Annotated in this window: 38 protein-coding genes, 1 pseudogene and 1 riboswitch; of the genes and pseudogenes, 19 read left to right on the forward strand and 20 right to left on the reverse strand. The window is 70.4% G+C overall.

Annotation, left to right across the window (positions count from 1 at the left end):
* Positions 1 to 86 precede the first annotated feature (86 nt).
* Positions 87 to 848, forward strand: coding sequence for an endonuclease/exonuclease/phosphatase family protein (locus J7E87_RS31270; protein WP_215097984.1), 762 nt, complete (start codon positions 87 to 89; stop codon positions 846 to 848).
* A gap of 102 nt (positions 849 to 950) precedes the next feature.
* Here the strand turns inward: J7E87_RS31270 and J7E87_RS31275 are convergent, their stop codons facing one another.
* Complete coding sequence (locus J7E87_RS31275) at positions 951 to 1,574, reverse strand: hypothetical protein (protein WP_215097985.1); 624 nt, start codon at positions 1,572 to 1,574, stop codon at positions 951 to 953.
* Positions 1,567 to 2,346: a carboxylesterase gene (locus J7E87_RS31280; RefSeq protein ID WP_215097986.1), complete on the reverse strand. Its 780-nt coding sequence runs from the start codon at positions 2,344 to 2,346 to the stop codon at positions 1,567 to 1,569. The genes J7E87_RS31275 and J7E87_RS31280 overlap by 8 nt, the downstream gene beginning before the upstream one ends.
* A gap of 148 nt (positions 2,347 to 2,494) precedes the next feature.
* On the opposite strand from J7E87_RS31280, the gene J7E87_RS31285 reads away from it, so the two are divergent.
* From J7E87_RS31285 to J7E87_RS31300, 4 genes are all read left to right on the forward strand, one after another.
* Positions 2,495 to 3,283, forward strand: a complete 789-nt coding sequence (locus tag J7E87_RS31285) for a 1-acyl-sn-glycerol-3-phosphate acyltransferase (RefSeq protein ID WP_215097987.1) — start codon at positions 2,495 to 2,497, stop codon at positions 3,281 to 3,283.
* A 28-nt stretch (positions 3,284 to 3,311) separates the two neighbouring features.
* On the forward strand, positions 3,312 to 4,520 hold the full coding sequence (gene macS / locus J7E87_RS31290; RefSeq protein WP_215097988.1) for a MacS family sensor histidine kinase: 1,209 nt from the start codon (positions 3,312 to 3,314) through the stop codon (positions 4,518 to 4,520).
* Positions 4,517 to 5,188 carry a response regulator transcription factor gene (locus tag J7E87_RS31295; protein WP_215097989.1) on the forward strand — a complete coding sequence of 224 codons (672 nt, stop codon included), beginning with the start codon at positions 4,517 to 4,519 and terminating at the stop codon, positions 5,186 to 5,188. Before macS ends, J7E87_RS31295 begins: the two co-directional genes overlap by 4 nt.
* A 199-nt stretch (positions 5,189 to 5,387) precedes the next feature.
* Positions 5,388 to 6,416: a 6-phosphofructokinase gene (locus J7E87_RS31300; protein WP_215097990.1), complete on the forward strand. Its 1,029-nt coding sequence runs from the start codon at positions 5,388 to 5,390 to the stop codon at positions 6,414 to 6,416.
* A 210-nt stretch (positions 6,417 to 6,626) separates the two neighbouring features.
* Here the strand turns inward: J7E87_RS31300 and J7E87_RS31305 are convergent, their stop codons facing one another.
* The 3 genes from J7E87_RS31305 to J7E87_RS31315 form a co-directional block, all read right to left on the reverse strand.
* A complete protein-coding gene (locus J7E87_RS31305; RefSeq protein WP_215097991.1) occupies positions 6,627 to 8,570 on the reverse strand; it encodes an anthranilate synthase family protein in 1,944 nt (647 codons plus the stop codon).
* Between the two features lie 93 nt (positions 8,571 to 8,663).
* The gene (locus tag J7E87_RS36620; RefSeq protein ID WP_215097992.1) at positions 8,664 to 8,813 is read right to left on the reverse strand and encodes a trp operon leader peptide; all 150 of its coding nucleotides are present in this window, start codon (positions 8,811 to 8,813) and stop codon (positions 8,664 to 8,666) included.
* A 10-nt stretch (positions 8,814 to 8,823) separates the two neighbouring features.
* Positions 8,824 to 11,610, reverse strand: a complete 2,787-nt coding sequence (locus tag J7E87_RS31315; RefSeq protein WP_215097993.1) for an N-acetylmuramoyl-L-alanine amidase — start codon at positions 11,608 to 11,610, stop codon at positions 8,824 to 8,826.
* Positions 11,611 to 11,826: 216 nt separating this feature from the next.
* On the opposite strand from J7E87_RS31315, the gene J7E87_RS31320 reads away from it, so the two are divergent.
* Together J7E87_RS31320 and J7E87_RS31325 are read left to right on the forward strand one after the other, a co-directional pair.
* Entirely contained in the window at positions 11,827 to 13,179 is a 1,353-nt protein-coding gene (locus tag J7E87_RS31320) for a class II 3-deoxy-7-phosphoheptulonate synthase (RefSeq protein ID WP_215097994.1), read from the forward strand.
* A 158-nt stretch (positions 13,180 to 13,337) separates the two neighbouring features.
* Complete coding sequence (locus J7E87_RS31325; RefSeq protein ID WP_308313141.1) at positions 13,338 to 13,595, forward strand: (2Fe-2S)-binding protein; 258 nt, start codon at positions 13,338 to 13,340, stop codon at positions 13,593 to 13,595.
* Between the two features lie 39 nt (positions 13,596 to 13,634).
* Here J7E87_RS31325 and bfr read toward each other — a convergent pair whose 3' ends face one another.
* Entirely contained in the window at positions 13,635 to 14,114 is a 480-nt protein-coding gene (bfr, locus tag J7E87_RS31330) for a bacterioferritin (RefSeq protein WP_215097996.1), read from the reverse strand.
* Positions 14,115 to 14,271: 157 nt separating this feature from the next.
* On the opposite strand from bfr, the gene J7E87_RS31335 reads away from it, so the two are divergent.
* Positions 14,272 to 14,904 (forward strand): sulfite oxidase-like oxidoreductase, encoded by a 633-nt coding sequence (locus J7E87_RS31335; RefSeq protein ID WP_215097997.1) that lies wholly within the window; start codon positions 14,272 to 14,274, stop codon positions 14,902 to 14,904.
* Between the two features lie 10 nt (positions 14,905 to 14,914).
* Here the strand turns inward: J7E87_RS31335 and J7E87_RS31340 are convergent, their stop codons facing one another.
* The 6 genes from J7E87_RS31340 to thiO all read right to left on the reverse strand — a co-directional run bounded on the left by J7E87_RS31340 (position 14,915) and on the right by thiO (position 20,735).
* On the reverse strand, positions 14,915 to 15,409 hold the full coding sequence (locus J7E87_RS31340; RefSeq protein ID WP_215097998.1) for a DUF4396 domain-containing protein: 495 nt from the start codon (positions 15,407 to 15,409) through the stop codon (positions 14,915 to 14,917).
* A 78-nt stretch (positions 15,410 to 15,487) separates the two neighbouring features.
* Positions 15,488 to 16,336: a deoxyribonuclease IV gene (locus J7E87_RS31345; RefSeq protein WP_215097999.1), complete on the reverse strand. Its 849-nt coding sequence runs from the start codon at positions 16,334 to 16,336 to the stop codon at positions 15,488 to 15,490.
* 5 nt (positions 16,337 to 16,341) lie between these two features.
* Positions 16,342 to 18,291 carry a Stk1 family PASTA domain-containing Ser/Thr kinase gene (pknB, locus tag J7E87_RS31350; RefSeq protein ID WP_215098000.1) on the reverse strand — a complete coding sequence of 650 codons (1,950 nt, stop codon included), beginning with the start codon at positions 18,289 to 18,291 and terminating at the stop codon, positions 16,342 to 16,344.
* Between the two features lie 274 nt (positions 18,292 to 18,565).
* Complete coding sequence (locus J7E87_RS31355) at positions 18,566 to 19,360, reverse strand: thiazole synthase (protein WP_215098001.1); 795 nt, start codon at positions 19,358 to 19,360, stop codon at positions 18,566 to 18,568.
* Positions 19,361 to 19,365: 5 nt separating this feature from the next.
* Positions 19,366 to 19,566 (reverse strand): sulfur carrier protein ThiS, encoded by a 201-nt coding sequence (gene thiS, locus J7E87_RS31360; RefSeq protein ID WP_374195244.1) that lies wholly within the window; start codon positions 19,564 to 19,566, stop codon positions 19,366 to 19,368.
* A gap of 5 nt (positions 19,567 to 19,571) precedes the next feature.
* The gene (gene thiO / locus J7E87_RS31365; RefSeq protein ID WP_215098003.1) at positions 19,572 to 20,735 is read right to left on the reverse strand and encodes a glycine oxidase ThiO; all 1,164 of its coding nucleotides are present in this window, start codon (positions 20,733 to 20,735) and stop codon (positions 19,572 to 19,574) included.
* Positions 20,727 to 20,839: riboswitch (TPP riboswitch) on the reverse strand. (Overlaps the previous gene by 9 nt.)
* 51 nt (positions 20,840 to 20,890) lie before the next feature.
* Between thiO and J7E87_RS31370 the strand changes: the two genes are divergently transcribed.
* From J7E87_RS31370 to J7E87_RS31395, 6 genes are all read left to right on the forward strand, one after another.
* Positions 20,891 to 21,232, forward strand: a complete 342-nt coding sequence (locus tag J7E87_RS31370) for a hypothetical protein (RefSeq protein ID WP_215098004.1) — start codon at positions 20,891 to 20,893, stop codon at positions 21,230 to 21,232.
* Positions 21,233 to 21,317: 85 nt separating this feature from the next.
* Positions 21,318 to 22,499, forward strand: coding sequence for an NAD(P)/FAD-dependent oxidoreductase (locus J7E87_RS31375; RefSeq protein WP_251018287.1), 1,182 nt, complete (start codon positions 21,318 to 21,320; stop codon positions 22,497 to 22,499).
* 61 nt (positions 22,500 to 22,560) lie between these two features.
* Positions 22,561 to 22,926, forward strand: coding sequence for an Rv2175c family DNA-binding protein (locus J7E87_RS31380; RefSeq protein WP_215098005.1), 366 nt, complete (start codon positions 22,561 to 22,563; stop codon positions 22,924 to 22,926).
* Positions 22,927 to 23,011: 85 nt separating this feature from the next.
* The gene (gene thiE / locus J7E87_RS31385; protein WP_215098023.1) at positions 23,012 to 23,662 is read left to right on the forward strand and encodes a thiamine phosphate synthase; all 651 of its coding nucleotides are present in this window, start codon (positions 23,012 to 23,014) and stop codon (positions 23,660 to 23,662) included.
* Between the two features lie 91 nt (positions 23,663 to 23,753).
* The gene (metF, locus tag J7E87_RS31390) at positions 23,754 to 24,671 is read left to right on the forward strand and encodes a methylenetetrahydrofolate reductase [NAD(P)H] (RefSeq protein ID WP_215098006.1); all 918 of its coding nucleotides are present in this window, start codon (positions 23,754 to 23,756) and stop codon (positions 24,669 to 24,671) included.
* 51 nt (positions 24,672 to 24,722) lie between these two features.
* On the forward strand, positions 24,723 to 25,622 hold the full coding sequence (locus J7E87_RS31395; RefSeq protein WP_215098007.1) for a hypothetical protein: 900 nt from the start codon (positions 24,723 to 24,725) through the stop codon (positions 25,620 to 25,622).
* Between the two features lie 50 nt (positions 25,623 to 25,672).
* Here the strand turns inward: J7E87_RS31395 and J7E87_RS31400 are convergent, their stop codons facing one another.
* From J7E87_RS31400 to J7E87_RS31415, 4 genes are all read right to left on the reverse strand, one after another.
* Positions 25,673 to 27,160 carry an NAD(P)/FAD-dependent oxidoreductase gene (locus tag J7E87_RS31400; protein WP_215098008.1) on the reverse strand — a complete coding sequence of 496 codons (1,488 nt, stop codon included), beginning with the start codon at positions 27,158 to 27,160 and terminating at the stop codon, positions 25,673 to 25,675.
* 537 nt (positions 27,161 to 27,697) lie between these two features.
* Complete coding sequence (locus J7E87_RS31405; protein ID WP_215098024.1) at positions 27,698 to 28,306, reverse strand: TetR/AcrR family transcriptional regulator; 609 nt, start codon at positions 28,304 to 28,306, stop codon at positions 27,698 to 27,700.
* Positions 28,307 to 28,343: 37 nt separating this feature from the next.
* Positions 28,344 to 30,434: a YhgE/Pip domain-containing protein gene (locus tag J7E87_RS31410; RefSeq protein WP_215098009.1), complete on the reverse strand. Its 2,091-nt coding sequence runs from the start codon at positions 30,432 to 30,434 to the stop codon at positions 28,344 to 28,346.
* Positions 30,406 to 31,314 (reverse strand): ATP-binding cassette domain-containing protein, encoded by a 909-nt coding sequence (locus J7E87_RS31415; protein ID WP_215098010.1) that lies wholly within the window; start codon positions 31,312 to 31,314, stop codon positions 30,406 to 30,408. The genes J7E87_RS31410 and J7E87_RS31415 overlap by 29 nt, the downstream gene beginning before the upstream one ends.
* A gap of 156 nt (positions 31,315 to 31,470) precedes the next feature.
* Between J7E87_RS31415 and J7E87_RS31420 the strand changes: the two genes are divergently transcribed.
* From J7E87_RS31420 to J7E87_RS31430, 3 genes are all read left to right on the forward strand, one after another.
* Positions 31,471 to 32,010: an SAV_6107 family HEPN domain-containing protein gene (locus tag J7E87_RS31420; protein ID WP_215098011.1), complete on the forward strand. Its 540-nt coding sequence runs from the start codon at positions 31,471 to 31,473 to the stop codon at positions 32,008 to 32,010.
* A 144-nt stretch (positions 32,011 to 32,154) separates the two neighbouring features.
* Positions 32,155 to 32,913: a bifunctional 2-polyprenyl-6-hydroxyphenol methylase/3-demethylubiquinol 3-O-methyltransferase UbiG gene (locus J7E87_RS31425; RefSeq protein ID WP_215098012.1), complete on the forward strand. Its 759-nt coding sequence runs from the start codon at positions 32,155 to 32,157 to the stop codon at positions 32,911 to 32,913.
* A 250-nt stretch (positions 32,914 to 33,163) separates the two neighbouring features.
* Positions 33,164 to 33,562, forward strand: coding sequence for a DUF3040 domain-containing protein (locus J7E87_RS31430; RefSeq protein ID WP_215098013.1), 399 nt, complete (start codon positions 33,164 to 33,166; stop codon positions 33,560 to 33,562).
* A 137-nt stretch (positions 33,563 to 33,699) separates the two neighbouring features.
* On the opposite strand, the pseudogene J7E87_RS31435 reads toward J7E87_RS31430, so the two are convergent.
* From J7E87_RS31435 to J7E87_RS31450, 4 genes and pseudogenes are all read right to left on the reverse strand, one after another.
* Positions 33,700 to 36,144, reverse strand: a pseudogene (locus J7E87_RS31435) (transglutaminaseTgpA domain-containing protein); the annotation flags it as partial.
* Positions 36,141 to 37,496, reverse strand: coding sequence for a DUF58 domain-containing protein (locus tag J7E87_RS31440; RefSeq protein ID WP_215098014.1), 1,356 nt, complete (start codon positions 37,494 to 37,496; stop codon positions 36,141 to 36,143). The pseudogene J7E87_RS31435 and the gene J7E87_RS31440, both read right to left, overlap by 4 nt.
* Positions 37,496 to 38,542 (reverse strand): MoxR family ATPase, encoded by a 1,047-nt coding sequence (locus J7E87_RS31445; protein WP_215098015.1) that lies wholly within the window; start codon positions 38,540 to 38,542, stop codon positions 37,496 to 37,498. Before J7E87_RS31445 ends, J7E87_RS31440 begins: the two co-directional genes overlap by 1 nt.
* 200 nt (positions 38,543 to 38,742) lie before the next feature.
* Positions 38,743 to 39,285 (reverse strand): carbonic anhydrase, encoded by a 543-nt coding sequence (locus J7E87_RS31450; RefSeq protein WP_215098016.1) that lies wholly within the window; start codon positions 39,283 to 39,285, stop codon positions 38,743 to 38,745.
* 404 nt (positions 39,286 to 39,689) lie between these two features.
* Between J7E87_RS31450 and rsmH the strand changes: the two genes are divergently transcribed.
* Complete coding sequence (rsmH, locus tag J7E87_RS31455) at positions 39,690 to 40,643, forward strand: 16S rRNA (cytosine(1402)-N(4))-methyltransferase RsmH (protein WP_215098017.1); 954 nt, start codon at positions 39,690 to 39,692, stop codon at positions 40,641 to 40,643.
* Positions 40,644 to 40,788: 145 nt separating this feature from the next.
* The coding region (locus J7E87_RS31460) for a septum formation initiator family protein (protein ID WP_308313142.1) at positions 40,789 to 41,222 on the forward strand (434 nt) is incomplete at its 3' end.

Raw genomic sequence — 41,222 nt, forward strand, 5'->3', positions numbered from 1 at the left:
GGGGTCCCCCTACGCCCGCCAGGGCGTAGGGGGCGGGCCCGGGGCGGAGCCCCGGAAACGCGCCGCACCCGCGTATCTTGCTGCGCATGGCGATCACCGCACTGCCAAACTCCCGCACCGAGCCGGACGGTTCGGCCGTGATCCGGGTGCTCAGCTACAACATCCGCTCCATGCGCGACGACGAGGACGCCCTGGTGCGGGTGATCCGCGCGTGCCGGCCCGACCTGGTGTTCATCCAGGAGGCCCCGCGCTTCTTCCGCTGGCGCAAGCACGCGGCACGGCTGGCCGCCAGGAGCGAGCTGGTGGTGCTGACCGGCGGAGCCACCGCCGCCGGGCCGCTGCTGCTCTGCTCGCTGCGCGCGACCGTGGAGCGCACGGAGGACGTGCTGCTGCCCCTCACCCCTGGCCAGCACCGGCGCGGCTTCGCCACGGCCGTCGTGCGGATCGGGGGCGCCCGGATCGGGCTGCTCAGCTGCCATCTGAGCCTGCAGAGCGACGAGCGCTATGCGCAGGCCGGGATGCTGCTGGACCGGCTGAAGGCGATGGACGTGCCGTACGCGATCGCGGCGGGCGACCTGAACGAGCGGCCCAGCGGCCGGAGCTTCGGCAGGCTCGCGGGGGAGCTGCAGGACGGCTGGGCCGTCGCGCCCTGGGGTGGCGAGCACACCTCGACACCGGACGACCCGCACCAGCGGATCGACGCGATTTTCGCCACCCCGGGAGTGGAAGTGCTGGGCTGCGGGGTGCCGTTGACCCTGCCGGGGATCACCCGGGCCGATCTGCGCGCCGCGACGGACCACCTGCCGGTGCTGGCGGCGCTACGCGTCCCCGCCGCATCGTCCCACTGACCGGGCGCCGACTGAGCCGCGTCCCGCTGCCGCAGGCGGCCGCGGACGGCTCAAGCCCGCGAGGCGACCCGGCGCCGAGCGGCGCGGGGGCGGCGTCGGGAATCAGACCACCGCGCCGCGGCCGGGGTCGTCGTCGTCCTCGTCGTCGCCGTGCGACATCCGGGCCACCAGCGTGCCGAAGCCGCCGAGGAAGCCGCCGACGCAGAGCGTCGTCAGCCACCACGTCATGTTCCACTGCAGCAGCACCGCGACCAGCATCAGCACCGGCCCGCCGACCACCGCCAGCCAGGCGAACTTGGCCGTGACGTCGGCCTCCGGCAGCGGCGGCGGCTCCGGCGGTACGAAGTGGCCCTCGTCGCTCTCGTCGCCCTCGTTGAGGTCGTCGTCCTTCTCCTCGGTCACCGCGTAGTCGCGCGGGCCACCGACCCCGGGCGCGAACGTGATCGAGCTGCCCAGCAGTGCGGGCTTGTCAGCGTCAGGTACCGCCTCAGGTCCCGCGCCAGGCCCGGCATCGGGATCCGGATCGGGCTCGCCGTCCGCCGCCCTGTCGTCCCTCGGCGTCTTGTTCAGATCACCGTCGAGCAGAGCGAGGTCCTCCACCGACTTGAACGGCTTGGCACCCGGCGGGTCGGCCGGCTCCTCGCCGTACCCCTCGACGATGGCCGCCCAGACGGCCTCCTCGTCGATCGGCTGCGGCTCGCGGTCCGCATCGTGCTGTTCAGCCACCGGTGGTGCTCCCCTTCTTCCCGATACTCGGAGCGAGGCGGCCGATGAACGCGTAACTCTCCTCGAAAATCCGCTCCGCATCGTGGTCCAACGTCGCCACGTGGTAGCTCTGTTCCAGCAGGATTTCCGAGACGTCCGTGGAGGAGACCCGGCTGAGGATCCGGGCCGAGTCGGCAGGCGGCACCACGTGGTCCTGCGGGCTGTGCAGCAGCACCATCGGCTGCGTGACCTGGGGCAGCTCGCCGTCGACCAGCCGGAAGAAGTTCCGCAAGGAGTGCGCGGCGTGCAGCGGAACCCGGTCGTACCCGACTTCCTCCGAGCCCTCCTTGGCGATGTCGCTCGTCACCCCCTTCGTCGTGCGCACGAAGTGGCGCGCGACGGGCAGGGCGTACGCCGACAGGCCGTGGACCTTGTTCGCCGGGTTCACCACGACGATGCCGCTGACCGCGTCCCCGTGCTTCGCGGCGAGCCGCAGCGTCAGCGCCGCGCCCATCGAGAGCCCGAAGACGAAGACCCGGCTGCACCGTTCGACCAGCACGCGCAGCTCGCGGTCCACCTCTGCGTACCAGTCCTGCCAGCCGGTGACCTGCATGTCCTCCCAGCGCGTGCCGTGCCCGGGGAGCAGCGGCAGGGAGACGGTCAGCCCGCGCTCCGCCAGATACTCGGCCCAGGGGCGCAGCGACTGCGGGGAACCGGTGAATCCGTGACAGAGGAGGACGCCGACCTCGCCGCCTTCATGGCGGTACGGCTCGGCTCCAGGAAGGACCGGCACCTGGGTCTCCTGTTCGTGAGTGTCTGAAGGTGTACTTCACCGTACGCGACCGGACTGACACCGACCAGGTCCGTAGGCCCCCCGGCACAGGGATGACCGACACACCTCGGGATAAGGTCTGTTCGACAGCACACAGGAGGCACTCGAGTTGATCTACGGCGCTATGAAGTTCTCCATCGGGGGCTCGCTGAAGCTTGCCTTCAGGCCTTGGGTGGAGGGCCTCGAGAACATTCCCGCCGAGGGGCCGGCGATCCTCGCGAGCAACCACCTGTCCTTCTCGGACTCGTTCTTCCTGCCGGCGGTGCTCGACCGCAAGGTCACCTTCATCGCCAAGGCGGAGTACTTCACATCGCCCGGGGTCAAGGGCAGGCTGACAGCCGCCTTCTTCAAGGGCGTCGGGCAGCTCCCGGTGGACCGCTCGGGCGCGCGCGGTGCGGGTGAAGCGGCGATCAAGGCCGGGATAGATGTCATCAAGGGTGGTGGCCTGTTCGGCATCTACCCGGAGGGCACCCGCTCCCCGGACGGCCGCCTCTACCGCGGCAAGCCGGGCGGCCTCGCGCGCGTGGCGCTGGCCACCGGCGCTCCGGTCATCCCGGTCGCGATGATCGACACCGAGAAGATCCAGCCGCCCGGCAAGGTGGTCCCCAAGCTGATGCGCCCGGGGATCCGGATCGGCAAGCCGCTCGACTTCAGCCGTTACTACGGCATGGAGGGCGACCGCTTCATCCTGCGCTCGGTGACCGACGAGGTCATGTACGAGATCATGAAGCTCTCCGGCCAGGAGTACGTCGACATCTACGCGGCGGCCGCCAAGCGCCAGATCGCCGATGCGGAGAAGGCCGAGAAGGCCGAGAGGGCGGCGGCCGAAAAGGCCGCGAAGGCCGGCAAGCCGGGGAACACGGACAAGGCGGAGAAGACGGACCGGCCGGCCGCGTAGCCGCGCCGTCCGTCCTGGGGTGGGGGATATGGCCAAGCGCGAGCGTGTCGTACGGATGTCGGTCGAGCTGCCGCTGTGGCGTGCGCTGGCTGCCTATCGCCTGCTGACCATGGTCTACGCGGTGCTCCTGTTCGCCTTCAACCCCGGCAAGTTCGAGCGCCCATGGGTGGCGGCCGCCTTCCTCGCGGTGATGTCCCTGTGGACTCTGGCCACGCTCCCCAATGTGGCCAACGCGACCCGCTGCACCAAACGCTTCCTGGTCGTCGATCTCACCGTCGCGCTGACCGGGATCATGCTCACGCCGCTGGCCGATGCGCAGGCCCAGACGCAGGACGGCCCGACCCTGCCGACGATATGGACCGCCGGATCGGTCCTGGCGTTCGCCATCAAGGGCGGCTGGCGATGGGCGGGCTTCGCGTCCTCGCTCGTCGCCGTCGCCAATATCATCGAGCGGGGTCAGCCCAGCCGGGACACCTTCCACAACGTCCTGCTGGTCTGGGTCGCCTCCATTGCCATCGGCTACGTGGTCGAGGTCGCCCGCGCGTCCGAGCGCACCCTCGCCCGCGCCCTGGAGATCGAGGCGGCTACCCGTGAGCGGGAGCGGCTGGCCCGCGACATCCACGACGGCGTGCTCCAAGTGCTCGCCATGGTGCAGCGACGCGGTACGGCGCTGGGCGGCGAGGCCGAGGAGCTCGGCCGGATGGCGGGGGAGCAGGAGGTCGCCCTGCGCACCCTGGTCTCCAGTGGTCTGGTACCCACCACGCGCGCCTCCGAGGACGCCTCACTCGGTGCCGTGGTCCGCACCGTCGACGTCGACGATCCGCCCGGCGGCGGCCAACCGCACGATCTGCGCTCGCTGCTGGCCCGGCACGCCGGATCGAAGGTGACCCTCTCGGAACCGGGCGCCCCGGTACTGCTCCCAGCCGCCGCGGCGGCGGAACTCGGCGCCGCTGTCAGTGCCGCCCTGGACAATGTCCGCAGACATGCCGGCGAGAACGCCCACGCCTGGATCCTGGTCGAGGACTGGCCGGACGAGGTGATCGTGACCGTACGGGACGACGGCCCGGGAATCCCGGAGGGCAGACTCGCCCAGGCGGAGGGTGAGGGTCGGCTCGGAGTCGCCCTCTCGATCCGCGGGCGGCTGCGGGATCTGGGCGGCTCGGCCGAGCTGATCTCGGTCCCGGGCCAGGGCACAGAAGTCGAATTGAAAGTTCCACGGGGGAAGGCAGTCATATGACGGACCAGCAGACGATCAAGGTGATGGTCGTCGACGACCACCCGATGTGGCGGGACGCGGTCGCCCGCGATCTGGCCGCGGCCGGTTTCGAGGTGGTAGCGACGGCCGGCGACGGCCCGCAGGCCGTGCGCCGAGCCAAGGCCGTCGCGCCCGACGTCCTCGTCCTCGACCTCAATCTCCCCGGGATGCCGGGCGTCCAGGTCTGCAAGGAGCTCGTCGGCTCCCACCCCGGCCTGCGCGTCCTGGTGCTGTCCGCCAGCGGTGAGCACGCTGACGTACTGGAAGCGGTGAAGTCGGGTGCGACCGGCTACCTGCTCAAGTCGGCCAGTACGGAAGAGCTGACCGACGCCGTGCGGCGCACCGCCGTCGGCGACCCGGTGTTCACGCCGGGCCTCGCGGGCCTGGTGCTCGGTGAGTACCGCCGCCTGGCGTCCGAGCCCGTCCCGATGGCCGCGGACGAGCCGAAGGCACCGCAGCTGACCGACCGGGAGACCGAGGTCCTGCGGCTGGTGGCGAAGGGGCTCTCGTACAAGCAGATCGCCGAGCGGCTCGTCATCTCGCACCGCACCGTCCAGAACCACGTGCAGAACACCCTCGGCAAGCTCCAACTGCACAACCGTGTCGAGCTCGTGCGGTACGCGATCGAGCGGGGTCTCGACGACGTCTGACGCCCGGCACGGTGCCTGCTGCCCGCCTGCCTGTTTGCCTTCTGCCTGTACACGGCCGGTACGAGACTCGTACGAGTGAAAGGCGGGGAGTCAACCGTCGCGTGACACCAAGGAATTGACCTTTCGCCCCATCCCGTAGTGACCTGGATCACCATTAGCGTGGCGGTCACAAGGCTCACCAGGCGAAGGGAAATCTTCCATGCGCGTCGGAGTACTGACCGGGGGCGGCGACTGCCCCGGGCTCAATGCCGTCATCCGTGGGGTCGTCCGCAAGGGCGTGCAGGAGTACGCGTACGAATTCGTCGGCTATCGCGACGGCTGGCGCGGACCCCTCGAAGCCGACACGATTCCGCTCGACATCTCGGCCGTCCGCGGCATTCTGCCCCGCGGCGGCACCATCCTCGGCTCTTCGCGCACCAACCCCCTCAAGGAAGAGAGCGGCATCCGCCGCATCAAGGAGAACCTCGCCAAGCACGAGGTGGACGCGCTGATCGTGATCGGCGGCGAGGACACGCTCGGCGTCGCGACGCGGCTCCACGCCGAGTACGGCGTCAAGTGCGTCGGAGTGCCCAAGACCATCGACAACGACCTGTCCGCCACCGACTACACCTTCGGCTTCGACACGGCGGTCGGCATCGCGACCGAGGCCATCGACCGGCTGCACACCACCGCCGAGTCGCACATGCGCGTCCTGGTCGTGGAGGTGATGGGGCGTCACGCGGGCTGGATCGCCCTGCACTCCGGTCTGGCCGGCGGCGCCAATGTCATCCTCATCCCCGAGCAGCGCTTCGACGTCGACCAGGTCTGCGCCTGGGTGACGTCGCGTTTCAAGGCCAGCTACGCCCCGATCGTGGTGGTCGCCGAGGGCGCCATGCCCAAGGACGGCGAGGCGGTCCTCAAGGACGGGTCGCTCGACTCCTTCGGACATGTCCGGCTCTCCGGCGTCGGCGAGTGGCTGGCCAAGGAGATCGAACGGCGTACCGGCAAGGAGGCCCGCACCACCGTCCTCGGCCATGTCCAGCGCGGCGGCACTCCGAGCGCCTTCGACCGCTGGCTGGCCACCCGCTTCGGGCTGCACGCGATCGAGGCGGTGCGGGACGGGGACTTCGGCAAGATGGTCGCGCTGCAGGGCACGGACATCGTGCGCGTCCCGATTGCCGAGGCGACGGCGAAACTCAAGACGGTGAACCCGAAACTGTACGAGGAGGTCGGGGTCTTCTTCGGCTGAGCGGGCTGTTCCCCACCCCGCCCGTTCCCTCAACCGGGGGCGCTGCCCCGGACCCCGTGCGGGGGGCAGCGCCCTGCGGGCGTGGGGGACCCACAGCGCCTCAAGCGCCGGACGGGCTCGATGGTGCCGCCCTGACCGACATGTTCAGCCTCGCCGGCGTTTGAGGCGCGGGTCCGGGGCGGAGCCCGGTCAAGGGCGGGCGGGGGGAAATCAGGCCCGGCCCGCCCGCGTCGCCGAAGCCAGGAGGTCGTGGATGACTGCCGGACCCCGCATCGTCAGCACCGACTCCGGGTGGAACTGGATGCCCGCGAAACCCGGCCCGCGCAGCGCGTGCACCTCACCGTTCGGGGCGCGGCAGACCTCAACCCCGTGCGCCCCCAGTTCCGCCGCCGCCGCGTCGTCGCAGCGCGCCGTGAAGCTGTTGTAGAAGCCCACCGTCTCCTCGCGCCCGAAGAAGTCGATCCGCTCCTGCGCCCCCTGGTACGGCGCGTCCTTCCGTACGATCTCCAGGCCCAGCTCGGCCGCCATCAGCTCATGGCCGAGGCAGACTCCGAGCAGTTCGTGGCGGTGATCGCGCAGCAGATCGGCGGCGAGCGTGCGCAGGAAGCGCATCTTCGGGTCGGTCGCGTCCGCCGGATCGCCAGGACCCGGGCCGAGGACCACCGGTCCGGTGTGCGCGAGGACGATCTCGCGCAGGCCCGGCTCGTCGTACCGCCGTACCGTCACCTCCAGGCCCGTGGAGCGCAGCAGATGCGCCAGCATCGCGGTGAAGGTGTCCTCGCCGTCGACGACCAGGGCGTGGCCCGAAAGCTGCGCGGAGCGCTCCTGCATCCGGAGCCAGAACGGCGCGAGGTCGGCGCGGCGGGCGTCGAGTGCCGCCCGCACCCGTGGATCGTCGGCGAGCTTGGGGCGCTCGGCGTGCTCCCGCGGCCGCCCGGGGCGCACGCCCAGCGCGGCCAGTACGCCTGCCGCCTTGGCATGCGTCTCGGCCACCTCGCCCGCCGGGTCGGAGTGCCGCACCAGGGTCGCCCCGACGGGCACCCGCAGGGAGCCGTCGGCGTCGATGTCGGCGGTACGGATCAGGATCGGGGAGTCGAGCGTCTGCGCGCCGGCCTGTCCTTCCCGCCCGCCGCCCGCGTCGCCGCCGATCAGCGCGAGCGCGCCCGCGTAGTAGCCGCGGCCGCCCACCTCGTGGCGCTCGATGACCCGGCAGGCGTTCTGCACGGGCGAGCCGGTGACCGTCGCCGCGAACATCGTCTCCTTCAGCACCTCGCGCACATCGAGCGAGGAGCGGCCGCGCAACTCGTACTCGGTGTGGGCGAGATGAGCCATTTCCTTGAGCCGGGGCCCGACCACGACGCCGCCCATGTCACCGACGGTGCACATCATTTTCAGCTCTTCGTCGACGACCATGGAGAGCTCCTCGCGCTCCTTGCGGTCGCCGAGGAAGCCGAGCAGCGCCTCGGGGGTCGGGCCCTCGGGCGGATAGCGGAAGGTGCCGCTGATCGGGTTCATCACGACGGTGCCGCCGCTCATCCGGACATGGACCTCCGGGCTGGCGCCGACGAGGGTGCGCCCGCCCGTCTCCCGCCGCCGCCCTTCCAAGGAAGGTCCTTCGGGCCCCCTGTTTCCGGTGTGCACGACGAAGGTCCAGTACGCGCCGCGCTCGCCGGCCAGCAGCCGCCGGAACAGGGCCAGAGCGTCGGCCCGGCCGAAGCCGGGGATCCGGCCGGTGTAGGTGCGACGGATGACGAAGTTCGCGCCCTCGCCCCGGCCGATCTCGTCCTCGATGACGCGCCGGACGATCCCCGCGTACTCCTCGTCGTCGACGTCGAAGCCCCCGTCCTCGACGCGGACCTCGTGCGCCGGCAGTGACTTGAGGGCCTCGGCGAGCGGCAGTTCGTACGTCTCGTCGGCGACGAGCACGGACAGCGGAGTGCCGTCGTCGCGTACGTCGAAGCCGCGCTCCCTGATCTGGCGGAAGGGGATCAGGGCCAGCGAGGGACGGTCCGTGACCGGGATGTCCGCGAGCGACCCGACCTCGTGCACGGCGCCGATCAGGACCTCGACGGTGTCGTGATCGTGGCCGGGAGTACGTCTGCGCAGCAGCGCGAAGGGCGGGCAGTCGTCGTCGAGCAGTCTGCTGATAGGCATCGGTGTGTGTTCCTTCCGAGTGGGAGGAACGGCCCGCGGAAACGGGAAAGGCCGCCCCTCGGGGCGGCCTTCGCGAGCTGTGTGTACGCGCAGTCAGTGGGCCGCCGGATGAGCGGTCCACCACCAGGTCTGGGTCGAGTGCGCGAACATGACGCCGACAATAACGCATCCGCAATGACGCATCCGCCCGCGGCACCGCAGCGCGTCCGGGAAGCGGACGGCCGCGGTGCGCGGGCGGATCATGCCTAGTGCGTCAGACCAGCAGGTTGTAGATCTGCCAGCCGGTGGCGATCTGCGCCCTGGCGGCGAACGGCGCGGTGGCGCTGCCCGTGCCCTTGTAGAGCCACAGCACGCCCGAGGAGTCCCGGGCGATCAGGTCCGCCCTGCCGTCACCGGAGAGGTCGCTCGGTCCGTTGAGGACGTTGTAGATCCCCCAGCCGGGACCGATCTTCACCCTGGCGGCGAACGGCGCGGCGGCATTGCCCGTGCCCTTGTAGAGCCACAGCACGCCGGAGGTGTCCCTGGCGATCAGGTCCGCCTTGCCGTCGGCGGTGATGTCTCCGGTGTCCGTCAGCGCGTTGTAGATCTGCCAGCCGGGACCGATCTTCACCCTGGCGGCGAACGGGGCGGTGGCGTTGCCCGTGCCGTTGTAGAGCCACAGCACGCCCGCCGAGTCGCGGGCGATCAGGTCCGCCTTGCCGTCGCCGGTGAGGTCCCGGGCGCCGGTCAGCTGGTTGTAGATGCCCCAGCCCCTGCCGACCTCGGTGCGCTTCAGGAACGGCGCGGACGGATTGCCGCTGCCCTTGTAGTGCCAGAGCACGCCCGAGGTGTCGCGGGCCACCATGTCGCCCGTGCCGTCGGCGCGCAGAGCCGTCATCGAGGTGACCGCGTTGTAGCCCTGCCAGCCGCTGCCGACGCGGTAGCGGCTGAGGTACGGCGCGGTCGCGCTGCCGGTGCCCTGGTACTGCCACAGCACGCCCGAGGAGTCCCGCGCGAGGGTGTCGTAACGGCTCGTGCCCGCGTCCGGGACGGTGCTGCTGGTCAGTTCGACGTCGCTCGCCTTCACCCACGCCATGCGGTGGTTGTAGCGGATCGGGACGTAGAGGTCGGTCTTGCCCTCCACCCGGAGCTGCGTGGAGCCGAAGTAGTCGTCACCGAGGACCGCCTCGCCTGCCTTCACATAGGCCTGGCCGGCGGGGAAGGTGTACTTCGACAGGTAGTCGGGGTTGTCCGTCGGCGCGGTCTCGCCGGTCCCCTCGTAGGCCGAGGCCTCGGGGAACGAACGTCCGTAGACTCGGGCCGTCGCGCCGGCCTTGAGCTTCACTACGGTCCCGCTGGCGACCGGCGCGGTGTACTGGCCGCCGGGGTTGTAGAACCAGGCCTTCTGCCCGCCGTACCAGATGGCCGTCCAGTTGTACTGCGCCTCGGCGACGACGTAGGTGCCTCCTGCGAGGACCTTGTTGCCCCAGTTCGGGCCGTCGCTCCACAGCACGTTGGGAATGTATGGGTCCTTGATCGGCGTGGCCGTCGACGCCGTCGTGTACAGGTACCCGAAGTTTGCCGGCTGCTTGGCGACGGTGCTGCCGTTGTATGTGATCGTGGGCTGGTTCGCCGTGGTGAACGGCGGTACGACACGGACCAGTTGACCGGCCTTGAGCGGGCCGCCGGCGCCACCGGCACCTGTCGGCGCCCCCAGCAGCGACATGTAGTGGTTCCAGTCCCAGAACGGGCCCGCGTCCCAGTGCATGCCGGCCACCTTGGCGTCCAGCAGTCCCGGCACCTCGTCATGGCCGATGATGTGCTCACGGTCCAGCGGAATGCCGTACTTGGCCGCCAGGAACTTCACCAGGGTCGCGGAGGACTCGTACTGCGGCTCGGTGTACCAGCTGCCCGCCTTGATGGCGTAGCCCTCGTGCTCCAGGCCGATGGCATGCATGTTGACGGTCCAGTTGCCCGCGTGCCATGCCAGGTTCTTGTTCTCGACCATCTGGGTGACCAGACCGTCCGAGGCGCGGATCAGGTAGTGCGCGCTTCCCCTGGCCGCGGAGCTCTGGAAGGCGGCGATGGTGCCGTCGTAGCTGCCCTCGGTGTCGTGGATGACGATCTGGCGGATGCCGAACCCGCTGGCGGGGCGGTCCGCGAGCGTGTAGTTGCGCTGGCCGGTGCTCGGGACCTCGGCCGGGATGTAGTTGCAGTTCAGGCCCGACGGGCACTCGGGCGTCGGAACCGCCGTCGTGCTCGCGAAGGCCGCGGCGAGCGGGACGTTCGACGGCTTGACCGGCTCCACTGAGGGATCGGCCGGCAGCGTGAGGAGCTGGCCATCCGTAGTGAGCTCCCGCTCGCCGGCCTTGATCGACTCGAAGACGCGCTTCGCGAAGAGATCGGCGCCCTTCTTGTCCGGCGACTCACTGAAACGGGCGACGGCCGGGTACCAGTGCCCCGGCTCGTCCGGCAGCTCGCCGGTCGCCTGGCGCTGGTACTCCGCGAGCAGCGCCGCACCGGCGCGGATGCTCTCGCCCGTGCTGTTCTTCACGGAGTCTGTCGAACCGTCGATCAGCTCGGCGGCCTTGTCCAGGGTGTGCAGCCGCGGGTCGTCGGTGTCGACGGTCTCCTCCGGCAGGCTACGCAGCATCTTCGCGGCGTCGAAGGTCTTCTCGATCGCCGGGTTGCCGCTCGCGTTGAGGTGCGCGAGGCGCTCCTTGCCGTCCGGCTGCTCCACGTCCTCCGGGTCGACCTGGGTGAGCCCCATGACGTTGTACGCGCCGGTCGTGCTCGGCCGCCCGTCGTGGGTCTCCCAGCGCGTCTGCCGGTACGAGACCGCCATCAGGACGCTCTGCGGAACGTCGAATTCCCGCGCCGCGTCCTCGAACTGGAACTGCAGCACCGCGCCCGGTGGCGTCGCCTTGCCGTCCGTCGAAGAGTCCAGGAATCCGGGCGAGGCCACGGCGATGGTGCCGATCGTGGCAGTGGCGACCACGGCTGTGGCGATGCCGTAAATGAGCAGCCGTCTCTTGCGGTCCCTACGGTGTCCGCGGTTCAAAGCCCCACCCCTGTGTCACTTGTTTTAATATCGAACCACTTGGAAAATCGGCGTGAGAGTAGCAGGTTCGGGGGCTTCGAATCGCCTCGGCAGACAGTTCGGGCAGACCGGACGGCCGAGTCCGCCGAACAGCCGGCCGATGTCGGAGTAGGGCATCGCGTCTCATTCAGTGGGCGCTCGAAGGGGCGTCCACAAAGACCCCGTAATGTTGACTGGGTGACCGTGAACGCTAAGACCACCACTGCCGGTGGCAACACCTGGCGAGACCTGCCCGCGGCGCAGCAGCCCGAGTACCCCGATGCCGAGGCTCTGCGCGATGTGATCGCGGACCTCGAGGCGTATCCGCCGCTCGTCTTCGCGGGCGAGTGCGACCAGCTGCGCGCCCGGATGGGAGCCGTCGCCAAGGGCGAGGCGTTCCTGCTGCAGGGCGGCGACTGCGCCGAGGCATTCGACGCCGTGTCCGCCGACCAGATCCGCAACAAGCTCAAGACCCTGCTCCAGATGGGCGCGGTGCTCACCTACGCCGCGTCCGTGCCCGTGGTGAAGGTCGGCCGTATCGCCGGTCAGTACTCCAAGCCGCGCTCCAAGCCGACCGAGACCCGCGACGGCGTGACACTGCCGACCTACCGTGGCGACTCCGTCAACGGCTTCGACTTCACCGAAGCGGCCCGCGTCCCGGACCCCGAGCGCCTCAAGCGGATGTACAACGCCTCCGCGGCGACGCTCAACCTGGTGCGCGCCTTCACCACCGGCGGCTACGCCGACCTGCGCCAGGTGCACGCCTGGAACCAGGACTTCGTGAAGTCGTCGCCCTCCGGCCAGCGCTACGAGCAGCTCGCCCGCGAGATCGACAACGCGCTGAACTTCATGAAGGCCTGCGGCACCGACCCGGCGGAGTTCCGCACGGTCGAGTTCTACTCCTCCCACGAGGCGCTGCTGCTGGACTACGAGTCGGCGCTGACCCGCGTCGACTCCCGCACCGGCCGGCTGTACAACACCTCGGGCCACATGGTCTGGGTCGGCGAGCGCACCCGTCAGCTGGACGGGGCGCACATCGAGTTCGCCTCCCGGATCCGCAACCCGATCGGTGTGAAGCTCGGCCCGACGACCACGGTCGACGATGCGCTGCAGTACATCGACAAGCTCGACCCGGAGCGCGAGCCGGGCCGGCTGACGTTCGTAGTCCGTATGGGCGCCGACAAGGTCCGCGACAAGCTCCCCGAGCTGGTCGACAAGGTCACCGCCTCCGGCGCCACGGTGGCCTGGGTTACCGACCCGATGCACGGCAACACCTTCGAGGCGGCCTCCGGCCACAAGACCCGCCGCTTCGACGATGTGCTCGACGAGGTCAAGGGCTTCTTCGAGGTCCACAAGGAGCTCGGCACGCACCCGGGCGGCATCCATGTCGAACTCACCGGTGACGATGTCACCGAGTGCGTCGGCGGCGGCGACGAGATCTTCGTCGACGATCTGCACCAGCGCTACGAGACGGCCTGCGACCCGCGCCTGAACCGCAGCCAGTCGCTGGATCTGGCCTTCCTCGTCGCCGAGATGTACCGCGACCAGTAGTGACGGATCAACGACGGTGGGGCGCGGATCAATGTGATCCGCGCCCCACCGTCATTTCCGGGGCTTTTGCGCGCCGGGTCCACCGGGTAAGGTTAGGTAAGCCTCACCGATCATCGGGAAAGGCGCCACCTATCGATCCCGACCGGGAGGTGAACCGCGTGTACGTCTGCTCATGCTTCGGCATCACCGAGAAGCAGGTGAAGGAGCACGCGGAAGCCGGTGCCTGCACTCCCCGCCAGGTGGCGTCACTCTCCAAGGCCGGAACCGACTGCGGATCGTGTGTACGCCGCATCCAGGGGATTCTCGGTCGTGCCGCCTGCCCCCGCCGTGAGCTGCTCGATCGGGGTAACAGCGCCGCCGGGCTGGCAGCGGACCCCGACTCCGGCCCCGGCACCGAGCTCGGCGAAGCGGCATAGTTCCGCGGGTCGTGGCCCCACCGTCGGGCTGCCCGTGGCCTAACTGTCCGGCTGCTCGATCAGCTGGGCGATGTACAGCGCCTCACCGAGCTTCTCCACCAGCTCCAGCTGGGTGTCGAGATAGTCGATGTGGTGCTCCTCGTCCGCCAGGATCGACTCGAAGATGTTCGCGGACGTGATGTCGCCCTTGGCGCGCATCACCTCGATTCCGCGCCGGAGGCGGTCGATCGCCTCCACCTCGACCTGCCGGTCGGCCTGGAACATCTCGGTGACCGTCTGGCCGATGCGCACATGGAACAGACGCTGGTAGTTCGGCAGGCCCTCGAGGAAGAGGATCCGGTCGGTCAGCAACTCCGCGTGCTTCATCTCGTCGAACGACTCGGACCGGGTGTACTTGGCGAGCTTTGTCCAGCCGAAGTTCTCCTGCATCTTCGCGTGCAGGAAGTACTGATTGATCGCGGTCAATTCGGCGGTCAGCTGCTCATTGAGAAACTCGATGACCTCGGGGTCGCCCTGCATCGCAGAGGCTCCTTCCGCGCGCGTGTGACTGGGGCAGGTGCGCGAATCCTCGCACCGCGACCAGAGAGCGTCCAGTAAGTGCATGCTTAGTAGGAGTTGCCCGAATCGGGCCAGACCTGGTCATGACCACCCCTCCTGGTCTGTCACCATTGAAGGCATGGGTCAGCCGGAGAGCCGGGAATACCGCGCATCAGAGGAGTCCGAGCTTCCGCCGGGGCAGCGACTGCAGCGTGGCTGGCCGGTCACCCACTACGGGCCCGTACCCAAGTTCAGGCCGGAGCGCTGGGAGTTCCGGGTTTTCGGCGCGACCGCGGACGGCGACAAGCACTGCTGGAACCACGAGGAGTTCTCGGCGCTGCCCTTTGCGACGGTCGTCGCCGATCTGCACTGCGTCACGAAGTTCAGCATGCTGGGGGCCGAATGGGGCGGCGTGCCCGCCCGTACGGTCCTGGAGCTCGCGCCGCCCGCGCCGAACGTCACCCATGTCATGGTCTGGGCCGAGTACGGCTTCAGCGCCAACCTGCGGCTCTCCGACTTCGTCGCGGACGGCGCCATCTTCGCGACCCACAAGGACGGTGAACTGCTCACCGCCGAGCACGGCTTTCCGCTGCGTCTTGTCGTCCCGCATCTGTACGCCTGGAAGGGGCCCAAGTGGGTCCGTGGTGTGGAGTACATGACGGCCGACCGCCGCGGCTTCTGGGAGGAGCGCGGCTATCACAATCTCGGCGACCCGTGGCGTGAGCAGCGCTACTCCTATCAGGAGGAGCCGGGGGACGGCCCGGAGCTCTGACTCCCTGGCGTCAGTGGTGGTACTGATGGACCACGGCGTGGCCCATGCCGCGGCCGATCATCCACTTGTTGACGGGTGTGGTGATCACGAAGGCGGCGACGAGCGCGATCGCGAGGACCCACCAGAACATCGCGTCGGCCAGATGGGCGTCCATCGCGCCGGGCCACAGGAGGAGCACGCCGTTGTCGACCAGCTCCATGACGGCGATGGAGAGGGTGTCGGCGGCCAGGGCGACCCGGACGGCGGTCCTGACGCCGACGCCGGCCCTGAGGACTGCGCGCAGCGTGAGTGAGTAGCCGAAGAAGAAGGCCAGGATGATCGCGAGGATCATCGTCGGCAAGTTCCCCCAGCCCAGTGCCGTGCCGATGACCATGCCGAGCACTTCGCCGATGGCGCAGCCGGTGAGGCAGTGGAGCGTGGCCCGGGCGGCCATGGACCAGCTCACGGGGCCGTGCTGAGAGTGGTGCTCAGGTTGTGTGTGCTGGGCGTGAGCGTCGTGCCGCATGTGCGAGCCCCCAAAACCAGGTAGCGGTTCCTGTCGACAGCAAGAACCGTATACCCCCTAGGGGTATTCCTGAATTGTTCAGCGGAATTTCTTCAGCCGCGCCACATCCGCCGCGTGCCCTTCCTTGCCGCCGGGCGTCTCGATGATCAGCGGTACGCCATCGGTCGCCGGATGCTGCATCAGTGCCCGGAACGGCTCCTCGCCGATATGGCCGCCGCCGATGTTCGCGTGGCGGTCCTTGTGGGCGCCGACCACATCTTTCGAGTCGTTGGCGTGGATCAGCTTCAGCCGCCCTTCGCCGACGGTCTCCACCAGCAGATCAAGAGTCTGCGCCATGCCGTGCGGCCCGGCCAGATCGTGTCCCGCCGCGAAGATGTGGCAGGTGTCCAGGCAGACGCCCAGCTTGGGATGGGCGTCCAGCGCCTCGAAGTACGGACCGAAGTCCCAGGTCCTGGAGCAGAGCGAGAAGCCCTGGCCCGCCGTCGACTCCAGCAGCAGGAACGGGTCGTCGTCGTGCGTCAGCTCGTCGAGCAGCGGCAGCATCCGCTCCCGCACCTGCGCCAGAGCCACCTCGCGGGTCCGGCCGCCGGTCGCCGAGCCGGTGTGCACGACCACGCCCAGCGCGCCGATCTCCCGGCCGCGGCGCAGCGAGTGCCGCAGGGACTCCACGGACTGCTCGGCGGTCGCCTCGGTGTGCGAGCCGAAGTTGATCAGATACGGGGCGTGGACGTACGCCGATATCCCGTCGGCCGCGCACTCGGCGCGGAACTGCTCGTCCTGCACCGGATTTCCGGCGGGCGTCGCCCAGCCGCGCGGATTGGCCACGAAAACCTGGACGGTCTCCGCCTCCAGCTCACGGGCGTAGGCGAGACCCGTCCTGGCCAGGCCGCCGGCCACGGGGACATGGCCGCCGACGGGGTTGCGCATCCGAACTACAGTCCCTTGGTCTTGATGGTGATCGTGCTGCCCTCGGGGGCCTGGGCGCCGCCCGCGACGGACTGGCTCTCGACGGTGTCGCCGAGGAAGGGGAAGTTCTTCTCGACCTTCACCTCGAAGCCCGCGGACTCCAACGCGCCGGTGGCGTCCTCGACGTTGTCTCCGACTACATCGGGGACCTCGATCATCCGCGGTCCCTTGGAGACCGTCAGCGTGATCGTGTCGCCGCGGGCCAGCTGGGCGCCCTCGGCCGCGGACTGCTTGGCGATGGAGCCCGCTTCCTCGGGGGAGTTGATCCGCTCGGTGGCGACCTTGACCTTGAGTCCGGCTTCCTTGAGCGCGCTGGTGGCGTCCGCCACGGTCTCGCCGGTCACGCCCGGTACGTCGATCGGGGAGCCCTTGCTGATGACGATGGCGACCGCGGAATCGGGGCTGCGCCCGGTCCCGGCCGCCGGGTCCGTGCTGATCACCGAGCCCTGGTCGATCTCGTCGTTGAACGCCTTGGTGACCACTCCCGGCGCCAGACCGAGCTTCCTCAGGTCGCGCTCCGCCTCGGCGAGCGGCTGGCCCTTGAGGACGGGGACCCGGACGATCTCCGGGCCGCGCGAGACGATGATGGTCACCGAGCCGTTGCCGCGGATGCGCTCATTGGTCGCGGGGTCGCTGTTGATGACCCTGCCGCGCTTGACCGTCTCGCTGAAGTCGTACTTGACCTTCTTCACATCGAGCCCGGAGCTGTTCAGCTTCTGCTTCGCGTCCTTCTCGGTCTTGCCGATCAGGGCCGGGACGCGGGTGAACTGCCCGGAGTTGATGTACCAGACGCCCGAACCCACGCCGAGCACCAGGAACACCGCGACCAGTATCGCGATGACGCCGCGCCTGGGCATCGGCCGGCGCCGGGACTGCTGGGGCTGGTGCGGGGGTTCGGAGGGCGGCATCGCCAGCCGGGTGGTGTGGTTGACCACCCCCTCCTCGCGGAGGAGTACCCGCGGGATCACGTCCGTGGCGTCCTCGGAGGAGGGAGTCACGTGTATCCGCTCGCTGCCGGGCTCTGCCGTCTCCTGGGTGTGGGCCTGCGGCGGCACCAGGTCCAGCTGCTCGTCGCCGAGAGCGGCACGGGCCTCGCGGACCTGGGCCAGCAGCGCCACGGCGTCGTACGGACGGACATCGGGATTGCGGGCCGTGGCGCTCGCGACCAGCTGGTCGAGCTCGACGGCGAGCCCGGGGACCAGCGCGGACGGCGCCGGAATGTCCTCGTTCAGATGCTGGAAGAGCACCTGGGCGGGGGTGTCACCGGCATGCGGCTTGCCGCCGGTCAGCATCTCGTAGAGGACGACACCGCAGGCGTAAACATCGGCGCGGGTGTCGGCCGTGCCGTACTCGATCTGCTCGGGGGCGAGGTAGGAAACCGTGCCCAGCACCGTGCCGGTGGTGTTTGTGACCGATCCCACGGCCCGTACGAGACCGAAGTCGGCGACCTTGACCCGGCCGTCGTCCCCTATCAGCACGTTCTCCGGCTTCATGTCCCGGTGAACGAATCCGGCCCGGTGCGCAGCGCCCAGCGCCGCCAGCACGGGCTCCAGGATGTCGAGCGCGGCCCGCGGCTGGAGCGCCCCGCGCTCGCGCAGCACGTCGCGCAGCGTGCAGCCCGCGACGTACTCCATCGCCAGATAGACGTACGCGCCCTCGGCGCCCTGGTCGAAGACGCCCACCACATTGGGGTGGGCGAGGTGCGCCACGGACTTGGCCTCGCGGATGAAGCGCTCCACGAAGGACGCGTCGGTGGCGAGGGCGGGGTGCATCACCTTGAGCGCGAGCACCCGGTCGAGTCGGGTGTCGACGGCGCGGTAGACCGTGGCCATACCGCCGACGGCTATGCGCGCGTCGACGCGGTAGCGGCCGTCGAGCACCTGCCCGACGAGGGGGTCCCTGAGCGTCGTATCCACGCAGGCGATTCTACGAGCCACCGCCGACACTCCTGACGCCTCGGGTCGGGACCGGGGCGGTACTGGAGCGGAGCTGTGACAGCGCGGGCCTTTTCGGGGCCCGCCCGGAACCGGTCCTCAAACGCCGGACGGGCTGAAATCAGCCTCGCCGGCGATTGAGGCGTGGGGGTCCCCCGTGCGGGGACGACGGTGCGGGGCGGAGCCCCGAAAACCAGCCCCGTCGGCTGTTGAGGCGTGGGAGGAGGCGGGCAGGGGACAGGCTCCCGCGCAGCGGTCAGAACGCGGGCCGCTCCGGGTCGAGGGCCGCGCGGCCCTCGTGGGGCGACGACGCCTCCGCGAAGTGCCGGCGCGGGATGCGCCCCGCCCGGTGCGCCAGGCGGCCCGCCTCGACCGCGTGCCGCATCGCCTCCGCCATCAGCACCGGCTCCTGCGCGCGGGTGACCGCCGAGGCCAGCATCACCGCCGCGCAGCCCAGCTCCATCGCCAGGGCCGCGTCGGAGGCCGTTCCCGCGCCCGCGTCCAGAATGACCGGCACGCGCGCGTCCTCGACGATCAGCTGGAAGTTGTGCGGATTACGGATGCCGAGGCCGGAGCCGATCGGCGAACCCAGCGGCATGATCGCCGCGCAGCCCACGTCCTGCAGTTTCCGGGCGAGCACCGGGTCGTCGTTGGTGTACGGCAGGACCGTGAAGCCGTCGTCGACGAGGGTCTCGGCAGCCTCCAGCAGCTCGATCGGATCGGGCAGCAGGGTGCGCTCGTCCGCGACGACCTCGAGCTTGATCCAGTCGGTGCCGAGGGCTTCGCGCGCGAGCCTGGCGGTCAGCACGGCCTCGCCCGCCGTGAAGCAGCCCGCCGTATTGGGCAGGACGCGGATGTTCAGCTTCTGCAGGACGGACAGCACGGAGCCCTGGACAGTCGGGTCGAGGCGGCGCATCGCGACGGTGGTGAGTTCGGTGCCGCTCGCGACGAGGGAGCGTTCGAGTACGTCGAGGCTGGGCGCCCCGCCCGTGCCCATGATCAGGCGGGAGTTGAAGGTCGCGCTGTCGATGGTGAGACGGTCGTCGGCCATGCCGGTCAGCCTCCCTGGACTGCGGTGAGGACTTCGACGCGGTCGCCGTCGTCGAGCAGGGTGCCGGACCACTGGCTGCGCGGGACGACAGCTTCGTTGAGGGCGGCCGCGACCCCGGAAGGGGCGGCGGTGAGGTCCGCCACCAGGGCGTCCAGGGTGGTTCCGGTGGCGAACTCACGGGCCTCGCCGTTGACGGAGACGTTCAGGATGTTCATGCGGGCTGCTCCAGGTACACGGGGGAGAAGCGGCGAGGAGTGAAGGCCCGGGCCTCGTGCGGCAGCTCGCCGGTGGCCAGCACGGCGGCCATCACATCGCCCGTCACGGGGGTGAGCAGCACCCCGTTGCGGTGATGGCCGGTGGCCATATGCAGGCCCGGCAGGTCGGTCGGGCCCAGCAGCGGGGCGTTGTCCGGGGAGCCGGGGCGCAGCCCCGCGCGGGTCTCGGTGAGCGGCAGCTCCGTGATGCCGGGCACCAGCTCATGCGCGTCGCGCAGCAGCTCGTACACCCCGCCGGCGGTGACGGTGGTGTCCCAGCCGAGTTCCTCGCTGGTCGCGCCGACGACCAGCTCGCCGTTCTCGCGCGGCACCAGATAGACGTGGCTGCCGCGCACCATGGCCCGTACGGTCCGGGAGAGGAAGGGCCCGTACGCAGGCGGCACGGTGAGCCGCAGGACCTGGCCCTTCACCGGCCGTACCGGAGGCAGTACATCCGTCGGCACACCGCCGAGCTTGCCGCTCAGCGAGCCGCCCGCGAGGACGACCTGGTCGGCGGTGAGCTCGCCGGCATCCCTCAGCACTGCTCCGGCCGCCCGGTCCCGTACCACCGAAAGGCGCTCCGCCCAGCCGCGGTGGAAGACCACCCCTGCCCGCTCGCAGGCCGTCACCAGCGCCGCGGCCAGCCGCCGCGGATCGACCTGGTGATCGCCGTCGACCCGCAGGCCTCCGCGTACGCCCGGCGCGAGCATCGGCTCCAGACGGCGGCAGTCGCGCCCGGTCAGCCACACCGACTCCAGGCCGGAGCGGCGCTGCAGGGCGTGCAGTTCACGCAGGTGCGCGCGGTCGTCGGCGTCGAGCGCGACGGCCAGCGTGCCGCAAGCGCGGTAGCCGACACACTGCCCGCTCGCCTCCTCGAGCTCCGCGACGAACGTCGGATAGCGCCGGGCGGACTCCACGTTGAGGCCGAGCAGCGTCTCCTCGCCGTAGTGCAGTTCGGTGACGGCGGCGAGCATGCCCGCCGCGACCTGCGCGGCCCCGCCGCCCGGCTCCGGATCGACGACGGCGACGCGCAGTCCGCGCTGCGCCGCACGCCAAGCCGTGACCAGGCCGATGATTCCGCCCCCGATGACGAGGACATCTGATGTACGAGACATGTGCATCCAGCCCCTCCCTTCGCCGGCATGACCCGGATCAGGTTCGTACGGTCGGAGGCCGTCCAGCCTCCCTCTCAGCCCGGTGCGTCCGGACTCCCGCGAGTGCCTTACGGTGGCCACCCTAACCCCAGCCCTCAACTCGCAGTAGGGGAGCAGCAACTGTGGCACGGTCGCTCGACGGACTTGTCCTGTCGCCGGTCGCCGACCAGGCTCCGGGCCAGGTCGGGACGCGCACCCGGTTCGCGTACCACGAGCGGGACGGCCGGATCTGGGCCGAGTACGAGGGCGGCGACGTGGTCCGCGGCCACCTTGTGGGGACGCGGGACGGCGACCGGCTGGACTTCCGGTACGTCCAGTTGAAGACGGACGGCCGGACGGCCTCGGGGCACTGCGTCTCGACTGTGGTCGAGCTCGAGGACGGGCGCGTCCGCCTGGAGGAGACCTGGGAGTGGGAGTCCCAGGAGGGCAGTGGGACGAGCGTTGTCGAGCAGCCGGTCGCCTGACGGGTCGTCAGATGCGTAAGGTTGTCGGGTGAGCGAGCAGCAGACAGCACAGGCCGCACGGCGCGTGGTCGTCGTCGGCGCGGGAATGGCCGGTGTGCAGACCGCCGTGGCCCTGCGCCAACAGGGCTTCCCGGGCCGGGTCACCATGATCGGCGCCGAACCCCACCAGCCGTACGACAGGCCCCCGCTCTCCAAGGCGATCCTGCTCGGCACGGCGGAGGGCTCCGCCTTCGAGCTGGACTTCGAGGCGCTCGACGTCGAACTGCGGCTGGGCTGCGAGGTGACCGGCGTACGCCCGCAGGAGCACGAGCTGGACACCGAGGCGGGACCCGTCCCGTACGACGTCCTCGTCATCGCCAGCGGCGCGGAGCCGATCACGCTGCCCGGCGCCGAAGGCGTCCCCGGCGTCCATCTGCTGCGCACCCTCGACGACGCCTCCCGACTGCGCCCCGTCCTCGAGCGGAAACACGACATCGTGGTCGTGGGCGCGGGCTGGATCGGCGCGGAGTTCGCGACGGCCGCACGCGAGGCGGGCTGCTCGGTCACCGTCGTCGAGGCCGCCGACCGCCCCCTCGCGTACGCCCTGCCCGCCGAGGTCGCCGCCCCGATGGCCGACTGGTACGCGGAGTACGGCGTCGAACTGCTCACCCACGCGCGCGTGGCCGACGTCGAGCCCGGCACGGTGATCCTCGCGGACGGCAGGCAGCTTCCGGCCGGGGCGGTGGTCGTCGGCATCGGCGCACGCCCCGCCACCGGCTGGCTCGCCGGCTCCGGCATCGCGCTGGGCCCGGACGGCGCAATCACCGCCGACGAGCATCTGCGCACCTCGCTGCCCGACGTGTACGCGGTCGGGGACTGCGCCTCCTTCCCGTCCGGCCGCTACGGCGAGCGGCTGCTCGTGCACCACTGGGACAACGCCCTGCAAGGGCCGCGCACGGTAGCCGCCAATGTCGTCGCGAGCGCAGCGGGGCAGCCGCCGGAGGTCTACGACCCGGTGCCGTACTTCTGGTCCGAGCAGTTCGGGCGCTTTGTGCAGTACACGGGCCATCACCCGGCAGCCGACACGACGGTGTGGCGGGGCAATCCGGCCGACGCCGCCTGGTCGGTGCTGTGGCTGCGTGAGGGCGTGCTGGTCGCGCTCCTCGCCGTCGGCCGGGCCCGCGATCTGATGCAAGGGCGCAAGCTCATCCTGGCCGGCACGCGGCTGGATCCGGACCTCGCCGCCGACCCCTCCGTCCCTCTGAAGGCGGCGGCCGTCCAGGGCTGAATGCGGGCTCGTGTCCGGGGTCCGGCTACCCAGTGTCAGTCCGGGATGGCAGGCTTGTCCTGTGACCGAGATTGACGCAAAGATCGATGCTCTCGTCCCCGCCTGGCTCCACCTTCCCGACATCGCGGAAATGCTCGATGTCGAGGTGACACGCGTACGGCAGTTGGTCAAGGAGGGCCAGCTGATCGCCGTGCGCCGTGGTGAGAACCGCGCGCTTCAGGTACCTGCCGCCTTCATCGACGGCGACAAGGTGGTCAAGGGCCTCGCTGGGACCCTGACGCTTCTGAGGGACGACGGCTTCACCGACGAAGAGATGCTCGAGTGGCTCTTCACCTCCGACCCGACCCTGCCGGGCACGCCCGCGCAGGCGCTCAGCGAGAATCGCGGCACGGAGGTGAAGCGCCGGGCCCAGGCGCTCGCCGTCTGACGTCCTGAGGAAAAATCCACGCGATGTGCGGGCCGGGGCCCAGTGGCCCCTGCCCGCACACCGCCGACCCAGTGGGGGGAACACCATCTCCAGGGAACGCGCGCTGCTGTCCGACGCCCGGATCTATCTGTGCACGGACGCCCGCAAGCGGCAGGGCGACCTCGCCGGGTTCCTCGACGCCGTGCTCTCCTCAGGGGTCGACATCGTGCAGCTGCGTGACAAGGGCATGGAGGCGGCCGAGGAGCTGGAGCACCTCCAGGTCTTCGCCGAAGCCTGCCGCAGGCACGGCAAGCTGCTCGCTGTGAACGACCGCGCGGACGTGGCCCATGCCGTCGGCTGCGACGTGCTGCACCTGGGGCAGGGCGATCTGCCGGTCCCGGCGGCCCGCGCGATCCTCGGCGACCAGGTGCTCATAGGCCGCTCCACGCACGCCGAGTCCGAGGTCGACGCGGCGGTCGCCGAGCCCGGCGTGGACTACTTCTGCACCGGCCCCTGCTGGCCCACCCCGACCAAACCCGGGCGGTACGCCCCCGGACTGGGCCTCGTGCGCTACGCCGCGGGGCTTGAGAGCGACCGGCCGTGGTTCGCGATCGGCGGGATCGACGCGGGCAACCTCGACGAGGTGCTGGACGCCGGCGCGCGCAGGATCGTCGTCGTACGGGCGATCACCGAGGCCGACGATCCGGCCGCGGCGACCGTGTCGCTCGCCAAGCGGGTGCGGGAGCGCATTGGCTAACTGTCCGATGGGTGGACAGTAAACCGGCAAATTCGGACATATTTCCTCCCTTCGGTTGGGTGACCGGCGGCACCCTGGATAGCCTGCGGGTATGGCCCTCGGTACAGCTTCGACCAGGACGGATCGCGCACGGACCGTGCGCGACCTTCTTGCGACCGGCAAAACTTCCTATTCGTTCGAGTTCTGGGCGCCCAAGACCGAGAAGGGCGAGCGGAATCTCTGGAACGCGCTCCGCAGGGTCGAGGCGGTGGCCCCCAACTTCGTCTCCGTGACCTATGGCGCCGGCGGCTCGACGCGCGCCGGCACGGTCAAGGCAACCCAGCAGATCGCCGCCGACACCACTCTGACGCCCGTTGCGCATCTCACCGCGGTGGATCACTCCATCGCCCAACTGCGCAACATGATCGGCCAGTACGCCGATGCCGGGATCCGCAATATCCTCGCGGTCCGGGGCGACCCGCCCGGCGACCCGATGGGCGAGTGGGTCAAGCACCCCGAGGGCGTGCGGTACGCGGCAGAGCTGGTCAGGCTGATCAAGGAGTCCGGTGACTTCTGCGTCGGCGTAGCAGCCTTCCCCGAGATGCATCCGCGCTCGGAGGACTGGGAGACCGACATCCGCCACTTCGTCGACAAGTGCCGGGCCGGCGCCGACTACGCGATCACACAGATGTTCTTCCGGCCCGAGGACTATCTGCGGCTGCGTGACCGGGTCGCGGCCACGGGCTGCGAGACCCCGATCATCCCCGAGATCATGCCGGTCACCAGCGTCAGGCAACTCGAACGGTTTGCGCAGCTCAGCAACGCCGCGTTCCCGCCGGAGCTGAAAGAGAGGATCCTCGCGGCCAAGGACGATCCGGCCGCTGTACGCTCCATTGGAATCGAGTTCGCGACGGAGTTCTGCGCAGGGCTGCTCTCCGAGGGAGTCCCCGGACTGCACTTCATTACGCTCAACAACTCCACGGCGACGCTCGAAATCTACGAGAATCTCGGACTGCACGAGCAGTCGTGATCGGTCGTACCCGCCCCGACCCGGGGCGACGGCCGAAGGAGAGGGGCGGGCATGGGCTGGACGGTCCTCTATATCGCGTTCGGCGTCGTTGCGCTGTGGCTGCTCGGTGAGGTGCTGCTGCAGTACAAGGCGCGGCTGCGCTGGCGACTTCTCGCCTTCGTCGGATTCCTCGGCGTGGTCTTCGGTGTACTGCTGCCCTCCGTTGTGGTGATCGCGATCGGCGCGATCGCCTTCGCCATCGGCCAGGCGTATGTCACGCTTTCGTTCCGCCGCGGCTTCTCCACCGGCTGGGCGCTCGGCGGAAGCCCGGGCGTGAGCCCCCGCCGCAAGTCCGGCGCCAGAGGGCAGGCGGATTCTTCGCGCGAGCCCTCGCTGGAGGTCACCGACCTCTCCTACGAGCCCGCCGGGCAGTACGAACCCGACCCGTACGAGCCCGACCCCCACGAGCCCGCCGCGCAGTACGAGCCCGCCGCGTCGGCGTCGCAGCGGGAGCCGGTCTACGAGCCGCAGCCGCTCCCGGACGACACTGGGCAGTACGGCGTGTACAGCGAAGCCGCCTACGCGGCCCAGCAGCAGGACCAGAGTCAGAACTACGCCCAGTACAACGGCGGGTACGACAGTTACTCCGGCTACGGGCAGCAGCAGCCTGCGGGCCAGGACAGCTACGCCGGGCAGTACGACTACGGGACCGGGCAGCAGCAGTACGCCGCGTACTCCGACCCGTATGTCGGCGGTCAGCAGTACAACACCTACGAGACGTACGACAGTTACGGCGGGCAGCAGCAGTACGCCGACCCGTACGCCCAGCACCAGTACAGCGAGACGCCGCCCGGCGGGGTGTGGGTGCCGCAGCAGCGCGACGGCGAGCAGCAGGCACCGCCGATGCCGCAGGAGCAGCCCTCCCCCTACGGCTACGACACCGGGTACAACGAGCAGCAGTACCGCTACTGAACAGCCGGTTACTCCCGGCGTGTTACTCACAACTGGTTACTGACAACCGGTTACTGGGAGCCGCGGAAGTCCGCCCCCTCCACGATCAGTCCGGCCACCAGCGCCCCCGACATTCCCACGTGCGCGAGACCGCCGCCCGGGTGCGCGTGGCCGCCCACCAGATACAGGCCGGGCAGCCGCGTGCTGTTCGCCGGATGCAGATAGCGTCCGCCGCCCCCGGCGAGCGCGGGTGCGGGCAGCGGTCCGCTCTCGGCGGGCGTCAGGGTCTCGTGCCACAGCAGGCGCTCGCGTATCCCCGCAACGGCCGTGGACGCGGCGTCGATCAGCAACTCGGTGTACCCCTCACGCCGCGACGCGTCGGTCCAGTCGACGGCGCTGCCGTGTCCCGTGACCGTCGCGGAGAGGGTGAGGGCCTCGTGCTCCTCGTCGGGGCGGGTGCGTCGATCATCGGGCCGCAGCACGGTGACGGTGGGCCGCTCGGCCGTCCGCCCGCCGAAGACCGCGGCCGCCTCCGCCCCGGCGTCGGGGGAGTGCACCACACTCCGGTGGACGGCCGATGCGGGCCGCGCTCCGCGCAGGGCGAGCAGCACGGTGAACCTGCCCGGCAACTGCCCGGAGCCGACGCGCTGTTGAGGCCGTACGTCTCCGTCCCGCCACAGCTCGTGCCCGACGAGGTCCGCCGCTTCGGCGCCCGCCACCACATGGTCGGCCTCGGCGACGGTGCCCCCGGCGAGCTCGACTCCCGCGGCCCGCCCGTCCTTCTCGACGATCCGGGTCACCTCGGCCCCGAAGACGAACTCCACCTTGCGGGCCAGACACCGCTCGTAGACCGCGCGTGCCAGCTCGCGCATCCCGCCCTCTACGTACCAACTGCCGAAGGTCTGCTCCATGTACGGCAGCAGGGCGGCGCTCGCCGGGGCGAGCCGGGGATCCAGGCCGTACGCCAGGGCGTACCCCTCGAGCAGCGCCGCGAGCCGCGGTTCCGCGAGCTCCCAGGCGGCGACCTCGCAGACCGTGGATGCCTGCCGGGGGCGCAGCAGTCTGCGCCGGCGCGGAGCGGGATACGGATCGCGCCCCAGCACCCGCCAGTCGGCCCACAGCGGCTCTTCCAGCAGTGGCCGCCGCGAACGGTCCCAGGCGTCCCTGGCCCGCCCGAGGAACTCGCCCCACCTCTCGCCCGCTCCCGCGCCCAGCGCGGCCTCGAGCGCGGTGACGATGCCGGCCCGCGAAGCGTTCGGCAGGGACACCTCGGTGCCGTCGGCGAACACATGCCGGCTCGACGGGTCCACCTGGACCAGACGGACGCACTGCTCCAGCGGCTCCTTGCCGGTCTTGACGAACAAGTCCCGCCAGACGGCGGGCAGATGCAGCAGACCGGGGCCGGTGTCGAAGACGAAGCCGTCGCGCTCGAACCGGCCCATCGAACCGCCGTAGCTCACCGAGCGCTCGTACACCGTCACCCGGTGGCCTGCCACGGCCAGCCGGGCGGCAGCCGCCATGGCGCCCATCCCGGCGCCGATCACCGCAATCCGTGCCATGTCCGCGACTTTATCGGCACTCCCCGGGCTCCCGGGCTCCCGGGCCCCCGAGCCCCGGATCCCCGGCCGCCTCGCGGCGCCGCCCCGGCCACGACCAGGGCATCGGCCCGAAGGGGAGTACGGACACGGACGCGCTCGTGACCAGTCGGTGTGCCCGGCGGGTGGGGATGAGTACGGACGGCTGAGTATCCGTACCTAGTGGGTGAGATGAGTACGCGCGCGGATGGGGTCTCACCTGCGTAGAAGGAAGAGTGGGGACCACGGAAGGGGCGCGGCGCCGGCACCGACGACACGGGGCGGCGGAACGGCGCGGCTCCCCTGACGGAACGGGGGTGTACGACGGAGGGCCCGATGACCAGGGTTCTCCGGCACCACGGGGGATACGGGGGCGGGGGGAACAGGCCGGTGCGGCGGGGCTCGGGGGGATCGAGCCTCACCGCACCGGCTCTTCTGCGTCGTACGCCCTCTTGCGCGGCCTCCAGCGGCCCGCGGCCCGCTGGAGGGCCCCGCGGGCCTTGCAGCCTCTCGTACGGCCCTTCAGCGGCCGCTGACGCGGCCGTGCAGCAGCCGCGACAGGGCCGAGTGCACATCGTCGAGCGACCGCTCCGGCTGGAAGGCCTGCCAGTCCAGCGCCGCCACCAGCACCATCCCGACAAGCGCGGCCGCCGTCAGCGGAATGTCGATCTCCTCGCTCAGCTCGCCGTTCTCGACGGCCTCCCGCAGCACCGTCTCGACGACGGCGACCGCTTGCTGGCGTACGACGAGAAGCGTCGACTGCCAGGCCCTGTTGGTGCGCCACAGTTCGGCGACGTACAGCTGCGTGAAGGCGGGATAGCGGTCTATGAAGCCCAGACCGGCCCTGATCATCTCGTCCAGCGCCTCGACCTTGGTGCCGCCGCGCTCAGCCGTCTCGTCGGCGGCGGCCTGCAGCGAGACGGTGAGCAGTCCGACGCCGTACCGCAGCAGCTCCTCGAAGAGCTCGGTCTTGCTCTTGAAGTTGTAGTAGACCGTGCCCTTGGCCACTCCGGCGCGCTCGGCGATCTCGTCCACCGTGGTGGCGGAGAACCCCTGCTCGGCGATCAGTGTTACCGCGGCCTCGTAGAGCTTTGCCCGGGTCGCCCGGCGTCTGGTGCTGGTGCTGTCCATGGCGTCCATGGCCTCGATTCTCACAGGTCCGCCCGCCTCACAGACTCAGCTCGGGGTGCAGACGGTCGAGCGTCCACACCTGCTTGCGCCGCGCGGACACGGCGGTGAGCGCGAGCGCGCCCGCGGTGAAGGCGATCAGCACCGCGCACGCCTGCCAGACGGGGCCGAGTCCGCCGCCCGTGATGAGCCTGCGCAGCGCATCGACGACGTAACTCATCGGCAGGAAGGGGTGAACGGCTTGGAAGAATCCTGGGCTGGTCTGGACGGGGTAGGTTCCGCCGGCCGAGGTCAGCTGGAGCATGAGGAGGGCGAGCACCAGGATCCGGCCCGCGGCCCCGAAGCGCGCGTTCAGCCACTGGATGATCGCGGCGAAGCAGCAGGTGACGAGGGCGAGGAAGCCCACTGTCCCGGCCGCGTACGCCATCTTCAGACCGAGGCCCCAGTGCAGTACGGACATCAGCGCGGCTACCTGGGCCAGGCCGATCGCGGCGACGGGCAGCCAGCCGGCCACGGCGATCCGCCAGGCACAGGCGCCGGCGGCGAGGGCCCGCCGGTTCAGCGGCAGGATGATCATGTACGCGACCATGGAGCCCACCCAGAGGGAGAGCGGGATGAAGTACGGGGCGAAACCGGTGCCGTAGTTGGGCGCCTTGTGCAGCGACTGGCTGGCCAGCTTGACGGGGTCGGCCATCACCTCGGTGCGGCGGTCGCGGTCCTTCTTGTCGTAGTCGGGGATTTTGTCCACGCCGTCGTTGAGCCCGCCGGCCAGCTCGGTCGAACCGTCGGCGAGCTTGAAGAGGCCGCCGTCCAGGCTGTTGGCGCCCTTCTTGAGCTTGCCGACGCCGCTGTCCAGGTCGGTCGAGCCGGACTTGGCGCCCGCCAGGCCGGTGTGCAGTCTGCCGGCGCCCTGAGCGACCTTCCTGGCACCCGAGTTGAGCTCGTTGACCTTTCCGACGGCGTACTCCAGGTCCTCGTCCAGGCGCGGTGACCGCTTGGCGAGGTCCGTCGCCTGCCGCTGCAGCGTGGCGAGATGGCCGTCCAGCTTCTTCAGATCGCCGTTGTTGTCCTTGACCAGGGCATTGACGTCGTCGGCGATCTTTGCGACATCGGCCGCCGTGACCTTGGCGCGCTTCAGGGCGGGGCACACGGTGGGGTCGGGGGGAAGCAGGGGGTCCTCGCAGCGCGTCTTGTGGATGGCGCTCAGCTCGTCGGCCGACTTGTGGGCGAGAGCCGCGGAGCCGGGGGCCGTCTTGACGAGGATGTCGAGGTTGTGGCGAATCGCCTGGGAGGAGTCGGCGACGAGGCGGGCCGTGTCCCCGATCGTCCTTCCGTTGTCCTTCAGGTACGGACGGACGTCGGCGGCGATCCCATTGACCTTGTCGGCGAGCACCTGGGTGCCGTCGGAGACCTGCTTGGAGCCGGTTTCGAGGTCGCCCGCGCCCTTGTTCAGCTTGGTCAGGCCTCCGGCCAGCCTGCCGCTGCCGTCCTTGGCGTCCTTCAGCCCGTCCGCGAGATCCCTGGAGCCCTTTTTGGCCTTGCCGACCCCGTCCTTGAGCTTGTCGGCGCCCTTCGCCGCCTTCTCCGTCGCGTCATGGATGTCGGAGAAGGAGATGAAGATCCGGTCCAGGAAGGTGCGGGAGGTGTTGGTCGATGCGGACGTGCGCACCTCCGAGAAAACTGTCCGCGAGATCTGGCCGACGATGTAGTTGTTGGCGTCGTTCGTAGCGACCTGAAGGGCGCCGGTCTCGGGGGAGTCGCCGGAACTGGACGCGATGCGCGCGCTGAAGTCCTTCGGCATGGTCAGCGAGAGGTAGTACTCGCCGTCCTCGACGCCCTTGCGGGCATCTGCGGCGCTCACCTCGTGCCACTGGAAGACCTTGCTCTCGTGCAGCCCCTTGGTGATCTCGTCGCCCGCGGCGATCTTCTTGCCGGCGGCGGTGGCTCCCCTGTCGTCGTTGACGAGGGCGACGGGGATCTTGTCGAGCTTTCCGTACGGGTCCCAGAACGAACACAGATACAGCGCTCCGTAGAGCAGCGGGAGCAGCAGGACCGCGACGAGTGCGGCGCGCGGCAGCCTTCCCCTGCCGAACCGCTTCAGCTCAAGCGCGGCGAGTTTCGGCGAGCGCATCGGCCGTCCCCTCCTCGTCATCGGTGGTGCTTTGGGTGGTGGTGGTGCTTTCGGTGGTGCTTTCGGTGACGCCTTCGGCCGTCTCGGTGTCTTCGGCCGGGCCGGTGTCTTTGGCCGGGCCGGTGTCTTTGGCCGGGCCGGTGTTCTCGGACGTGCCGGTGTCTTCGGCCGGGCCGGTGTTCCCGGCCGCGATCGTGCGGACGGCGATCGTGTCCTCGGGTGCCTGGCTGCACACGGCGAGTACGGTCGTGCCGGCCTCGGCGACGGAGCGCAGCAGCTGCCAGGCCTCGGCCCGGTCGGCGTCGGAGAGCTTGAGGTCGGCGTCGTCGACGGCGAGCAGGCCGGGGCGGCCGACCAGCGCGAGGGCGACGTACAGGCGCAGTGCCTCCAGCCGCTCCAGATCGCGCACGGAAGTGCGTTCCTGCTTGGGGAGCCCGGCCACGTCGAGTCCGGCTGCCTCGAGTGCTTCGTCGATACGGCTCCGGGCCGCGGCGGTCCTCTCCGCGCGCGGGCGCAGCAGGGCCCGCAGCGAGCCGTCGAAACGGCGCTGCAGCAGGGCCCGCTCGCGCAGATGCTCGGCGACGGTCAGCGCCGGGTCGAGCTCGCTGACCCCCGGGACCGGTCCGAGCGCGCTGATCCTGCGTACGGCCGCCATCTTGCGCGGCAGTGGCAGGCCGCCGACCTCGGCACTGCCCTCGGTGGGGCGCATCCGGCCGGTGAGCGCGAGCAGCAGGCAGGTGCGGCCGGAGCCGGACGGGCCCTCGATCGCGATGAGTGAGCCGGGTTCCGCCTCGATGCTCACCGAGCGGAACGCCCAGCCACGCGGGCCCTTGAGCCCGAAGTCCTCGGCGGTCACGGCCGCCCCGTGCGGACTGTCCACGTATTTTCCCCCATTTTTGCACTGACTAGTCAGTGCAAAAACTACCCCGAACCCTTGATCGAAGCAAAAGGCCAGGTCAGAGCCGATTGTCAGTGGTGCCCCTCACGATGGACACATACGGCCACAGTGCCGTCACACGACGACAGGAGGTTCGTCATGGCCAGCTCCTACGCAGCAGCCGAACACCGGCGCCGCACCACCGGCCCTGCCCCCTCACTGACCGGACCGGCGACCGACGTGCATCCCGTCCTGCGGCAGGCCTCGGCACCGCCCGCCGCCCTCGACCTGCTCGCCCAGGCCCGCACGGGACTGGATGAGGCCGCCACTCTCGAAACGCCGAACGAGCAGTACGCCACCGCACATCTGGCGGCCCTGCGCACCGCGGCGGCGGTGCTGGCCGCCCGCGGCCGCCCGGAGACCAGCGCACGCCGCAGGCAGCGGATCCGAAGCGCCTGGGAAGTCCTGCCCGAGATCGCGCCCGAACTGACCGAATGGAGCGCCCTGTTCGCTTCGGGCGCCCGGCGCAGGGCGCGCGCGGAGGCAGGCATACAGGGCGCGGCGAGCCGCCGCGACGCCGACGATCTGCTGCGCGACGCGGCCATGTTCCTGCGCCTGGTCGAGCGGCTGCTGGTGCTCCAGCCGGTGCTGCCGCAGCCGAGGAAGGAGGAACCGCAGACGGGGGGCGCCGCGGGGTGAGGTGCGGTCTCGCCGCCGGCGGCGAGACGGAGGGCTGGGGTGCCCGGCGGAGGCAATAGGGTGGAGTGCGTCTTCAACCTGTTCAACCTGTGCAGCGCTTTCAATGTGTTCAACGTGCTCGCACCGTCCGAGGAGTCAACTGCCGTGTCGGACCTGATGCGCCCCCGCGCCTCCCTCCGTACCGCCGTGGTCTGGGACGTCCTCAAGGACGCCCTCGACCGCCGGGTCAAGGCGACAGGGACGGACTCCCTGGACGTCCTCGACACCGGCGGCGGCAGCGGCTACTTCGCGGTGCCCGTCGCCCAGCTAGGGCACCGCGTCACCGTGGTCGACCCCAGCCCGAACGCCCTCTTCGCGCTGGAGCGGCGGGCCGCCGAGGCCGGTGTGGCCGACCGGGTCCGCGGGGTCCAGGGCGACATCCACGGCCTGTTCGACGTCGTGGAGCGCGACGGGTTCGACGCGGTGCTGTGCCACGGCGTCCTCGAGTACGTGGACGACCCGGCCGAGGGCGTACGCAACGCGGTGGACGCGCTCCGGCCGGCCGGAGCCATCAGCCTGCTCGCCGCCGGGCTCGGCGGGGCCGTGCTGGCCAGGGCGCTGGCCGGGCACTTCGCCGAGGCCCGCCAGGCGCTCACCGACCCTGCCGGCCGCTGGGGCGACGGCGACCCGGTGCCGCGCCGCTTCACCGCCGAGCAGCTCACCGAACTCGCCGCCGCGGCCGGCGTCCAGGTGGGTGCCGTGCACGGCGTAAGGGTCTTCGCCGACCTGGTCCCGGGCGTCCTCGTGGACACCGAGCCAGGCGCCCTGGACGCGCTGCTCAAGCTCGAGGCGGCGGCGGCCGAGCTGCCCGCCTTCCATTCCGTCGCGACCCAGCTGCACGTTCTGGGCGAGAAGCGGGGCTGATCAGGGGCGCAGCAGCACATGGAGTACGCCACAGACCCCCCGATAGTGGGCTGCGCCCCGTATGATCGGAGGACACCATCCGGCATGACGGATCGGAGGTTGGGGAATCTACGCCTCAGCACCCAAGCCGCCATGGCGGCCCGGACTGGCGAATTGGCGTAGAGGGCGGGTTTCACGGGGGCGATTCCCTGCCTATCCTGAAAGGGCCGCTTACCGGTCGCCCCCTGCGGCCGACAACTAGGAGGACTCCGTGCCGCTCTCGGAGCACGAGCAGCGAATGCTCGAGCAAATGGAGCGAGCGCTGTACGCCGAAGATCCCAAGTTCGCGACAGCGCTTGAGGGAAGCGGGCTGCGTACATATACCCGGCGACGGGTCTACCAGGCAGTCGTCGGCTTCCTGGTGGGTATCGCGCTCCTCATGTCTGGAATGGTCGCGCAGCAGATCTGGATCAGCGTGGTGGGATTCCTCGTCATGCTCGGCTGCGCGGTGCTCGCGGTCACCGGATGGCGCAAAGCGCCGAAACCGGGTGAGCAGCAGACCCTGAGCGACACGGCGGCTCCCGCTCGCCGCCATCCCCGTCGGCGCAGGTCGATGATGGAGCGGATCGAGGAGCGGTGGCAGCGCCGCCGCGACGAGCAGGGCCACTGAACCGCACTGTCAAAACGTGCTGAAACGGTGAGGGGCGACGCTTTTGAGCGTCGCCCCTCACCGTTTTCCGTGCAGCGCCTCGAGTTCTCGTACAGGTCTTCTCGTGCAGGTCTTCTCGTACAGGGCGGCTGGCGGCAGCCTCGCTGCCTGGATACGCGGCGCACGATTCCCGACCACCTGCTTGCCGACCACTGGGCCGACCACCGGTCAAGACCCCAGCGGCGCACGCCCCACCGGTCGGTGACGGACGCCCAGCGCGCGGACAGGATCCACACCACTCGCACGGTGGAGCGGGGCGCGAGCAGTGCCCGCAGCCGCGTAGCGCGGCTCGCCTCGGCCCCGAGCCCGGCCCGGATCTGCTGTGCGTCATCCGCCAGCCCCGTGCCCGGCCGCGGCTCCGGCGCGTACAGCACCTGCTCCACGGCGCCGGCCACCCGGTGCACCGCGTCGGCCGCCTCGCCCTCCAGCCGTCCCAGCCGGACGATGCGGGCAGCGGTCTTTCGCGGAGTCTGCGATTCGTCGGGCAGGATGCCGTGGTCCCACGCCGTATCGGAGATCTCCTGCCAGGCCGCCAGCGTCCGGGCCGCCGCGTCCTCGGACGTACGCCCGCCGGAGCCGAGGCGTCGCGTACGCACCCTGATCCGCCACAGCATCGGCAACAACGGCACCAGCACCACCGCCACCACGGCCAGACTCACACCCAGCACCGTCCCCAGCGAGGTCCCCGGGTCGGTCGGCGGCAGGATCTCTTGCGGAGCGGCCGCGCCGCACTCTCCGAGCCGCTTCGCCTGCGCCGGGCAGCTGTCCGACACCGAAGGAGCGGCCGACGGCGCTTGCGAAGCGCTGGTCTCCGGCTGTGCGGGGCTGGTCGCCTCGCCCGACGGCGACTCCGGGCGTGTGTAGTCGGGCGCGGAGCCCCGGCTCGGGGTCGGTTCGAACCGCGTCCACCCCGCGCCCTCGAAGTACAGCTCCGGCCAGGCGTGCGCCTCGCGCAGTCCGACCGACATGGTGCCGTCCGGCCGCGGGGAGCCGGGAGTGAAGCCCACGGCGACCCGCGCCGGGATGCCCAGCGTCCTGGCCATCGCAGCCATCGAGAACGAGAAGTGGACGCAGAAGCCCTCCTTCTCCTTCAGGAAGCGGGAGATCGCGGAGACGCCCGTGCCCGACTGCACCTGGGTGTCGTAGCGGAAGCCACCCTTGATGGCGAACCAGTCCTGGAGCTTGACCGCCCGCTCGTAGTCGTTCGTGGCGCCCCTGGTCACCGCCGCCGCGGTTTTCCTGACCACGTCGGGAAGCGCGTCGGGCACCCGGGTGTACTCGCTCAGCAGTTTGGCGGGCGGGGCAGGCGCGCCGGCCAGCTGATCCGGCGTCGGCTTCACGAGCAGGCTGGTGACGGAGTACTGCGCGCCACGCGTGGTCTGGCCGCGGTCACCCACCAGGGTCCGGCCGGCGGGCTCATAGCGCCAGCGTCCGTTGATGCGCACCTGCGACGCCGGGTAGGGGAGCGGCAGCCAGCTCTGCTTGTACGAGCCCGCGGCGGAGATGTTCGTCTTGATCTCGGTGACGCCCACGGAGCTGCTCAGGCCGTCCGGCTGCGGAAGCTGGTCCGGCACGTCCTTGACCTTGCGCTCCGAGGACTTCCACGCTGTTCCGTCGAACTGGTCCAGCGCGACGATCCGCAGATAGAGGTCCTTGGTTTCCGTCGCGTTGGTGCGGTACCGGATGACCTCCCGGTCCTCCGGCTGGTTGAGGCTGTCCTGCAGCGAGACCAGCGGGTTCACCGCGGAGATGGTGCCGCCCCCGGAGCCCTGGCCGTCCCCGCTACTCGTGCTGTCCAGCAGACCGCCGTCCAGTGCGGGCAGGGCCGCCGGGACCACAAGGGCGACGCCCAGCGCGAGCGCGCCGATCCTGCGGCCCGTACGGACCGGTGCCAGGGCACTGCCGCCCGCCGGGTCCAGCCCGGCCGGGGCGCGTCCCTGCCCGGGCGCGGCACCGCCGAAGACACGGCCCCACTGCGAGAGCCGGTCCCGGCCCTCGGCCAGCAGGAGCAGCAGATATCCCGAGGCCGCGAGCAGGAACCACACCCAGCTCGCGCCGCCGGACAGGCCCGCGGCCACCGAGAACAGCGCCAGCAGCGGCAGCCCGGCCGGGGCGGCACTGCGGAACGTCACCGCAAGCGCGTCCACCGCCAGGCCGATCAGCAGTACCCCGCCGATCACCATGATCTTGATGCCCTCGGTCGCCGGCGCCGGGATCGCGTACCGCCCGACGTCCACGCCACCCGCGTTCAGCAACGTCCCGAAGTGCTGGAACGCATCGGGACCCGGCAGCACGCCGAGAATCGCCTGACTCCGGGCGAAGACCATGGTGAGCAGCAGCAGCGTGACAAGCACCTGCACCGTCACCGTCAGCGGCCTGGCCAGCGGCACCCGCCGGGCAAACGCGCCCACCCCGCTCTGGATCGCCAGCAGGAACGCCGCCTGCACCATCCAGCTCGCCGGATCGACCAGCGGCAACATCGCTCCCGCCGCCAGCAGAGTGGCGGCGTAGGCACAGAGGGCCAGCCGTCCGCGACCGCTCATGACCAACCCCCAGAGAAACCGTTCGTACCGCTGGACGACTCGCTGCGCTCCCGGCCCGCCTGCTGCCACAGATCGCTGAGCGGCGCCCCGGGCGGCACGGACAGGGCCGTCCAGCCCGCCTCGCGCAGCAGCGTCAGCCGGTCGTCGACCGTCCCGGCCACCGCGCCGCTCGTCACCCAGGTCCCGCTGTCCAGGACGAAGGCGACGGCCGCGCCGCTGCGCTGCCGCATACGGGCCGCCAGGGCCGCCTGCTCCTCGTCCAGATCGCCGAAGAAGGCGACCAGCAGTCCTTCGTTACCGCCGCGCAGCAGGTCGAACGAGCGAGAGAGCCCGGCCCCGTCGGAGTGGTCGACGACCGCGAGCGTGTCCATCATCAGACCCGCGGAGTCCGCGGACTCCTGAGTCGATCCGGCGAAGCCGTCGGCGCCCTCACTGGGCACCGAGCTCCCGGTGTCCGTCAACAGCCGGACCGCGAAGCCCCGTTCCAGCATGTGCACCAGGGCCGAGGCCGCGCCCGACACCGCCCACTCGAAGGCCGAGTCAGGACCCCCACCCTGATAGGCGATCCGCCGGGTGTCGAGGAGCACCGTGCACCTGGCCCGCTGCGGCTGCTCCTCGCGGCGCACCATCAGTTCGCCGTAGCGCGCGGTGGAGCGCCAGTGCACCCGGCGCAGATCGTCGCCGTGGCGGTAGGTGCGCGGGATGATGTCGTCGTCGCCGGCCAGCGCCAGCGAGCGCTGTCGGCCGTCGCCGTACCCCGAGGCCTCGCCGGCGAGCCGCACCGCAGGCAGCGCCTCGGTCCGCGGAACGACGGTGAGGGTGTCGTACGCGCTGAAGGAGCGGGTCAGCTCACACATCCCGAACGGGTCGCTCAGCCGCAGCTGCAGCGGCCCGAGCGGATAGCGTCCGCGCAGATCCGAACGGACCCGGTAGGACACCTCGCGCCGGCCGCCCGCCTCCACCCTGTCCAGCACGAACCGGGGCCGCGGTCCCAGCACGTACGGCACATGGTCCTGGAGCATCAGCAGCCCGGTGGGCAGCCGCGAGACGTTGTCCATGCGCAGGTGGACCCGCGCCTCGGACCCCGACGGTACCCGCGAGGGCGTGAGCCGCCGGCTGCCCGCGACCCGGTAGCGGGTGCGGTACAGCACAGCCACACAGGCCAGCGGCAGCACGGCCAGCAGTAGTCCGACGCGCAGCAGGTCACCCTGCCCGAGGACATACGCGCACACCGCCGCCGCGACTCCGGCCGCGAGGAAGGAACGCCCGCGTGTGGTGAGACCGCCCAGGGCCGCCCGGACTCCGCCCGTGTCCTTGCCTTCCGCGGCGGAGGAGCCCCCGGCCGACGACATCACAGCCGCCGGGCGCCGGGCTGCTGGCCGTAGAGCGGCGCCTGGGCCGGCCGGCCCGGGACATAGACGCTGTCGGAGCCGCCGGCCGTGGGAACCGGGATGCGCTGCATGATCTCCAGGACGACCTGCTCCGCCGTACGCCGGTTCAACTGGGCCTGCGCGGTGGGCAGCAGCCGGTGCGCGAGCACCTGCACGGCCAGGGCCTGGACATCGTCCGGCAGGGCGTAGTCACGGCCGCTGAGCGCCGCCGATGCCTTCGCGGCACGCAGCAGGTGCAGCGTGGCGCGCGGCGATGCGCCCAGTCTCAGGTCCGAGTGGGTACGGGTGGCCGCCACCAGCTCCACGGCGTAGCGCCGGACGGAGTCGGCGACATGGACCGTACGCACAGCGTCGATCAGCTTCACGATGTCGTGGGCGTGGGCCACCGGCTGCAGATCGTCGAGCGGCGAGACCCCGCCGTGCACATCGAGCATCTGCAGCTCGGCCTCCGCGCTGGGGTAGCCGATCGAGACCCGCGCCATGAAGCGGTCCCGCTGCGCCTCCGGCAGCGGATAGGTGCCCTCCATCTCCACCGGGTTCTGGGTGGCCACCACCATGAAGGGGCTCGGCAGTTCGTACGTGTTCCCGTCGATGGTGACCTGGCGCTCCTCCATCGACTCCAGCAGCGCCGACTGCGTCTTGGGCGACGCGCGGTTGATCTCGTCGCCGATCACGATCTGGGCGAAGATCGCGCCCGGTTTGAACTCGAAGTCGCGCCTCTGCTGGTCGAAGATCGACACACCGGTGATGTCGGACGGCAGCAGATCCGGCGTGAACTGGATACGCCGCACCGAACAGTCGATGGACCGCGCCAGCGCCTTGGCCAGCATTGTCTTGCCCACGCCCGGCACATCTTCGATCAGCAGGTGCCCCTCGGCGAGCAGCACTGTCAGCGAAAGCCGTACGACCTCAGGCTTGCCCTCGATCACACCCTCCACCGATCTGCGGACACGCTCCGCTGTGGTGGTCAGATCTGTGAGGCTCGCTCGATCGTCATAGGTCGTCACCCGGCCCTCCTCGGCCCGTTCTACGGGCCGATGCTCTCCAGACGGCCCGGCCCACCCCGAAACACGGACACCGTCCCCGGAAGGTTCCGGATGGGTGTCACACACGCATTCTTGTTGCCGTTGCCGCGTCGTGTCACTCGCCTGTGGATAAGTGGGTGGGATTTGCCGGGCTCGCCCTGCTATTTCCGGTGTGCGAGCGGTCACGCAGCGGGGTCGATCTCCCGCAGCAGCCCATTCGTCACATCGAACACAAAGCCCCGGACGTCGTCGGTGTGCGGCAGGAACGGTGAGGTGCGTACCCGCTGCATCGACTGTCGTACGTCCTGATCGACATCCCGGAACGCCTCCACCGCCCACGGCGGCCGCTGCCCCACCTCGTCCTCCAGTTCGTGCCGGAAGTCCTCAGTCAGGTTCTCCAGGCCACAGTTGGTGTGGTGGATGAGTATCACGCTGCGGGTGCCGAGCGCCCGCTGGCTGATCGTCAGTGAGCGGATCACGTCGTCGGTGACCACACCGCCGGCGTTCCGGATGGTGTGACAGTCGCCCAGCTCCAGGCCGAGCGCGTCGTGCAGGTCGAGCCGGGCGTCCATACAGGCGACCACGGCCACCTGCAGAACGGGACGGGCGTCCATTCCCGGGTCATGGAAGCCCGCGGCGTATCGCAGGTTCGCCTCGACGAGACGATCGGTGACTGTGCCGCCGGAACGCACTGCGTCGGCAGGGTGGTGCGCGGAAGTCGACATGAGGATGACGTTAATGGGCACAGGTCGGCGAGGCCCGCTGTGAGAGGGGACAAAGAACGTCAATGAGCCTTGTTGTGACCTAACCCACAGGCGTGATGCGGTCGCGTCCGTACGAGTGAAGTATCCGCGCGCACGGCCTGTCGCCGCACGCCCCGCCCGACGCGCCAGCCGGTTGATTGACCGGCAGGACGTGTGGACTAAAGTGACGCGCAGTGCACGGACACTTCCTGCACATCCCGCAATTTTTGATGTTTCCCCCGCGTGTGCGGCGTACCTGCGGGCGGGGACCCGGCAGTACGTATGCAGGCGCCGGACCTGAGAGGGCGCATGAGCGAGCGCAGCGAGCGAATCATCGGAAGCCGTGCGCCTGGCGAATGTCGCCCCGAGCCCTGCGAGGGCCGCGCATGAACGAGACCCGACACGTTCCGGTGATGCTCCAGCGGTGCCTGGACCTGCTGGCCCCGGCGCTGGACCGGCCGGGCGCGGTGGTCGTCGACTGCACCCTGGGCCTCGGCGGACACAGCGAGGCCCTGCTCACGCAGTTCCCCGAGGTACGCCTGGTCGCACTCGACCGGGACAAGGAAGCACTGCGGCTGTCCGCGGAACGGCTCGCCCCCTTCGGCGACCGGGCCACGCTGGTGCATGCCGTCTACGACGAGCTCCCCGAGGTCCTGAAGCGCCTGAAGATCCCCAGCGTCCAGGGCATCCTGTTCGACCTCGGCGTCTCCTCCATGCAGCTCGACGAGGCGGGGCGCGGATTCGCGTACGCCCAGGACGCCCCGCTCGACATGCGCATGGACCAGACGACCGGTGTCAGCGCGGCCGAGGTTCTCAACACCTACCCGCCCGGTGAGCTGGTCCGCATCCTGCGCATGTACGGCGAGGAGAAGCAGGCCAAGCGGATCGTCTCGGCGGTCGTACGGGAACGGGCGAAGGAGCCCTTCACCAACAGCGCCCGGCTCGTCCAGCTGATCCGCGACGCACTGCCGCAGGCCGCCAAGCGCACCGGCGGCAACCCCGCCAAGCGCACGTTCCAGGCGCTGCGCATCGAGGTCAACGGCGAGCTGACCGTCCTGGAGGACGCCATCCCGGCCGCGGTCGGGACGCTCGCCGTCGGCGGCCGCGTCGCCGTCCTGTCGTACCACTCCCTGGAGGACCGGCTCGTCAAGCAGGTCTTCGCGGCCGGTGCGGCCAACACGGCCCCGCCCGGCCTGCCGGTCGTCCCCGAGCAGTACCAGCCACGCCTCAAACTGCTGACCCGGGGCGCCGAGCTGCCGACCGCGGACGAGGTCGCCCAGAACCGCCGCGCGGCGCCCGCGCGGCTCAGGGGAGCGCAGCGCATCCGGGAGGACGTGTGAGCGACGCACGCGAGGCAGCCGGGCCGCGGACGACGGCGATGGCCGCACCGCTGCGCCGAGCGGGCGGAGACGGGGGTACTTCCCCTGGCTGCGCCGGGACCACCGCCACCCACGCGTCAGCTCCGGGGGAGAGCGGGGAGAGCGGGTGAGTACCGCGGCCAAGCAGCTGAAGGGGCGGGCCGCGCGGCTTGCCGGGCTGATGCCGTCGAGGCCGAGTACCGCGGCCCGCACCCCGTTCGTCCTGCTGGTCGTGGTGCTCCTCGGCGGCGGGCTGATCACGCTCCTGCTGCTGAACTCCGCGCTCAACCAAGGCTCGTTCAAGCTGAGCGAGCTCAAGCGAAAGACCACCGAACTCACCGACGAGCAGCAGGCGCTGCAACGGGACGTGGACAGCTATTCCGCCCCGGACGCACTGGAGCGCCGGGCCCGCGAGCTCGGCATGGTGCCCGGCGGCAACCCCGCCTTCATCGACCCGGACGGCACGGTCCACGGCGTGCCCCGGCGGGCCGCCTGGCAGCCGCCCCCGGCCCCGTCACCCACGGTCCAGGACCCGGCCGCCCCGGCCCCGTCGCCGTCCGG

This window comes from Streptomyces sp. ISL-1 (genome assembly GCF_018614585.1).
In the GTDB taxonomy this organism is placed as follows: Bacteria; Actinomycetota; Actinomycetes; order Streptomycetales; family Streptomycetaceae; genus Streptomyces; species Streptomyces maoxianensis.

Excerpts from the sequence above, each read along its gene's own strand:
- J7E87_RS31440 (WP_215098014.1), bottom strand. The coding sequence starts at position 37,496 with ATGTCGTCGGCCGGGGGCTCCTCCGCCGCGGAAGGCAAGGACACGGGC.
- J7E87_RS31270 (WP_215097984.1), top strand. The coding sequence starts at position 87 with ATGGCGATCACCGCACTGCCAAACTCCCGCACCGAGCCGGACGGTTCG.
- J7E87_RS31345 (WP_215097999.1), bottom strand. The coding sequence starts at position 16,336 with ATGCGCAACCCCGTCGGCGGCCATGTCCCCGTGGCCGGCGGCCTGGCC.
- J7E87_RS31375 (WP_251018287.1), top strand. The coding sequence starts at position 21,318 with ATGGCCGGTGTGCAGACCGCCGTGGCCCTGCGCCAACAGGGCTTCCCG.
- J7E87_RS31335 (WP_215097997.1), top strand. The coding sequence starts at position 14,272 with ATGGGTCAGCCGGAGAGCCGGGAATACCGCGCATCAGAGGAGTCCGAG.
- J7E87_RS31420 (WP_215098011.1), top strand. The coding sequence starts at position 31,471 with ATGGCCAGCTCCTACGCAGCAGCCGAACACCGGCGCCGCACCACCGGC.
- J7E87_RS31305 (WP_215097991.1), bottom strand. The coding sequence starts at position 8,570 with ATGCCTATCAGCAGACTGCTCGACGACGACTGCCCGCCCTTCGCGCTG.
- metF (WP_215098006.1), top strand. The coding sequence starts at position 23,754 with ATGGCCCTCGGTACAGCTTCGACCAGGACGGATCGCGCACGGACCGTG.
- J7E87_RS36620 (WP_215097992.1), bottom strand. The coding sequence starts at position 8,813 with ATGATCCGCCCGCGCACCGCGGCCGTCCGCTTCCCGGACGCGCTGCGG.
- macS (WP_215097988.1), top strand. The coding sequence starts at position 3,312 with ATGGCCAAGCGCGAGCGTGTCGTACGGATGTCGGTCGAGCTGCCGCTG.
- J7E87_RS31400 (WP_215098008.1), bottom strand. The coding sequence starts at position 27,160 with ATGGCACGGATTGCGGTGATCGGCGCCGGGATGGGCGCCATGGCGGCT.
- J7E87_RS31395 (WP_215098007.1), top strand. The coding sequence starts at position 24,723 with ATGGGCTGGACGGTCCTCTATATCGCGTTCGGCGTCGTTGCGCTGTGG.
- J7E87_RS31295 (WP_215097989.1), top strand. The coding sequence starts at position 4,517 with ATGACGGACCAGCAGACGATCAAGGTGATGGTCGTCGACGACCACCCG.
- J7E87_RS31410 (WP_215098009.1), bottom strand. The coding sequence starts at position 30,434 with ATGCGCTCGCCGAAACTCGCCGCGCTTGAGCTGAAGCGGTTCGGCAGG.
- J7E87_RS31450 (WP_215098016.1), bottom strand. The coding sequence starts at position 39,285 with ATGTCGACTTCCGCGCACCACCCTGCCGACGCAGTGCGTTCCGGCGGC.
- J7E87_RS31355 (WP_215098001.1), bottom strand. The coding sequence starts at position 19,360 with ATGGCCGACGACCGTCTCACCATCGACAGCGCGACCTTCAACTCCCGC.
- J7E87_RS31300 (WP_215097990.1), top strand. The coding sequence starts at position 5,388 with ATGCGCGTCGGAGTACTGACCGGGGGCGGCGACTGCCCCGGGCTCAAT.
- rsmH (WP_215098017.1), top strand. The coding sequence starts at position 39,690 with ATGAACGAGACCCGACACGTTCCGGTGATGCTCCAGCGGTGCCTGGAC.
- thiO (WP_215098003.1), bottom strand. The coding sequence starts at position 20,735 with ATGCACATGTCTCGTACATCAGATGTCCTCGTCATCGGGGGCGGAATC.
- J7E87_RS31405 (WP_215098024.1), bottom strand. The coding sequence starts at position 28,306 with ATGGACAGCACCAGCACCAGACGCCGGGCGACCCGGGCAAAGCTCTAC.
- bfr (WP_215097996.1), bottom strand. The coding sequence starts at position 14,114 with ATGCAGGGCGACCCCGAGGTCATCGAGTTTCTCAATGAGCAGCTGACC.
- J7E87_RS31340 (WP_215097998.1), bottom strand. The coding sequence starts at position 15,409 with ATGCGGCACGACGCTCACGCCCAGCACACACAACCTGAGCACCACTCT.